The following is a 57,501-nucleotide window of genomic DNA, read 5'->3' on the forward strand; positions in this document are numbered from 1 at the left end:
GGGTCGAGGCGAAAATAGCGCGGCTTGTCGAAGATACCAGTGAGGGCACAGAGTTCGGCGAGCTGTTCAGCCAAGCCAGCGTCATCGGCCAGATGCAGATAACCGACCGGCGGGCGCTCCAGCGTAAACAGTGGCGTGCGGCCCAGATCGGCCACCAGATCGAAACGCGGTTCGCTACCCACCGTCGCTTGTTGTGGAAAGCAGAGCGCCGCCAGATCAACCCGCTCCCCCTGCCCGTTAAGGCCGGTGAGCTGGAACTGACCCAGATACCCTGTCAGGCTCGGCGCGCGCAGGGTCAGGGCCGCGAGGGATGCGGTGGCATCGAAAATGGCTTCAAGATCTGCCGCCTCGGCATTGTGGACGGATTCGGTGACCAGCAAAGTAGACTTCACCCCGGCGGGCAGCAGGCTGGCGGTGCGGCGAATGCGATCTTCCGGGCCGACCAGCAGCAGGCGCCCCTGACTCTGGTAAGAAACAGTGGCCGGGATCAGGTTATCGGTCTTGACCGTATGCTGCAGGGCATAGGCACGGGCACGGCTGTTGCGATCGCCATGCTGCTCACTGCGCCCCGCGCGACCCTCATAAAGGGGCGAGGTTGAAATTGGTAGTTCGATGCTCACATGCACTCCTGTGCGCGCCACCTCATGGGATGGGGCGCTTGTTGGTCTACCGGGAGAGCAAGAGCCGAGCCAACTCCCCCGGAAAAAAAGTAACTGACAGGGAGTCAGGATCCTGAGGGTTCCATTCCCCCATCCTTGGTTGGGACATTTTGTCCATCACGGGAAACCAAAATGTCCCGATCGTCGGTGGGGGTTTGAGAATGGTTATCAGCCAGCCCGTTCGGCTCGTCGGCGGCAGCTATGCTCATAACCGCCACCGGTTCAGCGGATCTGGTAGGCGGATTGGCCATCTCGCTGTCAGGGGCGGTCACCTGATCCACCAGCCAGTTGCGCAGCCCGGCGGTCAGGGCCGCGGGCAGCAACTCGGGCTGGCTGAAATCTTGGGTGTAGTCGTCGAGTCCGTCTGGTTTATGGCTGCGAAACATGGCCCGCAACGCCTCCCTGTCCGGGAGTTTGGCCTTGCCCGACTGGGCCGTTGTTAGCTGCGGATCGCCACTCTCAGCCCCTTCGATGGCAAGCGATTCGTCACTCCCCTTGTCAGTACTGACTACGGGGCTATCCAGCGCGGTATCTAATATCTCACCTTCACCACAGCCTTCGATGGGGGCGGAAACCGCTTCGGGGATAACCTCTTCCCGTGGCTGCAGTGCCTGATGCTTGCGCGCCTCACTCTTGCGAAACGACCAGCGCTTGAGGAACTCACTCATGGGCGCTGTTTCCGGCCTTGTTTCCGGCACTGGTTCCGGCGTCGCTGCCACGCTCGCGGCCATCGTGGCCTGTGGCTTTAACGGCGCCGCAGCTGACTTGATCTTGGCTATCGACACCCAGCTGATCCTGCGCCCGCCCCTTGCCCTTCTTGCCCTTGCGACGGACCTCCAGCAGCTCGCCGTGACGGCCAATAAAGGCCTCCACCCAGGCTTGCAGCGCCTCGGGCAGCGGGCAGGAGAGCACCTGCCGCTCGCCATCCATATAGGCGGCGGCCACTGTCTGGCTCAGGGTCAGGCCATCGGCCACAAAGCCATTGTCCACGCGGCTTCCGGTGACAAAGAGGCGGGGCGAGCCGGAGCTCAGGTTAAAGCGATAATCCCCCCGCTCATCGCGAAACAGGGTAAGGGGCAAGGCGCCGGTCGCCTCAGGTTCGGCGGGATGGAGCGCCGCAATCTCGAAACGGCGGCTCTGCCAGCGGCCAACCTGGCTGTCGATGGCCTTTAACTCCAGTTGCAGCCAGCGCTGCGGGGGCAAGGTATTGGTTGTGTCTTGCACTGTCACGGCTCCCATCAGAAGGTCTCTGCCGGGCCGCCCTCCCCCGTGATTTCCCCCCGTCGGGGTGGATCACGGCGAGTAAATCGGGGCGGCCACGGCCATCAATGGGATAAGACATAGCAAGAGTGGGGCCAAGGCCGGTATGATTTCCACTTGGGGCTTTTATGCGGGTTGGGGCGTTGTGCGGGATATGGGTTGGCGCTGAGCGTAGGTTGGTGCTGAGCGCAGCGAAGCCCAACATGCGGCGTAAAACCAATCCGCCAATCCCTGATCGAGGGGCTGGCAATAATCGAATAACGCTGAATTATCCGATTATTGCCTTGATAAAGAGTTAGGCTTCACTTCGTTCAGCACCAACCTACGATTTAGCCCAACATACGAAATATTTGTTACTACTCACCATACTCCACTTCATAAAAATCATTCCCAGCCAATTCTATTTCTTCGAATAGTTCATGATATGAAGATTTCATATCATTTATGAAAGCCATATCACCACCACAATGCTTCATCAAAAAAATTGACCGTATATCAGAAAGAACACAGATATCTGTTATAGCTCGAGCTATATGGGCCAATTTGACAACCTTACGTCGATTCGGCTCTCGAGTATCCCGCTCCCAAATCATTCCAACACCATCAGCATCTTTATGAATTAAATGGCTGCTCATTCCAAAGTTATATGATAAATGAACCAAGTCAGAGAGCATTTTATCTTCACTCTTGGAAAAGCAGTTAAGAATTTCACTGAATGACCACTTTTGCTCGAGAAGACTACGACTTTTCTTGTTTGAGTCATGCCTAATATTTTCAATCTCTTGTTGATCTAAAATTAGATCTTCCATTGCTTTCCATTTAGGAACGCAATATCCATTTGCTGCTGTTATAAATGAGCTTGCTTTATCACTCCTCTTAATTGAAGCATATTCAGGAAGCACAAACCAATACTCTTTAGCTTTCTCTAATATCTCATCATCAGAGCCTTGCAACATATACACATATTTAATTACACCTTCAGATATGGAACGCAGTATTATCTCTGCATCCCACTCCAACCCCTCCCTTAAAAGAATAAGGGAACTTTGGCTGCTAAAATGACATGATAAATACAATTGACTACTAACAAATCTAACGAGAGGTTCCATTCCTTTATAATCAAAACTTAGGAAGGGTTTACAGTAATCAAATTGGTCCCCAATGTAATGACTAGCAAGTGCACTCCATTTTTTAAGATAACTCTCCATCACTACCTATACCTCACTATAAAAACATTAACTATCAACTTAAATAACCAAAAGCGAGCGAATAACTAAGAATATTTTATTTATATAGTCATGTTCTTAAAAATATTTGTCCAGCTAATATTACTAACAAACCGAATATGCCAGCTGTACCGCAAAGAACTTTACGTTCTGGAACAAAACTTGCTGTGTCCCTCCCCTTAGATCCCGGCAACCGGTCGCGAGGGCCCATGACACCGACCTTTATCAAAAGCAATGCTGCCGCCCAGCTCACCATGGCCGTCGAGGTGATGGATGAACAGGGCACGCTGCAAACCCGCCAAATCGCCTGTGAGCGGCCACTGACGGTCTACCTCAACTGGAAGGAGATAGTGACCCTGATGACGCTGGGTGCCCGCCCCGAGGCGCTGGTGCTGGGTTATCTCAAAAATCAGGGCTTTATCGAGGATATTTCGGCCATCGAGTCGGTGATCGTCGACTGGGAGAGCGAGGCCGCCGCCGTGGTGAGCAGCCAGCAGGCCGCCGATCTCGACAAGTCACTGGAGAAGAAGACGGTCACCTCCGGCTGCGGTCAGGGCACCATGTATGGCAGCGTGATAAAGAAGCTCGAAGGGGTGGTACTGGCGGCGCCTGAGCTTAAACAGAGCACCCTCTATGCCCTGCTCAAGGCGCTGTCGGCCCATAACGAAACCTACAAGATGGCCGGTGCCGTGCATGGCTGCGCCATCTGTCGCGGCGCAGAGATCCTCTCCTTTGTCGAGGATGTGGGGCGCCACAATGCGGTGGATACCCTGGCGGGCGAGCTCTGGATGCGCGGCGAGGCTGGCCACGACAAGATCTTCTACACCACAGGGCGGCTCACCTCGGAGATGGTGATCAAGGTGGCGCAGATGGGCATTCCGGTGCTGTTGTCGCGCTCCGGCGTCACCCAGATGGGGCTGGATCTCGCCCGCCAGCTCGGCATCACCATGATTGCCCGCGCCAAAGGGCGCCATTTCGAGGTCTTTAGCGGCCACGACCAGCTAGTGCTGGACGAGAAGCCGCCGGTGCTGGCGCCAAGTTCGGCCGGTCGCGGGATGCGGGATTAAGCCATGAACGAGTTTATGAACGTTAAGCAAGTGGCCGAGTACCTCGATCTCAACGAGAAGAAGGTCTACCAGCTCGCCAACGAGGCGCGTATCCCCGCCACCAAGGCGACCGGCAAGTGGCTGTTTCCGCGCTCTCTGCTCGATCGCTGGCTGCTCGGCAGTTGCCACGAGGGGGTGATGAACGACCGGCTGCTGCTGGCGGGCTCTGACGATGTGCTGCTCCACTACGCCAGCAGCCGTTTGGCCCAGCAACTCGGCACCCAGGCGCTGGTTGGCTACACACCGTGCGGCACCCGTCAGGGGTTGGCTATGCTGGCACGCGGCCATGTGGATCTCTGCGCCATCCACTGGGGGCAGGCGGAAGAGGCACACCTGCGCCACCCGGCACTGGTGCAGCAGTATCAGGGCCACCGGCAATGGGTGATAGTGCATGGTTTTCGGCGGGTACAGGGGCTGGTGCTGCGGCAAGGGTTGCAACCCAAAGAGGCGAAAGAGGCGCTCGACTGGCGCTGGGCCATGCGTCAGGAAGGGGCTGGCAGCCAGCGCGCCCTGCAGGAGTGGCTGCAAACCCAGGGCGAGTCGCTGATCCGGCTGGAGCGCACCATCGAGGTCAACAGCGAGCGGGAGCTGGCCGCCGCCATCAGCCGTGGCGATGCGGACGTGGGGCCCGGCGCCCAGAGCACAGCCACCGAGTTTGGACTCGGCTTTATGCCGTTGTCGCAGGAGTGCTTCGATCTGGTGATGCCGCAGGGGGTCTTCTTTCGCACCCTGTTGCAGCAGCTGATCGGCTGGCTGCAATCCCCCGAGGGACGCGAGCTGGCGGCCCGCCTCGGCGGCTATGACCTGACCCAGAGCGGCAAGCTGGTGTGGAGCCCCCAGTAGCGAAAGAGGCTACCCTCTCTTTGTGCCGACAGCCCTGACAAACACGGGCCTGCCACCCTGGCAGACCCATCTGTTTTATTGTCCATCTGTGCTATTCATCCGCTCTGATAAATGGGTAGGCACTTACCCTTTCCGTGACTCACCCACGGCCGAGTCAGGTTCATGCACCGCCGTGCCAGACTCACGCCCCTCGGCCCCCAGCGCAATGCGCCACCCCTCCAGCTGGCGGGGTTCGCTGCCAGCGGGCAGGCGGGCACGGCTGAGCAGCCGGATGGTAAAGCAGCTTCCTTTTCCCAGGGTGGAGTCCACCAGCAGCTCCCCACCCCAGCGGCTGATGATGCGGTGGCTCAGGGCCAGCCCAAGGCCTGTGCCTGTGGCGCGGGTGGTGAAGAAGGGGTCGAAGATCTTGTCCATGATGGCGGCGTCTATGCCGCTGCCGTTGTCGATGACCCGCACCTCTGCCCCTTGCAGCCCTCCCGCCTCGTCGAACCAGTCGCGGCTCTCGACCCGGATCTCTCCCTGCTCCCCCAGCGCGTGACTGGCGTTGACCAGCAGGTTTATCAGCACCTGCAGCAGTTGCTGGCGATCCGCCTCTATGGGTTGCTGGGCCTTGAGATCGGCCACCAGGTTCACCTGCTGCTGGCGCAGGGCGGAGCGCACCAGGGTCAGGCTCTCTTCGATGATGGGGGTGAGGTGCTGCCAGACGGGCGCTGTCTCGTAATCGCCGGGGCGGGAGTATTGGAGCAGGCTGCGGGTGATGGCGCGAATGCGCTCGATCTGTGCCAGCACCAGCGCCAGCTCCTCGCTGATCGGGGCGGCAGCCTCCCCCAGCTCCAGTTTCATCAGCTCCACGTTGCCGAGGATCACCGCCAGCGGGTTGTTGATCTCGTGGGCCACACCGGCGCACAGCTCGCCGAGGGCCGCCAGCTTCTCGCTGATGAGCAACTGCTGGCGCGCCTGGGTCAGCATATGGATGTGGTGTTCTAGCTCGGCAGTCTTCTGCTTGAGGCTCAAGGTGCGCTCGGCCACTTTTTGCTCCAGCTCGTCGGCGCTGCGGGCCATCTGCTGGCGATGGGCATCCTGCCGGTCCAGCATGGCGTCAAACTGGCGACCCAGCTGGGCCAGCTCGTGGTCGGGATCCAGGGCCAACAGCCCTACCCTGGCCGATTTGCCATATTGCACCTGACGCACCACCTTGTGCATCCGCTCTATGGGGGTGAAAAGATCCCGCGCGCCGCGATAGACCAGCAGGCCCGAGAGCAGCAGGAGCAGCACCACGCCTGAGCCCAGCTCCAGCAGGTTGGTGAGGTAGGTGCGAATGATGGGCCACTCGAGAAAGCCCACGTAGAGCATGCCGATGCGCTCACCGCGGGCCCCGAGCAGGGGCTCGTAACCGGAGACATACCAGGCATCGTGGACGAAGGCGCGATCTATCCAAAGCTCCCCCCTCCCCAGCACCTGTTCCCGTACCGGTGCCGAGACCCGGGTGCCCACGGCTCGGCCCACCTGACGGCTGCTGCTGACCGGCACATTGGTGCTTACCCGCAGATCATCGAGAAACAGGGTGACGGTCCCTATGCTCCCCTCTGGCAGGGTGTTTTTGGCAAACACCTGGCGCTTGAGCTCATCCACCAGTCGGGTGCTGCCGTTGATGAGCTCGCCCCCCTCCAGCACGGCCCAGAGGGAGCCGTCTCTGGCCATAACGGGCGTCAGGGAGAGGCTGACAAGCCCCCGTGTCTCCTGAACCGTGGCGGCTGTCTGTTCCCTGTCCAACACGGCGCGGCAGGCAAGGGCGGGCGAGAGGGCCTGCAACTCCTCACGAGACCAGACCACGAAATGGCTGATGCTGCGCCCGGCGCCGAGGGTGGCGCGCTCCCGGGCCGTCAACTGATCCAGTTCGGCGCCACTGCGCAAGCGCAGAAAGTCGAGGTCATAGTTGGCCGCCAGTGGCTTCACCCACTGCTGCAACTCATCGGGCGTCTCGCGCAGTCGCAGCTGAAACGCCCAGGCATCGCGCAGGTGTTCCAGATGCTCCGCCTGACGCTGCTGCTGCACGCTCACCGCATGGTGGGCCACCCCGAGGTCACCGCGCACATTGGTGAGCAGGTTCTGCCAGCTGTAGGTGAGGGTCCAGTAAAGCGTCAGCCCCATCATGCCCACCAGGGTCAGCATGATGGGCACAGAGGTGAGCAGCAGCAGGCGCCAACGGACTTTTGTTTTCAACCAGCGGGGCAGCAGGCTCAGCGTCATGGTCGCCGCCAGCGGCAGAGGATCAGCAGTTTCATTCGATGGCCCACTCCTTGAACTTGCGCTCCAGGGTCTTGCGCGCCACCCCCAGCACCCGGGAAGCGGCGGACTTGTTGCCCTCAAAACGCTCAACCACTTGCAGGATGTGGGCCTTCTCCACCTCCGACAGCGCCCACTCCAGGGGATATCCCTCTCCCCCCTTGCTCTGCTCGCTGGACTGGGCGCTCTGCCAATAGTCGGCGGGGGGCTTGCCCAGCAGCAGGCAGCGCTCGATCAGGTTGCGCAACTCGCGCACGTTGCCGGGCCAGGGATAGGCCTGCATGGCCACCACGTCCTCGTGGGTCCAGTTAAGCGAGCCCATCCCCATCTCGGCGGTGAGCTGACGGGTGAAGTGGTGCACCAGGGCGGGGATGTCGTCGACGCGATCGCGCAGGGGCGCCACCGGCAGCGCCACCACGTTGAGCCGGTAGAAGAGATCCTCCCGAAAGCGGCCTGCCTCCACCTCGGCTTTCAGGTTGCGGTTGGTGGCGGCGACGATGCGCACATCCACCGACAGCTCGCGCTCGGCGCCGACCGGCCGGATGGCTTTTTGTTCCAGAGCCCGCAGCAGGGACGATTGCATGGCGAGCGGCATCTCGCCTATCTCGTCCAGAAAGAGGGTGCCCTGATGGGCGACCCGAAACAGGCCGTCACGCCCCTTGCGGGCACCGGTAAAAGCACCCTGCACGTGGCCGAACAGTTCGCTTTCCAGCAGTTCGGGGGCGATGGAGGCACAGTTCAGCGGCACGAAGGCCCCCATGCGGCCGGAAAGCTGGTGCAGGGCGCGGGCCACCAGCTCCTTGCCGGTGCCGGACTCCCCCTCCACCAGCACGGCAGCGTTGGAGGGGGCCACTCTTGCGATGAGGGTCTTGAGCTCGCGGGTCTTGGCGCTGTCGCCGATCAGGGTGGGCGGGAACAGCTTGCTCACCTCCCGGCGCAGCAGCAGGTTCTCCCGCTCCATCTGGCGGCGATCTATCACCCTGTCCACCGCCTGGACCATCTGATCCAGGTTGAAGGGCTTGAGGATGAAGTCGCTGGCACCGAGCCGCAGCGCCTTGAGGGCGGTATCCATGTCGCCGAAACCGGTCATGAAGATGATGTCGCTGCGCCGGGTGGCGGGGTCGATGGCTTCGTGCCACTCGATGCCGGAGCGCCCCGGCAGGCGGATGTCGGCGATGATGAGATCGAAATGCAGGCGGCAGCGCAGGGCCTCCGCCTCCTCCACGCTGGCGGCCGTCTCTATCTGGGCGAAGCGCCTGGCCAACGCCTTGGCCAGAAAGCTGCGCATGCCGGGCTCGTCATCGACGATAAGCAGAGAGAGGGCAGACCAGCGGCTGGCGGGTGCAGTCATGAAAAAAGTACCTCAGATTCGACAAGGTTCCGGGATTGTCCCACCGACCTTATAAACTGTGGGACATTTTGTCGCTAACCGGCCCCGAGTGCCAACCTCCTTTATTAAAAGCGACGAGGCCATCACGCAATTAACCCCGTTAACCGACTGTTTTAACATTAAAAACCGCACTGCTGGCAGTGTGCGGCCAGCTTGGCACCCTGCTTGCTTAGTCCTGCCCTCTCCCCATCACCCGGATACGATGAACATCATGATCACAGGAACCGTGCGCCAACGTCTTGCCCTTGCCCTCTCGACCGCCCTGCTGCTGAGCCTCCCCTTGCTGAGCACCGCCAGCCACGCCGAGAGCGCCAAGGCACCCATTCGCCTCGCCACCACCACCAGCACGGAGCAGTCCGGCCTGCTGGGCTGGCTGCTGCCCCAGTTCACCAGGGAGACAGGTTATCCGGTACAGGTGATGGCGGCCGGTACCGGCCAGAGCCTGAAGATGGGTGAGAACGGCGACGCGGATCTGGTGATGACCCATGCTCCGTCTGCCGAGAAAGCCTTTGTTGACGCGGGCTTTGGCATAGAGCCGGTGCACCTGATGTACAACGACTTCGTCATCGTCGGCCCGAGCCAGGATCCGGCCGGTCTGACCAAGCTGCACGACGCGGCCAAAGGGCTGCAGGCCATCAAGGATAAGAAGCAGACCTTCATCTCCCGCGGGGACGAGTCCGGCACCCACATCAAGGAGAAGACCCTGTGGCAGGCGGCAGACGTCAAACCCGAGTTTGCCGGTTACAAGTCCATCGGCCAGGGCATGGGCCCGACCCTCACCATGGCCTCCGAGCTGGGCGCCTATACCCTGACCGACCGCGGCACCTGGCTCGCCTACCAGAGCAAGCTGGATCTCGCCGTGTTGCTGGAGGGGGACAAGCGACTGTTCAACCCCTATCAGGTCATTCTGGTCAACCCCAAACGCTACCCGGATCTCAACACCGAAGGGGCCCGCACCCTGAAGAACTGGCTGGTCTCCGAGCACGGCCAGACGCTTATCGGTGACTTCAAGGTGGCAGGCCAGGCGCTGTTTGTGGCCGATGCCAACGGGAAATAATGCAGCCCTTGTTCCATACGATCACATGGATGGCTCTCACCCCGCACGATAGGGGAAGCGCCTGATGCCGACTCTGCTGGATACAACGCTGGCGGCGCTTGCCTTGCTGTTCGGGGGCGATACAGAGCTGTGGCAGGTGGTGGGGGTCTCTTTCTCCGTCTCTTGCATCGCGCTGCTGCTGGTACTGCTGCCGGCACTGCTGCTCGGCTTTGCGCTGGCCTATCTGCCTATCCCGGCGCGCTGGCTCTGGCTCTCCTGCATCAATACCCTGCAGTCGGTGCCGACCGTGGTGATCGGCCTCCTGCTCTACATGCTGTTGTCGCGGGCCGGGCCCTTCGGCGACTGGAAGATGCTCTTTACCCAACAAGCCATGGTGGTGGGCCAGATGCTGATCGCCTTCCCCGTCATCGCCACCATGGCTCACGCCGCCTTTATCCAGAGCGACAGACGCGCCTGGGAGACGGCACTCACCCTGGGGCTCTCCTGGCCGAGGGCGCTGCTCGGACTGATGCGCGAGTGCCGCTTCGGCCTGCTGGCCGCCGTGATAGGCGCCTTCAGCCGTATCGTCACCGAGGTGGGCTGCTCCATGATGGTGGGGGGCAATATCTTGCATTTTACCCGCAACATCCCCACCGCCATTGCGCTAGAAACCCAGAAGGGTGCCTTTGCCCAGGGGGTTGCCCTTGGCATAGTGCTGCTGAGCCTGGCACTGCTGCTTAACCTGCTGCTGACCGCGTGCCGTGGTCACAGCTATTTGAAGAACTGACCGTGCCCCCACTGTTTATCAACTGGAGTACCCCATGGCCCTGACCGCCCACCAGCTGATGATGCGCTTTGGCGAGCGCAACCTGTTCCAGATAGAGCGGCTCTCCATCGCGGCGGGCGACGCCATCTGGCTGCGCGGGGCCAACGGTGTGGGCAAGACGACCCTGCTCAAGATACTGGCCGGCCTGCTGACACCGACCCGGGGCCACACCAATCTCGCCTGCGGCTGGCGCGCCAGACTCGAGCAGTGGATCAAACGGGATCCCGGCCCGGGCCGGGTCACCTATCTGCACCAGACCCCCTATCTGTTCGATCGCAGCGTGCACGACAACGTGGCCTGGGCCCTCGGCCATCAGGCCGCCGACGAGGTGCGAGTGTTCGAGGCGCTGCGCCGGGTCGAGCTGGAGGGGCTGGCGCGGGAGCACATCAGCATTTTGTCCGGCGGCGAGCGCCAGCGTCTGGCCATGGCCCGCGCCTGGGCGCTGCAACCCGCCTTTCTGCTGATGGACGAACCCACCGCCAATCTGGATGCACATTCGGTTGCCCTGATGGCCGCCTTGGCGCAAGATCTGCGGGAACAGGGCAGCGGCCTGGTCATCATCAGCCATCAGAGCAACGATCTGACCGATTTGTGCGAGCGGCAATGGACCCTCGCCCGTGGCCGGCTGCACGAACCCACCCCTTTGAAAATCATCGAGCGACATGACCTCAAACAGCGAATCCAAAACTGACGTCTTCCCCGTCTCTGCCGTGATCCTGGCCGGTGGCCGCGCCACCCGCATGGGGGGCGAAGACAAGGGATGGGTAGCACTGGCGGGACGCCCCCTTATCGACCACGTTTTGGAGAGGCTGCGCCCCCAGGTAGATGAGGTGCTGATCAATGCCAACCGCAGTCAGACTCGCTATCAGGCGCTGGCCACCGTCATCAGCGACGACAACAACGACTATCTCGGCCCGCTGGCGGGCATGCAAGCCGGCCTTGCCGCCGCCCGCCACGACTGGGTGCTGTTCGTCCCCTGCGATGGCCCCGCCCTGCCCCATGATCTGATGAGCCGCTTTCGCACCGCCCTCACCCCGGATACCGAACTGGTGGTAGCCCACGATGGTGACTGGCTGCAACCCGTGGTGGCCCTGCTGCACAGGTCCCTGCTGCCATCGCTCACCCATGCCCTGACCGAGGGTGAGCGCAAGATAGATATCTGGTTCGCCCGCCACAAGATGGCGGTGGTGAGCTTTGCCGACCAGCCGGATGCCTTCATCAACCTCAACAGCCCGGCCGAGCTGGCCGCCTACGAGGCGCGCCTGCTGAACTCGTCTACCGACCCCCGACAAGGAGCCACAGCATGACCCCGGCCCCCACTCTTCCCCTGCTCGGCTTTGCCGCCTGGAGCGGTACCGGCAAGACAACGCTGCTGGAACAACTCATCCCCATTCTGGTAAGCCGCGGTCTGCGCCTGGGTGTGCTCAAGCACGCCCATCACGACTTTGACACCGACCAGCCGGGCAAGGACAGCCATCGCCTGCGCAAGGCGGGAGCGGATCAGGTGATGGCGGCTTCGCGCCGTCGTCACGCCCGCATCGTCGAGACGCCCGACGCCGAGCCCCCGTTTCACGCCTTGCTGGCCAGCTTCGACCAGACCCGGCTCGACCTGCTGCTGGTGGAAGGGTTCAAACACGAGCACTTCCCCAAGATAGAGCTGCATCGCACCGAGCTCGGCAAGCCTCTGTTGTTCCCGGACGACGGCGACATAATGGCGCTGGCGGCAGATCTGCCCCAACAGACCGACTTGCCCCAGCTCAATATCAATGATCTGGCGGCCATTGCCGACTTCGTCTGCGGCTACGCGAGCAAGGCAAGGCATGCCGAACAGGTGCAGGGAACGGGATTTCTGTCGGTGGAGGCGGCCCGCAGCGCCATTCTGGACGCCCTCACACCCACCACTCGCAGCACGGACACGCCACTGGCCCTGTGCCACGGCGCCGTGCTGGCAAGCGATATGGTGAGCCCCATCAATGTGCCCCCCCACGCCAACTCGGCGATGGACGGGATTGGCCTGCGCGGCGACGACCTCGCCGCCGGTCGCTGGCAACTGGTGGGTCAGGTATTGGCGGGCCAGCAGCGCCACGAGCCGGTACTGTCGGGTCAGGCGGTGCAGATCATGACGGGCGCGCCGCTGCCCCCTGGCGTCGATACTGTGGTGATGCGCGAAGAGACCCAAGTTGAGGGCGAGTGGGTCACCATCAGCGCCCCCATAAAAGCGGGGCAGAACGTGCGTCTGGCCGGGGAAGATCTCGCCAAGGGCGCGGTCGCCATCCCGGCCGGTACTCGCCTTGGCGCCCCCCTGCTGGGACTGGCGGCCTCCCTGGGTCAGGCCAGCCTGTCGGTACGCACCCCGCTCAAGGTGGCACTGTTCAGCACCGGCGATGAGGTGCAGGCACCGGGCGAGACGCTGGCCCCCGGCCATATCTTCGACAGCAACCGCTTCACCCTGATGGCGCTCATCGCCGCCGCCGGCTGCGAGGTGATGGACTTGGGCATCATCCCCGATGATCCCGCCATACTGCGCCAGCAATTGGAGCAGGCATCGACCAGCGCCGATCTGGTGCTGAGCTCGGGCGGCGTCTCGGTGGGCAATGCCGACTTCATCAAACAGGTGCTGGCGGAGCTTGGCCAGATAGCCTTCTGGCGCATCCAGATGCGGCCGGGCCGGCCGCTGGCGTTTGGCAAGCTGGGGACTACCCCCTTCTTCGGCCTGCCGGGCAATCCGGTGGCGGCCATGGTCTGCTTCCTGCAATTTGTCGAGCCCGCCATCGCCCGCCTGCAGGGTCGGCTCTGGCAGCCGCTGCGCCTCTCGGCGCAGGCCGAGCAGCAGATGAAAAGCCGCCCTGGCCGCACCGAGTTTCTGCGCGGCGTCTTCCACCAGGATGCCAGCGGCGTGCTGCGGGTACGCACCACTGGGCCGCAGGGCTCCGGCATTCTCAGCTCCATGGCCGATGCCAACTGCCTGATTGAAATTGTCCCCGCCCAGCCGGCCATAGCGGTCGGCGAGCGGGTCTGGATCCACCCACTCCAGGGACGAGTGGCCTGATACATAGCGATCACCCCGCCGGGCGTGGCGGGGTGCTTGCGCCCATGACCCGAGGCTAGTCCCTTGCGCCTGAATACCCCGCTCTCCCGGCTCGATCTGCTGATCTATGGTCACTATCGCATCGTCCACGGCCTGCGCATCGCGCTCGCCTTCATGCTCACCTTTCTGCTGACCCGCGAACTCAAGCTGCCTGAAAGCACCTGGCCGCTGATCACGCTGGTGGTGGTAATGGGCCCTATCTCGTTCTGGGGAAACGTGCTGTCACGGGCCCTGCAACGGGTGGTCGGCACCATCTTCGGCGCCGGTTGCGGTGTGGTGGCCCTCTATCTGGAGCTCTACTCCCTGCCGCTGACCCTGGTGTGGTGCGGCTGCATCATGTTCCTGTGCGGTTATCTGGCGCTCGGCAAGCGCCCCTACGTGGGGCTGCTTATCGGCATCACACTGGGGGTCACCATGGGGGCCATGCCGGGGGACATAGAGACGGCGCTGTGGCGCAGTGCCGACGTGATCCTGGGCTCCCTGCTGGCGCTGCTGTTTTGCAGCATCTACCCCCAGCGCGCCTACAGCCACTGGCGGTTGCAGATGCACGACACCCTGCTGCAGGCGCACCGGCTCTACCATACCCACCTCTCCCCCAATATTCTGGAGCGACCCAGACTGGCTCAGAGCCACTCTCGCCTGCTCTCCAAGATGGTCAGCCTGCGCCCCCTGCTGGCTCCGGCAGTCAAGGAGACGCGCCTTGGCAGCGCCCTGTTCGAGGCCATCCAGACCACGATGCGCAACACTCTCTGCACCCTGGAGATGCTGGCCAACACCTACTGGAGCGATCGCCAGAGCCACTTTCTGATGCAGAGCACACCCGAGCTGCGTGCCTGCCAGCAGGCGACCGAAGCCTTGATGATCGAGCTGGCACTCATGCTCAAGAGCGGCGACTTGAAGGGGTCGGAGCAAGCCATCACCCAGTTGCAGGAAGCGGCGACCCGGGTACGGCTCGATACCGGTGGAGAGGCCGCCATCAGCGGCTATCTCTGGTTGAGTCTGCAGCTCACCGAACAGCTCACCCACTTGCGCCGCCTGCTGGGGCTGGTGCTGCACCCGCCCCGCAGCCAGTCGGACGACCGCTGAAAACAGAAGGCCCCGCAAAGCGGGGCCTTTGGCTGAACAGGGGTCAGGGCAACGGACTTAGCTGGCATCAGCCAACGGCTGCTCGGCCGTGAGGTAGATGGAGAAATCCTTGATCCCCGCCTCCAGCGCAGCAAAACAGTCGGGGTCTATGGCAGATCCCAGTTGCTCGGCCATCATCTCCAGCGCCTGGGGCACGGGAATGGCACCACGATAGGGACGCTTGGCGGTGATGGCATCGAAGATGTCGGCCGTGGTGATGATGCGGGTCTCAAGGGCAATCTCCTCTGCCTTGAGTCCCTTGGGATAGCCCTTGCCGTCGAGCCGCTCATGATGAGCCCCCGCCACCTGGGCCAGCTCCTTGAAGGCACCGATCCGGCTCAGGATCTCCTCGGTATAGGCTGCATGCATCTGCACCGCCGCCCACTCCTGCGCATCAAGCTTGCCCGGTTTGTCGAGGATGGCGTTGCTCACCCCAAGCTTGCCCACATCGTGCAGCAGAGCGCCGCGCTTGAGCCAGCGCCGCCGTGGCTCCGGGATCCCCATCTGGGTGGCGAGGATGTCGGTATAGAGTGCCACCCGGCCGCTGTGACCGGCTGTGTAGGGGCTCTTGGAGTCCACCACCTGACCGAAGGCGGCGGCAATCTCATCCAGATAATCTTCATCGAGCGCCACTTCCCCCTGCCCGGCCGGATGGATAAATACCCACTCAGTCAGCTGGGGATCCGCCAGCCCTTGCCAGAAGGGCTCATCGGCAATGGCTTCAAACTGCCTGACCAGCTCGGGATCAAACCAGCTGCCGCTGCGCTCGCGCACCTCTTTGAGCGCCGCTTCCGGCCCTGCTGCGGCATGAAACACATCCACCACCTGACAGAGCAGGGCGATGCGGGAGAAAAGCGGGATCGCCTCACCGGCCAGCTGCAGCGGCCGCCCCTTGCCATTCCAGTGCTCGTCAAGAGAGAGGATGCCACCGGCCACCTCATCGCTGAAGCGCAGCTGGCGAGCGATATCGGCGCCGCGATGGCAGCGGGTCTGGATCAGCTCGTTGGCAATCTGATCGCCGTTGCGAAAGATGTGAAACAGGCTGCGAAAGCGCCCCAGCAGATCGGCCTGCAGGCCGGTGTGGCCCAGCACGAAGTTGACCACCTCGGAGAGGGAGCCATCCACCAGCTTGAAGTCGCGTTTGAAGTGCAGATCGTCGGTGAGATAGAGCTCGCAGATGCGGGCCGCATTGCTGCTGCAACCGAGATCCTTGAGCAGCAGGGTGTAGTAGAGGTCGTGGCGCTGCCCGGCATCCAGGCCAAGCTGCTCCCCCAGCCGGGAACCTATCCAGCAGCAGCGGATGCAGTGCCCTCTGGGTTGCCCCTCAGTCATGTCGAGGGCATGACTGAGGGAACCTATCAATTCAGATAATCGCAGACCGCTGAAGGTCATGAGCTGCTCCATTAGCTATAACGGCGATCTTGCCTGCAGGAAATACTATACCCATTCAGGCCAGAACGAATCCCGATGTCAGATGGACAGACTGGATACGGTCGCCGAGACATTGTTGGCTTCCTGCCGGATCTCGACCATCACTTCATTGACCTTGTCGACCTGTTGCTTGCCCAGCTCGGCGCTGCTGGCCACTCTGGCCATGTCGTCCGTCACCCTGGCCGTCAGCTCCCGGTTCTTCTGCACCACCTTGGCGATCTCGTCGGTAGAGAGGGAAGTGCGAGCGGCGAGCTGGCGCACTTCATCGGCCACCACGGCAAACCCGCGCCCCTGATCGCCGGCGCGAGCCGCTTCAATGGCCGCATTGAGCGCCAGCAGGTTGGTCTGGTCGGCGATGCTGCTGATGGTAGAGACGATGGCTTCGATACTCTTGGATTGCTCGTTGAGCTGATTGACCAGCTGTATGGTCTTGTCTACCTGCTCACTGACAAGGGAGGATGTCTCCACCACGGAACGCAGCAGATCGGCGCCCTGCTCCGCACTGCGCAATGTCTCCTGCGCCGTGGCATGAGCCACTTGGGCGGCATCCCGAATGGCATGACTCTTGGTCACCCGCTCGGTAATGTCAGTGGCCAGCTTGATCACCTTGGTCACCTTGCCGCTCTCGTCCCTGACCGGGTTGTAAGTGGCTTCCAGCCAGATGGCATCACCGTGGCTGTTGCGACGCAGAAAAAGCCCTGACTTGAACTGGCCCTGGGCCAGCTCTTCCCAGAAACGGGGCTGTTCGCGATAGAAGGCATCATCACAGAACATCCTGTGGTTATGCCCCTTGATCTGGGAAAGGCTGTACCCCATGCAACTCAGGAAATTGGCATTGGCAGTCACTATCTCCCCCGTCGGGGTGAACTCTATCATGGCGAGGGAGCGATCAAGCGCCTTGGATACGGCCTCCTGACTCAGCAGGCGCTGGTGATGCTCGGTCACATCGCTGGCGATCTTGATCACCTGGGTCACTCGCCCCTGTTGCTTCACCGGGAAGTAGCTCGCCTCCAGCCAGAGCGCCTCGCCCCGCTTGTTGATGCGCGGAAAAATGCCGGATTGGACCCTGCCTTGTTGTAGCTGGGTCCAGAGTTGCTGGTAATCAGACGACTGAGACAGTGCCTTGCTGCAAAACATTCTGTGATGCTGACCCTGGAGTTCAGCTGCGCTGTATCCCATCAGGTTCAAGAAAGGCTCATTGGCCTCCAGAATACCGCCATCCGGAGTGAAGATGATGGTCGCCACCCCGCCTTTGACGGCATCGACAAAACCCTGCAGCTCACCGACTTGTATCTGGCAGGCCAGCAGTTGTGCCTTCAGCTTGTTATTGAACATGGATGTCATACCTCTGTACTGACGATGTGGGAACTCGCAAACGACACCCGCCATCAATGTGGGCGAGTACGAGCATGATGAGGCTGATCATAGTTGAGCGAAATCGCCGGATCAGACTTTGACCGACGTTTTACTGCCGGCGCTCGCCCGGTTATCTTTTGCCATCCATAAAAAGAGACACAACGTAGAGAGCAGGCGCGCTTGCGCTGGACGCTTGGTACGAATATCTGCCCGTGTTGGATCAGTTTCGCATCGCTCGGAGTCACACCGCAGGTTGCCACTCCAGACAGGCCGGATTGGCCACAAAACCCATTCGTTCATACAGGGGACGCCCCTGCTCACTGGCATGCAGCCACACCGTGCCCAGTTGTTCGGCGCTGGCATGGGCCACCATGGCATCGAGCAGGGCGCTGGCCATGCCCTGCTTGCGGTATGCCGGCAGTGTATACATGTTGAGCAGATAGGCCTCCCGCCCTGACAGGTTGCCGGGATAGGGCGGCCGCACAAACAGGGCCAGGGTGCCACTCGCCACCACTTCTCCCTCGACCTCCGCCACCCAGGAGCGCGCACTGCCATCGGCCTGCCCCGCACTGAAATAGGCACTGGTCGCCTGCCAGAGATCCAGATCGGCCAGCGGATCGGCCAACTCCCCCACCTCGCAAAACAGTCCCATGCGCAAACTCACCAAGGCGGGAATATCGGCCATATCTGCCTGACGAATAATCATCGCGTCTCCTTCAGTCTCATCAGTGCTTCATAGATGAAGAGGCACACCCGCAGGCCCCCTTGTGGATGGGGCAGTGTGCACACAAATAGGCCCACCTTGGCAAGGCATGCGGCCTTCTTGCCAGATCCCCCATACCCTGGACGGCCGGGATCCGCAGCACCCGGCGCCACGACTGGCGATCCCAAAAGCCTTGTCAGATAAAGTGTGCAAGATATGGGGTTCACTTCACGAGAAGTATGACCAGGTGATGAAGGAGGCCGATGCCAACAAATCCTGTTATTTCAGTCTCTTGATGACAATAAAAAAGAGAGCCGAAGCTCTCTTTTTTGTCTGAAATCGAATTTAGTAGAAGATCCGCTCGCCGCGCTCGCTCATCTTGAGCCATACCGGCTTGGTGCTGGTTTTACTCCAGATACGATGCAAGTAGCTGTAGAAGCGGGCACGATCGCTGCGAAACAGCATAACGGGGAAGGCCAGAATACCCACCAGCAGCACATAGATGCGACGAAGAATTATCTGAGTCAGAGAAAAGGGATGAAACATGATAGCACTCCTTACTGGTAAGACCACTGAACAAAGATTACTCCACAAACTGTAGGATTACTACACCAATAACGCCATTTTTTCGCAAAAAAATCCACAAAAAGCCATATAGTGAAATCCAATTACATTAATTAACTTACAAGTAACAAAAACTGGCAAAGGGATGTGCGTCGACCAGATTTAATAGGTTGGCAGTCAGGGGGGAGTTTGTGCGATGAAACCTGCGGAAATGGCGGTCTTGGGAGTACTGGGCCTCTTACTCTGGTCGGAATGGCAGGATTGGCAACTCAATCAAGGCGACAGCATCACCCTGGCCTATCAGGGCGTGCCCACCGTCAGCCTGTGGCAGTGCGGCCTGCTGAAACAAAAGATGGCGGATCTGACCGAACATTCGGCCGCAGTGCAATTTCAATTCCGGGGGCAGGATCTGGTGGAGGTCAATCGCTATCTGGAACGGGAGTGGCAACAGCAGGGCTGTGAACAGTTACTGGCTCAGCAGGGATATTGAGAAACAGAAAAGCACACCTGTGGTGTGTGATATTTATCGCTGGAATGGCATTGAACTGGAAGGATATGGAGGCACGTTCCGGAGTCGAACCGGACTAAACGGATTTGCAATCCGCTGCATAACCGCTTTGCTAACGCGCCATGCTGACAAGGCTGCTGCCTTGAAAGTGATACCCATAGTTGGTGCTATGAGAAATTGGAGCGGGAAACGAGACTCGAACTCGCGACCCCGACCTTGGCAAGGTCGTGCTCTACCAACTGAGCTATTCCCGCCTGACTGCCGTGTGCCAGTTACCTGACAACGAGGCGCATTATACGTACCCCGAGCGCGGGCACAACCCTTTTTTCGCACTTTTAGCCCTTGTCCGTACTGTTTGCTCAGGGTTTAGACGGCTTGACCAAAAAAACCACATCAGGCTGTGACCCCACAGGCGAATTTAAGATAAAGTCATTGAAATGATTAGTCTTTAGTCAGAGACTTGTGCCGCTTAGTAACTGGATTCTCAATTGAAAATCACACGATGAAATGGATCTTCAAGCCTCGTGGGCTCAGGCCGCAGCTAATGCTGGCTTTTTTCATGTTGGGTCTGGTGCCCTTCCTGGTCGTTACCCTGTTCTTCCTCTACAGCCATGGCAAAGATCTCACCACCCAGACTTCCAACCACCTGGTTTCCGTTCGCAACATCAAGAAGAGCCAGCTGGAGGATTACTTCGGCAACCTCAAAGAACAGATCATCAACTTCTCCCAGCAGGATTTTGCCGGCAACAGTATCGGTCGCTTCTACGGCTTTACCGGTGCGTTCGAGAAGCTCGGCACCACGCCGCAGGAGGCCCGCGCACGCGCCCAGGCACGCTACGTTCCCGGCTCCTGGGACAAGCTGCAAAAACCCGAGCCCAAAGTCGAGATCGAACCGGCCATCAGTGCCCTGATCCTGGCAGACGAGATGTATGGCCGGGTGCACCAGCGCTTTCATCGCGGCTATGCCGACATGGTGCGCAAATCCAATTACAGCGACATCTTCCTCATCGATCTCAACGGCGACGTTGTCTATTCAGTCACCAAGCGCCCCAACTTTGCCACCAACCTGCTCTCCGGCCCCTATCAGGCAAGCGGCCTTGGCAGCACCTTCGCCAAGATCAAGCGCCGCCTCGACGGCGGCCAGAAACCGCAGCAGATCTTCGAATTCACCGACTTTGGCCGCAACGAGCTGACCGGCCAGGTGGTCGCCTACATGGCCGCCCCCGTCATGCAGTACGACTATGTGCGCGGCGTGGTGATCTTCGAACTGCTGCCGGACAAGCTCAACCAGATCATGGCCGAGCGGGAGGGGCTGGGAGAAACTGGCGAGACCATCCTCATAGGGCCGGACAAGCGGATGCGTGCCAATGCCTGGCTGGCGCCGGAATTCAGTGTCGAGAACAGCTTCAGCCCCAATTTCAGGCCCTTGCAGACCCCATTGGTGGTCAAGGCCCTCTCCGGTGAACAGGGAGTCGGGCTGTTTCGTTCCTATCACGATGACGATGTGCTGGCCGCCTATACCCAGGTGAAGGTGTTCGACACCGAGTGGGCCTTCATCGCCGAGATCTCCACCAGCGAGGCCTATCGCCCCATCCGTCAGCTGGAGACGCTGGTGATCCTGCTGGGAGCCGGATCCTTGCTGCTGCTGATCCTGTTTTCCCGCTGGCTCTCCCACTCCATCACGGCCCCGTTGCGATCCCTCACCGCCGCCGCCGAGCAGGTGGCCGATGGCGCCCTGGATCACCCCATCACAATCCCTCGCACCGACGATGACATAGACAGGCTGGCTCAGGCGTTTCGCCACATGCAGCGCTCGGTGAAAGACAAGATTGAGCTTATCGAGCGCCAGACCCAGGAGCTGCAACAGCAGGTCAAACTGACCCACAAGCAGAACCTCAGTCTGCAACAGGCGGACAAGCTCAAAGATGAGCTGCTGGCCAACACCTCCCACGAGCTGCGCACTCCCATCCATGGCATCAAGGGGATGGCGGAGTCCATGCTCGCCAGCCAGCAGGACTTGACCGAGGGGCAGCAAAATCAGCTCGGCCTCATCATCAAGAGCGCCGACGGTCTGGCCCGGCTGGTGGACGACCTGCTCGACTACCATCAGATGCGCTACGGCCAGCTGGAGATCCATCCCCAGCCCGTCGCCTCCAAGGGGGTCATACGGCTGGTGCTGGATCTCTGTCAGCACCTGGTGCAGGCCAAGCCCCTCACCCTGGTGGACATAAGCCCGGCCGAACTGCCGCCGGTACTGGCCGACGAGCAGCGCCTCGAACAGGTGCTCTACAACCTGGTGGGCAACGCCATCAAGTACACGCCCCAGGGCAAGGTGGTACTCAGCGCCCTGGTGGAGGGCAACTTCCTGCGCATCAGGGTGACCGACACCGGCATCGGGATTGCCAAAGACCATCTGGAGCACATCTTCGAACCACTGGTGCAGATGAGCCCCGAGGTGAGCAAACAGGGTGCCGGCCTCGGCCTCTCCATCACCCGCCAGCTGGTACACCTGATGGGAGGCGAGCTCTTCGTGGAGAGCGAGCCGAGCGTCGGCTCCACCTTCGCCTTCACCCTGCCGCTCGCCAGCGGCAAGGCGGGCAACCTGACGCTGGACAGCCGCCAGATTGAACACCAGCTGGTGCGCCAGCAGCCGCTCATCTTGCCGGACTGGGAGAGCGATGATCTGCCGCCCCCGCCACAGGATGCCCCCCTCATACTGGTGGTGGATGACGAGCCCATCAATCTGCATATCCTGCGCCATCTGCTGCAACCCTGCGGTTATCGCATCCTGCCCAGCAGCGATGGCCACGACGCCCTGGCCAAGCTGGCCCAGGAGCCGGTCGACCTGATCCTGCTCGATGTCATGATGCCGACCCTCTCGGGTTTTGATGTCTGCCGCCGCCTGCGCGAGCAGCACCCGAAAGACAAGCTGCCGGTGCTGCTGCTCACCGCCCTCAACCAGCCAAAGGATATAGAAGAGGGATTCAACGCCGGGGCCAACGATTACCTGGTCAAACCTTTCTGCAAGGAGGAGCTGTTTGCCCGGGTCAAGGCCCTGCTGGAAGCGAGTGCGGGCCGTGCCTCCCTGGTGGAGAACCGCCTGCTCAAGCAGGAGATAGAGCATCGCCTCACCCTGCAGGAGCAACTGCATCAGGATCAGGAGCGGCTGCTGGCGCTGCTCGGGGAAGGGGCAGATCCCATTGTCTTCATCGATGAGCAGGGCACTGTGCTGTTTGCCTCCCGGGTGCTGGCCCGCTTGCTGGGTCAGGAGCCGGAAGCCATGGAGGGCCAGCCTCTGGATGAGTGGCTGGCCCTCCCGCTGGCAACCCAGTGGCCCGACCTGAAGGCGCAGCAGGAGCAGCGACTGGTGTTTCTGGTGGCAGGCCAGCAGGACGAGCTCAATGCCCGTGCCCTCTCCATCAGCCTGGGGGGGCAGGCAGCCTTCGCCCTCACCCTCAGCACTGAGCTGCGCCAGGACGAGAACCGGGTGATGGCACTGGAAAACGCCCTCAAGAGCCTGTCGCGTCAGGCCATCATAGAGGATGGTCAGCTGCTGGGTGAACTGAGCCGGCTGGGGGGAGAATTCCGTTCACTGGCCGACGATCTCATTCGCCAGCAGGATGACGAACCCCTGCGCCGGGCCCTGGTGGATACCATGCGTCTCACCCTGGATGCCTGGCAGCAGAGCACCGGCAAGGGCAAGATAGTGCTGGCGGAGAAGAGCAAGCTGTGGCGCGTCTACATGGACAGATCCAGCCCCCAGACCCGTACCCTCGATAAATACCTGAGCCTGGATACTCTGCCCAAGGCACCGCGCTGGAAGACGGTCGTCGCCACCGCCGAGTATGTGCTCGCCCACAGTCCGCTGAGCGATCCCCTGCGCCAGCAGTTGCACCACAGCGCCCAGACCCTGCGTCAACTCGCCAACCGCAAATCCTGATCCCCCCCGAACTGCGCCCTGGCTCACACTTGCCGGGGCGGTTTTTTTTTGTGCAGAATTAAGCGGGTAAAACGCGTCAAAACAAGAGCCGATCCAATTCACACAATTGTCATGAATGGCCTGCAGACAGGGACTTATTACGCCAAAGTAAATAACATAACTTCATGATTTAAAATGGGTTAAAAACCATTTTGACGATATTGACATCGGGGCTGTGATTTTTACGATATCGACGAACGGAACAGTTGTTGTTTTCCTGTTAACTCTGCTTTGCTAGGGACGTTGGAAAACAGAACGACAAAGGTTAGACACCTGACCAACACAGAGGGCCGACCTCCCCAGCATGCGAAGTCGGTGCTCACACAAAACAAGGCGAACCCTCGGGAATGCCAAAAAATAAGAAAGGACATAATATGCTTGCCAAAGTATCCAAAATCTCTACTGCTGTAATGCTGGGAACCATAATGCTTGCCGGGGCCGCCGGCAATGTCATGGCTGCTGAAAACAAGACTGTGCTGACCCTGGTCGCACAACAGGAGACCGCCTGGGTCAAAAACTTCAACCCCTTCCTGCAAGCGGGTTTGCTCCATACCACTCGTCACTTCATCTATGAACCTCTGGTGATCTTCAACGATATGCAGGGTGGAAAACCCGTCTATCGTCTGGCCACTCACTATGCGTTCAGCGATGACCTGAAATCCGTCACCTTCGATCTGCGTGAAGGGGTCAAGTGGTCCGACGGGGAAGGTTTTGATGCGGATGACATCCTCTTCTCCTTCAATCTGGTGAAAGCCAACAAGGCGCTGGATGAGCGCTCTATCTGGACCCAGATCAAGAACATAGAGAAACTAGGTCCCTACAAGATCAAGTTCGACCTGACCGACGTCAATACCAACGTGGTGAATGACCTGGTGCTGGTGCCCATAGTCCCCGAGCACCAGTGGAAGTCGGTAAAAGACCCGGTCGCCTTCACCAACGACAAGCCGGTCGGTACCGGTCCCTTCACCGAGGTGGACAACTTCTCCGCCCAGCTCTACACCCAGTGCCGCAACCCGCACTACTGGGATAACGCCAACCTCGCCATCGACTGCCTGCGCATGCCGCAGATGGCCACCAACGACCAGGTGTTGGCCGCTGTCATGAAGGGTGACGTTGACTGGTTCGGCTCCTTCGTACCGGACATAGAGCGCCTCTACGTTGGCAACGATCCGAAAAACAACAAGTACTGGTTCCCGGCCTCCGGCACAGTGGCATTCAACGTCAACTTCCAGACCAAGAACCCGGGCAACCACGAAGCCTTCAACGACATCACTTTCCGCCGCGCCTTCTCCATGGCGATGGATCGTCAGGCCATGGTGGATATCGCCGGTTACGGCTACCCGACCGTCAACGAGTACCCCTCAGGGCTCGGCAAAGCCTTCGACTCCTGGAACAACCCGGAAGTCGACAAGAAGTACGGCAAATTCAACAAGTTCGACTTGGAAGGCGCCAAGGCCATGCTGAAAGAGGCGGGCTACAAGGACTGTGACGGCGACAAGTTCCTCGACACCCCGAGCTGCAAGAAGATCGAGTTCAAGGTGCTGGTACCGAACGGCTGGACCGACTGGGTCAATACCGCCCAGATCGGGGTCGAAGGCTTGCAGGCCCTGGGTCTGAACGCCAAGACCGCCACCCCGGAAGCCACCGTCTGGACCGAAAACCTGATCACCGGTGACTTCGACGTCGCCCTGCAGGGTTACTTTGCCGGTGCCAACCCGCACAAGTACTTCGAGACAGCCTTCCACTCCCGAAACATGGGTGAGCGTGGCAACCGCTTTGCGGCGCCCCGTTACAAGGACCCGGCCCTCGACCAGCTGATCGATGACTTCACCCAGACCGCCGATGCGGCCAAACAGAAGGCCATCATGTTCGAGATCCAGGACAAGGTCGGTGCCAACCAGACCATCATCCCTGTGTTCAACAACCCGACCTGGTACGAATACAGCACCAAGCGCTTCAATGGCTGGTTCAGTGCCGACAACCCGGTTGCCAAGCCGCAGGTTCACCCGGATACCCCGGAACGTCTGCTGCACGTGTTGTCACTCAAGCCAAACAGCTAACCACCCCGGCCCCCTGAGGGGGGCCATTCTCCCCGCCATGTCTTCCATCCCCCTGATTGTTCGGGGTTGGGGGAGCTTTGCCCGGCGCGGGGCAGGCTTGCAGTAAAAGGGTTCACCATGGGATTTATACTGAGACGTTTCTCCTTCTATCTGGTCGCCTTTCTGGTGGCCGCCACCATCAACTTCCTGCTACCCAGAGCCATGCCGGGGGATCCTGTCTCCGTCATGTTTGCCCGGGCTGGCGCCATGATGGAACCCGCCGCGCTGGAGGCCCTCAAGGCTACCTTCGGTTTCGTGGACGGCCCCATCAGCACCCAATTCCTCACCTATGTGAAGAGTGTCTTCACCTGGGATCTCGGCACCTCGGTGCGCTACTACCCCCAACCCGTGGCCGACGTACTCGGACGCGCCATCGGCTGGACACTGTTCCTGGTGGGTACCTCCACCATACTGAGCTTCTCCGTCGGATCCATCGTCGGTATCTTCGCCGCCTGGTATCGGGGAGGCGCCATGGACAGCATCCTCTCCCCGCTCACCCTGGTGATGCAGGCCATTCCGCCCGTGGTCATCTCCCTGCTCGCCCTCTTCCTGTTCGGGGTCAGTCTGGAGTGGTTGCCCATCGGCTATGCCTACAGCCCGGAGATAAAAGCCGATTTTGGCTGGGAGCACATCAAGAGCATCATGACCCACGCCATCATGCCGGTCGCCACCCTGGCCATGGTGCAGGTGGGGGGCTTCCTCATCACAATGCGCAACAACATGATCAACCTGCTGGGGGAGGATTACATCACCATGGCCAAGGCCAAGGGGCTCTCCAGCAACCGGGTCATTTTCAACTACGGTGCCCGCAACGCCATACTGCCGAGCGTGACGGCGCTCTCCATGGCGCTCGGTTTCGTCATCGGCGGCTCCCTCATCACAGAGGTGATCTTCAACTACCCTGGGCTGGGTCTGACCCTCTATCAGGGCATTCTGGCCCGCGACTACCCCCTCATTCAGGGGCAGCTGCTCATCATGACCATCACCATGCTCAGCTTCAACTTCCTGGCCGACGTGCTCTACGTCTTCCTGGATCCCCGTCTGCGTACAGGAGGCAAATAAGATGCGTATGCCGACTATTTTGAAAATTCTGCTGGGCAACAAGAAAGCCGCCTTCGGCCTCTTCATCGTGGTCAGCTTCGTGCTGATGGCACTGTTCGCCCCCCTGCTGGCCAGCAATGAGCCGACCAAGCGAGTCTCCCGTCCGCACCAGCCCCCCAGCACCGAATACGTGATGGGCACCACCCGCATGGGCCACGATATCTGGTCCCAGTTTGCCAACGGTGCCCGTATCTCCCTGATGGTGGGCTTCGGGGCCGGCATACTGGTGTGCGCCCTCGCCATCACGGTCGGCATCACGGCTGGCTACTTTGGCGGCGTGATCGACGAGTGCCTCACCTTCCTGATGAACGTGGTGCTGGTGATCCCCAACCTCCCCCTTCTGCTGGTGCTCGCGAGCTTCATCGGGGAGGCGTCACCGACGGTGATCGCGCTCATCATAGGCTTTACCTCCTGGGCCTACGGCGCGCGCGTCATCCGGGCCCAGACCCTGGCCCTGCGGGAAAAAGAGTTCGTCATCGCCGCCGAAGTGCTGGGGGAGCCGGCCTGGCGCATCATTCTGGTGGAGATACTGCCGAACCTCATCTCCATCATAGGGGTGAGCTTCATCGGCTCCATCATCTACGCCATCGTCACCGAGGCGACCCTGGAGTTCCTGGGGCTCGGGGATCCGACCGTGGTCAGCTGGGGCATCATGCTCTACAACGCCCAGACCTCCAGTGCCATCCTGGTGGGTGCCTGGTGGGAGATCCTGGCCCCCTGCTTCGCCATCGCCACCCTGGGCGCGGGCCTGGCCCTGCTCAACTTCGCCATCGACGAGATAGCCAACCCTCAGCTGCGCTCCCACAAGGGATTGCATCGCTGGAAAAAACTCGCCGCGCCCGTCTCAGCACCACAGGAGAGGACAGCATGAACAAGCAACCCCTGCTGTCGGTACGCAACCTCTGCGTCGACTACATCACCGAGAGCGGCGACGTGCGCGCCGTCAACTCGGTCAGTTTTGACATAGCCCCGGGGGAGGTGTTCGGCCTCGCCGGCGAGTCGGGCTGCGGCAAGTCCACGGTCGCCTTCTCGGTGGCCCGACTGCACAAGCCGCCCGCCTACATCAGCGGCGGCGAGATCCTGTTCAAGGGGGAGAACATTCTCCACTACAACGAGGAGCGGCTGCGCTCCTACCGCTGGCAACAGGTATCCGTGGTGTTCCAGTCCGCCATGAACGCCCTCAACCCGGTGCTGCGCATGGAGGAGCAGTTCTGCGACGTGCTGCTGGCCCACAATCCCGGCATGACCCGTTATGAGGCGATCAAGCGCGCCCAGGTGCTGCTGGAGATAGTCGACATCCATCCGAGCCGGCTCAAGGATTATCCGCACCAGTTCTCCGGCGGCATGCGCCAGCGGCTGGTGATCGCCATCGCCATGGCGCTCAACCCCGAGCTCTTGATCATGGATGAGCCGACCACGGCGCTCGATGTGGTGGTACAGCGGGAGATACTGCAGAAGGTCTATGCCCTGAAAGAGCAGTTCAACTTCTCCATTCTGTTTATCACCCACGACCTCTCCTTGATGGTGGAGTTCTGCGATCGCATCGGCATCATGTACGCCGGTGAGCTGATAGAGGTGGCGCCGTCCAAGGCGATCCTGACCTCGCCCCTACACCCCTATACCCGCGGGCTCGGCAACTCCTTCCCGCCCCTGCACGGCCCAAAAACCGTGCTGGAAGGGATCCCCGGCACCCCGCTCAACCTGCTGGAGGTGCCGGTCGGCTGCCGCTTCCAGGCCCGCTGTGGCAAGGTGCACGCTCGCTGCCGCCAGGAGTACACCCGCCTGGTCGAGGTCCGCCCGGGGCAACAAACCGCCTGCCACCTTTATGAGGCGCAGGATGAGCAACCGGATCCCGTTTTCTATCTGGACAAGGCCGCTGGCTGTTAAGGATGTCTGTCATGCAAATCGCCCAAACCGACGTGCCCATCATCGAAGTCCAGCACCTCTACAAGGACTTCCCCGTCAACTCCAATGCCATCAAGAGCGGCAAGATGCGGGCCCTCTCCGATATCACCTTCAACCTGCACCGGGGCCGCGCCCTGGCGGTGGTGGGGGAGTCGGGCTCAGGCAAGAGCACCATCGCCAAGATCATCGCCAAGATGTACAAGCTCTCCAGCGGCCGCATCCTCTATCGCGGCCGGGATCTGGAGGAGTTCAACAAGGGCACGGCCCTGCTCGACTATCGCCAGAGCGTGCAGATGGTGTGGCAAGATCCGTTCGGTTCGCTCAACCCGACCCACACCATCTACCACCACATAGCCCGCCCCCTGCTGCTGCACAGCAAGGTGATCGACAAGAAAGACCTGCCGGAGATGGTCCATGCCCTGCTCGAAAAGGTGGGGCTCACACCGGCCAAGGCAACGGCGGCCAAGTACCCGCACCAGCTCTCCGGCGGCCAGCGCCAGCGGGTCAACATAGCCCGCAACCTGGCGGTGGAGGCGGAAGTGGTGCTGGCGGACGAGCCGACTTCCATGCTCGACGTCTCCATTCGCATCGGCATCCTCAACCTGATGGAGCAGATGAAGAACGAACTGGGCGTCTCCATGCTCTACATCACCCACGACATCGCCACCGCCCGCTATGTGGCGGAAGATCTGGCGGTGATGTATGTGGGTCACATGGTGGAGTGGGGAGAGGTGGACGAGATACTGCACCACCCGCAGCACCCCTACACCCAGCTGCTCATCTCGGCGGTGCCCGACCCCGAGAAGAGCATCCACGCTGCGCTGGAGGGGGGCCGCAAGGGGGAGATACCGCTCTGGACACCGGACTCCTGTGGCTGCCCCTTCGCCGGGCGCTGCAACCAGGCGATGGCCCGCTGCAAGGATGAGCTGCCCCCCATCACCAAACTCGCAGACAACCACTTCGTGCGCTGCTACCTCTACGAGTGATGCTCGCCACTAAAACGGCCGGACAACCCAGTCCGGCCATGCCTCGATGCGGGGCCACCACGGCCCCGCTATGAACCTCACCGCAATTGGGTGAACCACTGGAGCAATACCTTGATGGAACTCTTGATCAATCAGGTGGGTTACGAGTGCGATGGGCACAAGATCGCCCTGCTGCAAACCTCCCCTGCCCATGATCTCGGCGGCTATGTCAGGCTGCAACGCTTAAGCGATGGCCAGACGCTGTTTGAAACCCAACTGCAAGCGGCCGGTGAGGTCCCTGGCTGGCAGGGCCGTGCCTACTGGCGCGCCGACTTCTCTGCATTCGAGGAGCCCGGCCACTACCGGCTGGAGGCGATCACTGCCCCCACAGGCGCAGCCGCCACGGAGCAGCGCATTGTCCGCTCTACCCGCTTCGCCATCGGCCAGGATCTGCTGGCGAGCCACTGCCTTTCTGACGTCATTCACTACTTCAAGGGCCAGCGCGCCAGCGGCGCCTTCGATCGGGCCGACCGCACTGCCCCCCTGTTTGGCACCGATCAACGCAAAGACGTGCACGGCGGCTGGTTCGATGCCAGCGGCGACATGAGCAAGTACTTGAGCCACCTCTCCTACGCCAATTACCTCAACCCCCAGCAGACCCCCCTAGTGGTGTGGGCCCTGCTCAAATGCCGGGAACTGCTGGCCCCGCGCCACGATATCGACGGGGTGAACCTGTGCAAGCGGCTCAATGACGAGGCGCTGCACGGCGCCGATTTCCTCTGCCGGATGCAGGATGAGTCGGGCTTCTTCTACATGACGCTGTTTGACAAGTGGAGCAAGGATCCCGCCCAGCGCGAGCTGTGCGCCTATGCCACCCAGCAGGGGATCAAATCCGCCAACTGGCAGGCGGGTTTCAGGCAAGGGGGCGGCATGACCATCGCCGCCCTGGCCCGCGCTGCCCGCGAGAACGTCAGCGGCGATTTCGATGCCAGCCGCTACGCTGAGGCGGCCAGCCGTGGCTATCTGCACTTGCGCGAACACAACCACGCCTATCTGGACGATGGCTGCGAGAACATCATCGATGACTACTGCGCCCTGCTGGCCGCGGTCGAGCTGACCAAGACCCTGGGCCATGAGTGGCTAAGCGAGGCGAGAGTGTGGGCCGGCAAGCTTTGCGCCCGCCAGCTCCCCCATCCGGAGCAGGGGCACTACTGGTCAGCCAACGAGGATGGCTCTCGCCCCTACTATCATGCCGCCGAAGCGGGTCTGCCGGTGCTGGCGCTGCTGGAATATTTAGGCGTAGAGCCGGATCTGGGGCGCAGGGCTCAGGTGCAAACCGTGGTGCAGCAGGCGCTGGCCGCCGAGCTGGCACTGTGCGCCCAAGCAGGCAACCCCTTCTCCCTCGCCCGCCAGTATGTGAAAGGGGTGGATGAAGCGCCTCGCGTCAGCTTCTTTATGCCCCATAACAACGAATCCGGTTACTGGTGGCAGGGGGAGAATGCCCGGCTGGCCTCCCTGGCCGCCATGGCCTTTGCCGCCGCCGAGCAGCTTCCGCAGCAATCCGGGCCGCTGCTCGGCTTCGGCCAGCGCCAGCTCGACTGGATCCTGGGGCAGAACCCGTTCAACGTCTGCATGCTGGCGGGCCACGGCATCAACAACCCGGTCTACACAGCCGGTTATCCCAATGCCCTCGGCGGCATCTGCAACGGCATCACCGCAGGGTTCGATGACGAGGCGGATATCGCATTTATTCCTGAGCAGTACAAGGATCGGCTGGATCAGAACTGGCGCTGGGGCGAGCAGTGGATCCCCCACGCCGCCTGGTTTGCCCTCGCCATCACTTGGCAGAGCGCGCAGGGAGGTCGCCATGATTGAGAGCGGCTCGGACATCATTAACACTGGGGGAGAGGGAGAGCAGTGGATCCTCCATACATTCCGCCTGGTTTGCCCTGGCCATCAGCTGGCAGAGCGCACAGGGAGGACAGCATGATTGAGTACTGGGTCGGCGTGGATGGTGGCGGCACCCACACCCGCGCCCGCATTCGGGACAAGGCGGGCAAGCTCTTGGGTGAGGGGCGCGCCGCCGGATCCAACCTGGAGCTCGGCATAGAGGTCGCCCACACCAACGTGCTGGCCGCCATCGATCTGGCCAGGGTTGAAGCCGGATTGGGTAACGATTCACAGCAACGGATGGGGGTCGGGCTGGCGCTTGCCTCCGCCGAGCTGGCGGAGTGCTATCACGCCATGCTCGAGATGCCCTTTCCCTTTGCCAGCGTCAGGCTCACCTCCGATGCCTTCGGTGCCTGCCTCGGTGCCTTTGGCGGCGAGGAGGGGGCCATCCTCATCGCCGGCACCGGCTCGGCCGGGCTCATCTATCGCCACGGTCAGCTGCACACCTGTTCCGGTCGCGGTTTTCCCATTTCGGATCTGGGCAGCGGTGCCTGGCTGGGGCTGCGTGCCATCCAGCAATCCCTGCTCTGCCATGACGGCATCCTGCCCCCCAGCACGCTGGCCATCCGCTTGCTCGATCACTTCAAACGGGATCAGGACGAAGTGGTGCGCTGGGCCGCCCGCGCCATTCCCGCCGACTACGGCCGCTTCGCCCCCTGGGTGTTCGATGCCGCCAGCGACGGCGACGAGCTTGCCTGCCAGCTGCTTGACGAGACCTGCGCCCAGCTGAATACCCTGCTGGAGGGGATGCAGCAGCTGGGAGCCAGCCAGATTGCCCTGCTCGGTGGCATCGGCATGCGCCTCGCTCCCCGGCTGGCGCACCTCAACCTGGTCAACCCCAAGGCCGATACTCTGGAGGGGGCCATACTGTTTGCCCAGTCGGAGGCGTTCCCATGTCTGCACAACTGAGCCTTGTCCAATTTGATCTGCCCGCCGGCGGGGACAGGATCCCCCTCTGCCCGCTCCGGGGAATACCCATGCCTGCACTTTGGATCCCTCCCCGGGTTGACCAGTACCACAAGGAGATGATCGCCCTGTTTGTTCCCTTAACTCCATCAGAGGAATTTTCATGTCTGCACCCCTGATCCACACCCAGGTTGACCGACGCGATGGCGAGGACGTCTGGTTCCGATTCAACCTGAGCCAGTTGCCGGCAGCCCCCTGGAAACTTCACTTCTGCCTGGCACGCCACATAGATCCCGCCTCCCTCGAGGGTGCCAGACTGGAGCGCCAGAGCGGCAGCTACAAGGTGCTGATCCCGGCCGAGGGGCAAAGCGAGCTGCGTTTTTGCTGTCGCAACACCCCCATCAAGCGATTGTCTGACATGCCGCAGGGCTTCTTCCTGAGCCTGCCCGAGGCGAGCACGGGCCCCCAGCTGATGCCGGTAACCTTGGTGGAACAAGAGCTGGGCCTGCCGCCAAGCGGGCCCGCCGCTCCGGATCTGCCAGAGGTCGAACCCCTCGCAGGCATAGTGCCCCAGCCGGATCAGCTGGTGCTGCTGGAGGGCAACTTCCGGCTGGCGGAACGGGCTCATGTCAGCGGGCCCGGGTCGCTGACCGGCCTGCTGGCCCATTTCAACGAGCTGACAGGGCTGGCGCTGGAGCAGGATCATGATGCCGAGATCCGGCTGATCGAGGCCCCCCTGGCTGCCGAGGCCTATCGCCTTACCATCACGCCGGAGGGGGTGACCATAGCCGCGGCTGGCGAGGCTGGCTGGCGCCACGGCCTGACAAGCCTGGCCCAGTGGGCTCTGCAGCACGGAGAGAGCCTGCCCTGCATCGAGCTGGTCGATGCCCCCCGCTTCGGTTTTCGCGGCATCTTCCTCGACTGCGCCCGCCACTTTCACTCCGTCGCTAGCCTCAAGCGCCTGCTCAAGTTGATGAGCCTCTACAAGTTCAACCGCTTCCACTGGCATCTGACCGATGACGAAGGGTGGCGGCTCGAGATCAAGGCTTTCCCGCAGCTGACAGAGATCGCAGCCTGGCGCGGCCACGATCTGCCAGTGGGGCCCCAGCTCAGTGGCGGCCCCGAGCCCTATGGCGGCTACTATACCCAAAGCGAGGTACGCAAGCTGGTGGCTTATGCCAGCGGGCTCGGCATTACCGTCATCCCCGAGATCGACATCCCGGGCCACTGCCACGCCGCCATCAAGGCGCTGCCCGGGCTACTGATCGAGGAAGCGGATCGCTCCCGCTACCTGTCGGTGCAATATTTCGACGACAACGTGCTCAACCCGGCCCTGCCCGGCACCTATCAGTTCCTGGAGGCGGTAATTGACGAGGTGTGCGAGCTGTTCCCTGGCCCCTTGGTACACATGGGGGGGGACGAGGTACCGACCGGGGTCTGGACCGACAGCCCGGCCTGCCAGCAGTTGATGCAACGGCAGGGATATCAGGATTGCCGCGAGCTGCAGGGCCACCTGCTGCGCCACTGCCAACAGTATCTGGCCAGCAAGGGCAAGCAGATGCTGGGTTGGGAGGAGATATTGCACGGCGACAAGGTAAGCCGGGATGCCACCATCTTCGCCTGGACCAGCTTCCAGGCAGGGCTGGATGCCGCGGCTGCGGGCTATCCCGTTGTGATGGCACCGGCCCAGCACCTCTATCTGGATCTGGCCTGGAGCCAGGATCCCCGCGAACCCGGCCTCTACTGGGCGGGCACCCTCAATCTGGAGCAGGTATATCGATGTGATCCTGCCCCGGCCGATTTCCATGCCAACGATAACATCCTGGGGGTGCTGAGCCCCTTATGGTCGGAACTGGTGACCTCTCGTGACCGTCTCGACTATATGTTGTTCCCGCGTATGCTGGCCACCGCCGAGGTGGCCTGGAGCGACGCCACCCGCAAGGCGTGGGATCACTTCGCCGCCCGCCTGCCGGGCCAGCTGCAGATCCTCGACCAGCTACAGGTGCGTTATCGGGTACCACAGAGGTAGTGTTATCTTTCTGTCTGGCGACCTTTGGGTCGCCTTTTTTTACCATCCACCAACAAAAAACCAACTTTCCCCTACCATTCATCCGCCATTGTTGGCAAAATTCAGCCCCCTATGAAGCCGACTCGGCGCGCCCTGGCAATCACCTGCAACCACGCCCGGATCTGCCACAATAACAACGACAAAACTATCAACAAGAACATCGGAGCGTATTCCTATGGCTCGCAGAGACGTCCATACCCTGGACAGCGAAGTGGAGTTTCCTGCCGACGAACAACTCGTTTCCACCACCGACCTGCGCGGAGTGATCACCTACGCCAACCCCGCCTTCTGCCGCATCGCCGGCTACCCCGTTGAAGAGCTGGTCGGTCACAACCACAACCTGGTGCGCCACCCCGATATGCCCAAGGCCGCCTTTGCCGATCTGTGGGCCCGCCTCAAGGAGGGCAAGCCCTGGCGCGGCATGGTGAAGAACCGCTGCAAGGATGGCCGTTACTACTGGGTCGACGCCTATGTGACCCCCATCTACGAGGGGGGCATAGTCAGCGGTTACCAGTCGGTACGCTGCAAACCGGAACCCCAGCTCAAGCGCGTCGCCAGCCAGACCTATCAGGCCCTGCTCAAGGCTGAGCGGGGCTCGGCCAGCAGCCTTCCCTCCCTCAGCCGCATGCGCCTGCCGGTGCTGGGCTTGCTGTTGCTCGGCCTGCTCGGCTGGGCCTTTCTCAGCAAGGGCGCCATGACAGCCCTGCTGATGCTGCTGCCCCTGCTGCTCATCAGTGGCGCCTACTGGCGGGAAATATTCTCCCTGCCCCTCTACCTGCAGCAGCTCGGCCGAGAGTATGACAGCCTGACCCGGCTGGTTTATTCGGGTGACGGCCCGGGCGCCATCGCCGATTTTCACATCAAGATGCTGCAGGCCCGTATCCGTACCGTGCTGGGCCGGATCAACGATGCGACCCATCCCCTGCAGACCCTGGCCACCAACCTGAAACAGGCATCCCATCAGGCCTGTCTCGACATCAACGAGCAGGATGCCCAGACCCAGCAGATGGCTGCCGCCATGACCCAGATGGCCAGCACGGCTCATGAGATTGCCCACAACATCCAGGACTCCAATGGTCAGGTCAACGAGGCACGCAGCCGCTGCGAGCACACCAACAAACAGCTGAGCCAGACCGAACAACGCATCGAGCAGCTCGCTAAACAAGCTGAACTGGCGTTCAACTCTGCGGTAGAACTTGCCAGCGAGTCGGAGCGAATTGGCAGCGTCATGGGCGAAATCCAGGGTATAGCCGATCAGACCAACCTGCTGGCCCTCAACGCCGCCATAGAGGCGGCGCGGGCCGGTGAGCAGGGCCGCGGCTTTGCGGTGGTGGCTGACGAGGTGCGTACCCTGTCGACCCGCACCCACAAGGCGACCGAGCAGATCCAGGGCAGCATACAGCAGATCCAGCACACTCTGGGACGCTGGAAGGGGATGATGCAGGAGAACCTGCAACAGACCCGCGAGTGCGCCGAGATGACCCGCCAGGGCGCCAGCAGCCTGCACACGGTGCTGGAAGAGATAGAGCTGGTCACGGAACACTCCACCCAGATCGCCGCCGCCGCCGAGCAGCAACAGGCGGTGGTGGAGGAGATCAGCCGCAGCATCAACCAGATTTCCCAGTACTCCCAGGCCAATAGCCAGAAGATGCAGGAGGTCGACGACTCGAGTCAGGAGCTGCTGGAGCGCGCCAGGCAGCTCAAGGGGCTCAGTCAGACCTTTGGTTGACACGGGTTGCCACCCCCATGACAGAAGCGCCACAATGGCGCTTCTGTCGTTTCTGGAGAGTCATGACCCATGAGAATGGAGCCAGCCCCTGCCCCCCTGAACAAGGTCGCCCGCATCGAGGCGATCCTCGCCCTGATCCCGCCCGGCAAGGTGGTCAGCTATGGTCAGGTGGCGGATCTGGCTGGGCTGCCCGGTCGAGCCCGACTGGTGGGCAAGGTGCTGCGGGAAACGGACAAGGTGCTGCCCTGGCATCGCGTGCTGGGCGCAGGCGGCACCATTTCACTGCCAAAAGGGTCGACAAGCTTCATGGAACAGACGGGACGATTGCAGCAGGAGGGGGTGCCTGTGATAGGCGGGAGGGTAAAGATGCGGGAGTGGCAATGGCAGCCCGACCTCGCCGAGCTGCTATTCCTCATTCCTTTTTAAAGCGCTGCTATTTTTTGTTAAACCAGAGCGCTGCGGTTTCTCATGATGTTCTGTTGAGTCACAGCGCGGCTATCTGTCTTGGTTTCCTTTCGAATCAAAGAGCTGTCATGCCTCCTTGTTCCCTTTCAGGTCACAGTGTGAGTGGAGCCAGGATCTCGTCGCTGCGCACCTGCACGGGTATGGTTTCATACTCCCGTTGCAGCAACACCAGCAGACTCTGCCTGTCCACTTCCAGCACATAGGCAGTCCCTTCCCGGGTCAAACAGGTCATTCCCGGCCGGATCTCGTTAATCTCCATCACAACCTCCGTGTACAGCGCTGCCATCCTTGCAGCCGTTTCAGTATACCGTCATCTCCCAACAAAAAGGCCCCTGCAAGGGGCCTCTTTCATCATAGTGTGAACTGCGCGCCATCAGGCCTTCTTCGACTTGGCCAGGCTCTCCTGCCACTTGCCGTTGTCGTAGTGCGCCGTCCAGCCCGTTGCCTTGCCGTTGACCTCCGTCATCACGTACTGCTCCTTGGTCTTGCGACTGAAGCGAACGATGGAGGCGTTACCGTCAGGATCTGACGCCGGGGCGTCAGCCAGGTACTGGTGCTTGGGCGAGAGGCGATCCTTGAAGCGCTTGAGCTCTTCCACCAGAGGTGCACGGGTCTCGCGGGATTTCGGGAAGTTGCTGGCGGCCAGGAACAGGCCAGCCGCCCCGTCACGTAGCACGAAGTATGCATCGGATTGGGTGCACTTGAGCTCGGGCAGCGGTACAGGATCTTCCTTCGGCGGCGCTATGTCGCCGTTTTTCAGGATCTTGCGGGTGTTCTTGCAAGTCTCATTGGTACAGCCCATGTACTTGCCAAAACGGCCGTTCTTGAGCTGCATTTCGGAACCGCAGCGATCGCACTCTATGCTGGGGCCTTCATAACCCTTGAGCTTGAACTGGCCCTTCTCGATTTCGTAACCGTCACAATCCGGGTTGCGACCACAGACGTGCAGCTTGCGGCTGTCGTCTATGATGTAGGCGTCCATGGCTGTGCCACAGATGCCGCAGCGGTGCTTGGCACGCAGCGCCTCGGTTTCAGCCTCGTCACCGTCAGTGGCGGAGACAAATTCGTCGGCGGAGACCAGGTTGATGGTCTTCTTGCAGCGCTCTTTCGGCGGCAGGGCGTAACCGGAGCAACCGAGGAAGACGCCGGTGGTGGCGGTACGGATCCCCATCTTGCGGCCGCAATCCGGGCAGTCGATGTCGGTCAGCACCATCTGGTTGGCACGCATGCCCCCCTCTTCCGCATCCCGATCCGCTTTTGCCAGCTCCTGGGTAAATTCTTCGTAGAAGGCGTCCAGCACCTTCTTCCACTCCAGGCTGCCTTCGGCGATGCCATCGAGCTTGTCTTCCATCTTGGCGGTGAACTCGTAGTTCATCAGCTCGACGAAGTTCTCCACCAGACGGTCGGTGACGATTTCACCCATCTTCTCGGCGAAGAAACGGCGGCTCTCGACCCGCACATAACCGCGATCCACGATAGTGGAGATGATGGAGGCGTAGGTAGACGGACGGCCAATGCCGCGCTTTTCCAGCTCGCGCACCAGGGCCGCTTCGGTGAAGCGCGCGGGCGGCTTGGTGAAGTGCTGGCGCGGATCCAGCTTGATCAGTTTGAGTACCTCGCCCACTGTCACCGCAGGCAGCTGGCTGTCTTCGCCCTTGCGCCCCATGGGCGGCAATGCCTTGGTCCAACCGGCGAAACGCAGGGTACGACCACGGGCCTTGAGCTCGAACTCACCGGCCTTGACGGTCAGGGTGGAGGAGTCGTACTGGGCCGGTGTCATCTGGCAGGCCACGAACTGGCGCCAGATGAGATCGTACAGACGCATTGCATCCGGCTCCATGCCTTCCAGCATTTCGGCAGTCACCAGCACGCTGGAGGGACGGATCGCCTCGTGAGCCTCCTGGGCGCCAGCCTTGGAACCATACAGATTCGGCTCGGCCGGCAGATAGGCTGCGCCATACTGCTCACCGATATATTCACGCAGCGCCTCGACCGCCTCTTTGCTGAGGTTGGTGGAGTCGGTACGCATATAGGTGATGTAACCCGCTTCATAGAGACGCTGGGCCATCATCATGGTCTTCTTCACCCCGAAGCTCAGACGGGTCGATGCCGCCTGTTGCAGGGTGGAAGTAATGAAGGGGGCGGACGGCTTGGAGCCGGTCGGCTTGTCTTCCCGGTTCACCACCTTGTAGTCGACCCCTTCCAGGGCGGCTACGGCAGCGAAAGTCTCGGCCTGGGTGACCGGCTTGAAATCGGCGCCGTTGCGGCTGACCACTTCCATGCGCAGATCGGCCTTGTCACCGGTCAGCAGATCGGCGTTGAGATCCCAGAACTCCACCGGTACGAACGCCTTGATCTCGCGCTCTTTATCGACGATGAGACGCACGGCAACGGACTGCACCCGGCCGGCAGAGAGGCCACGGGCCAGCTTCTTCCATAGCAGGGGGGAAACCATGTAGCCCACCACCCGGTCGAGGAAACGACGGGCCTGCTGGGCATTGACGCGGTGGATGTTCAGCTCGGATGGCTGGGCAAACGCTTCCTGAATCGCAGTCTTGGTGATCTCGTTGAATACCACCCGCTTGTAGCGGCTGTCGTCACCACCGATGATCTCGCGCAAGTGCCAGGCGATGGCCTCTCCCTCTCTATCCAAGTCGGTTGCGAGATAGATGGTGTCAGCCTTGGCGGCCAGACTTTGCAACTCACTGACCACTTTCTCTTTGCCGGGCAAAATCTGGTAGTTGGCCTGCCAGCCTGCGGTCGGATTTATCCCCATCCGTGAGAACAGGGCATTGCGATCCTTGGCAGCCTTCTCTGATTCGCTCAGCTTGATGCCGCGAATGACAGGTTTTTTGGGCTCGTTGCTGGCGCTGCCACTGGTGGGCAGATCGCGAACATGACCGACGCTGGATTTCACCACGTAGTCCTTGCCCAAATATTTGTTGATGGTCTTGGCCTTGGCCGGAGACTCCACTATGACCAGTGATTTGCCCATGCTGTAACTATTATCCTCATTGCACCCGACGGGGTTGGTGTGCGGTTTTGTGGGGCTGTATAAGAGATTTGACGCGAAAAAGCAATCTTGTGAGCAAATTAGCTCACCCGCCCGAACCAGCTGACCTCTTTATTTATTAATGCGAAGCCGAGCCTTGGGAAGCAACCGCTTTTTTATTTTTATGCCATATCCACCCCTTTTTTATATTTGAAATGACATAACAAACCGCTCTTGCAACATAACAAACCACTTTAGTTATCAGCTTGTTACAAAAGACAAAATCTCCTTATAATGGCTGCATCCCGCAGCTTTGTGCGCGGAAGGAACCGCTACCCATATAAAAATCGAAAGGATGTACTCAATGAAGCACTTCGAGGTCAATTTCGACGGCCTGGTCGGCCCGACCCACAACTATGCGGGCTTGTCCTACGGCAACGTTGCCTCCCAGAGCAATGCCAAGGAAGCGTCCAATCCCAAGGAGGCAGCCAAGCAGGGGCTGCGCAAGATGAAGGCGCTGACCGAGCTTGGCATGACCCAGGGGGTGCTGGCACCGCAGGAGCGGCCGGATCTGGCTACCCTGCGCCGTCTCGGCTTCACCGGCAATGATGCAAGCGTGCTGGCCCAGGCTGCCAAACAGGCACCCGCCGTGCTGGCCGCCTGTTATTCGGCCTCCAGCATGTGGACTGCCAACGCCGCCACCGTCTCCCCGAGTGCCGATACCCAGGATGGCCGCATTCACTTCACCCCCGCCAACCTGACCAACAAGTTCCACCGCTCCCTCGAACCCGAGGTGACGGGCCGCATACTGCGCGCCGTGTTCAACAACGACCGTCACTTCTATCACCACCAGTACCTGCCGGAAAACGATCACTTCGGTGACGAGGGCGCCGCCAACCACACCCGGCTGTGTCGTGCCTACGGCGAATCCGGGGTCGAGTTGTTCGTCTATGGCCGCAGCGCGTTTGATGTCTCCCAGCCCGCCCCCAAGCGCTATCCGGCCCGCCAGACCCTGGAAGCCAGCCAGGCCATCGCCCGTCTGCACGGGTTGAGTGAAGAGAGTGCCGTCTTCATCCAGCAGAATCCGGACGTGATCGATCAAGGGGTGTTTCACAACGACGTGATAGCGGTAGGCAACCAGAACGTGCTCTTCTTCCACCAGCAGGCGTTTCTCAATACCGAGGCGGCGCTGGTCGAGGTGCGCAACAAGTTTGGCGAAGGCGAGCTGCACTTCATCGAGGTACCGACTGCCGAGGTGTCGGTGCAGGATGCGGTGAAATCCTATCTGTTCAACACCCAGATCCTGACCCTGCCGTCCGGCGAGATGGCGATCATCGCCCCCACAGAGTGTCGTGACAATCCGGCGGTATCGGCCTACCTCGGCAAGCTCATCGCCCAGGGCACCCCCATCAAGCAGATACACTACATGGACGTGAAGCAGAGCATGCGCAACGGCGGTGGCCCCGCCTGTCTGCGGCTGCGGGTCGCCATGAACGATCAGGAGCTGGCGGCGGTCAATCCGGCCTGCCTCATCAACGACAGCCAGTTCGCCCGGCTGGATCAGTGGGTGGATCGCCACTACCGCGACAGTCTGGCGCTGGATGATCTGCGCGACCCGGCACTGGTACAGGAGTCCCGCACCGCCCTGGACGAACTGACCCAGATCCTCAAACTCGGCTCCGTCTACCCGTTCCAGCGCTGAGTCGCTGGATAGCAAAAGCCGGGCAAGTGCCCGGCTTTTTATTGCCCTTTGAACGGCTTCCTAGAACCTGTTTTCTAACTGTCGCGAGAGGTCGTCAGCAAGGTGAAGAGCAGCGCAGGAACCGGAGCGTATAAACATACGTGAGGATTCCGAGCAGCACATGAGCCTTGATCACGACCTCGCAGTAAGATCGGAACAGGTTCTCAGCGCCAGGGGCTCTGCTGCCACAGGCGACCCAAGCTCGACTCCAGCGCCAGGGCCGCCTGCTGGCCCAGCTTCTGAGTCAGGCTCTTTGGCTTGCGATAGCTGATGCCGACCACCTTGTGGTGGCTGGCCTGGGCCAGCAGGTAGTCGTCGCTGGTGCAGAGGGTGTCCACCAGCCCCAGCCCCTTGGCCTGGCTCGCCAGCCAGTGTTCCCCCGTGGTGACACTGTCTATGTCGAGGTGGGGTCTGTGCTCGGCCACGAACGCCTTGAACCGCTCGTGGATGGCGCCCAGCTCCTCACGAAACTTTTCCCGCCCCAGATCGTCGTTCTCACCGAACATGGTGATGGTGCGCTTGTACTGGCCAGCAGTGTGCATCTCGAATTCGATGTCGTGCTTTTTCAAGAGCTTGTTGAAGTTCGGCAACTGGGCAATCACACCGATGGAGCCGACGATGGCAAAGGGCGCCGCCAGTATCTGATCTGCCACGCAGGCCATCATGTAGCCGCCGCTCGCCGCCACCTTGTCGATGGCCACTGTGAGTTTGATGCCCTTGTCCCGCAGTCGTTGCAACTGGGAAGCTGCCAGGCCATAGCCATGGACCACACCGCCGCCGGACTCAAGACGCAGCAACACCTCGTCACCGGACTGGGCGACCCCTATCACGGCGCTCACCTCTTCTCGCAGGGAAGCCACCTCTTTGGCATCCATGCTGCCGTTGAAATCGAGCACAAACAGGCGACTGCGTTCGTCTTCCGTCTTGGCACGGGCCTTGTGTTCGGCCTTGCGCGTTTTCTCCAGCAGCTTGCGCTCGGTCTTGCCGGCCAGCGCCGCCTGCAATTGATAACGCCCCTGCTCCAGCTCGCTGGAGAGATCAGTCACCATCAGCTCACCCTTGCGGGATTTCGGCTGACGGCTGCTGATCACCATCAGGATGACGGCAGCTATGGCCAGCAGTAAGGTGAGGGTCTTGGCCAGGAACAGGCCATACTCGGTCAAAAATGCCACTTGATACTCCATAGTGAGTCAGTTTTTTCACATTCTAGGGAGTTTGCAGGGCTCGCGCAAAAACTCTGCGACAGCAGCTCAAAAAACAGACTCGACAATCACAACCCCTCTATTTTCTTCACATTTTTGCCGTCTCATACTGGTCAAATGCCGTGCGGGATCAGTACACTTGCCCCTCTATTGCCGCGCGCATCTGCCACGAATTTGTTAACAGGAGTTGTCATGCTCGATTATCAGGCACCCCGGGATCTGCTCAAGGACAAGGTCATTCTGGTCACAGGTGCCGGTGACGGCATAGGCCGCGAAGCGGCTATCACCTATGCAGCCCACGGCGCGACCGTGATCCTGCTCGGCCGCACCAGTGCCAAACTCGAGGCTGTTTATGACCAGATTGAGGCCGCCGGTTATCCCCTTCCCGCCATAGTGCCGGTGGACCTGAAAGGAGCAACCGCCGCCCACTACCGCGGCATGGCCGAGACCTTCGCCCAGCAGTTTGGTCGCCTCGACGGCGTGCTGTTCAACGCGGGCCTGCTCGGCACCCTTTCTCCCTTCGAACATATTCAGGAGAAAGAGTGGGACGAGGTGATGCAGGTCAACGTGAAATCCGAATTCCTGCTGACCCAGGCGCTGCTGCCGCTGATCCGCCAGACCGCCAGGGAGCATGGTGAGGCCTCCATTGTCTACACCTCCTCCAGCGTGGGGCGCAAAGGCCGCGCCTACTGGGGCACCTACGCCATCTCCAAGTTCGCCATCGAAGGCATGATGGAAGTGCTGGCCGACGAACTGGAAAACACGGCTGTGCGAGTCAACACCCTCAACCCGGGCGGTACCCGCACCAAGATGCGCGCCAGCGCCTTCCCGGCGGAAGATCCCCAGCAGCTCAAGACGCCGGCCGACCTGATGCCGCTCTATCTCTACCTGATGGGACAGGACAGCCGTGGCAAAACCGGTCAGACCTTTGTGGCCCAGCCCAAATAAATCAACAAAATAACCGGAACCCTGCACCGCATGGGGTTAAATTCAATAGGGTGTCGTCGGCACCCTGTCGAAGGCCTTTATCAGATCCGATCCCTTATCAGGTTGAGATATGTTTCGTCCCAAGAGCACGTTTGAGCAATGGCGGATCTTTCAGGCCGTGGTGGACTGCGGCGGTTATGCCCAGGCCGCCGAGGCGCTGAACAAGAGCCAATCCTCTCTCAATCATGCGGTGGCCAAGCTGCAGCAGAGTCTGGGAGTGCCCCTGCTGGAAGTGAGGGGGCGCAAGGCGGTATTGACGCCGGCAGGGGAGATCTTCCTCAAGCGGGCCCGTCAGCTCAGCCAGCAGGTGGAAGAGCTGGAAAACCTGGCCAACAACCTGGAGCGGCAGTGGGAGCCGCAGATCAATCTCTATGTTTCCGTGCTGCAACCGCGGGAGCGTCTCTATCGGGCACTGGCCAACTTCTATCCCCGCAGCCGGGGCTGCCGCGTCAATCTGCACGAACGCATTCACTGCCACTTCAATGCATTGCAGGTAGGGGATCTCATGCTGTCCGAACACCTGCCCCAGGATCGCACCGGCCTGCCGCTGGACGAAGTGTGCCTGCTGCCGCTCTGCTCGGCCGAACATCCCCTCGCCGCCCTGACGGGAGCCGTCTCCACCGAGGAGCTCGCCAGCCACAACCAGATAAGCTTGCATCCCCCCATCCACCGCTCGGTGGACTGGAACGATGCGGACGACACTGGCTGGAAGGCGACCCACTATCACGAAGCCATCGCCATGCTCAAACTCGGCCTTGGCTATGCCTGGTTGCCCCGCCATCTGGTTCAGGAGGAGCTGGGCAGCGGCGCCCTGGTGCCACTGGATCTGGAGAGCGGCAACGAGCGCCACCTCTATACCTATCTGCTCACCCCGTCAGCCGATACCCTGGGTCCGGCCACCGAACTGCTGCTGCGCTGTCTTCGCAACGAATATCAGACCGATAACGACAAGTAACCTCGGTCAGCGACAGCGATACTGATATCTCAGCTCACGCCATCAACGGCCGATACCCTGGGTCCGGCCACCGAGCTGCTGCTGCGCTGTCTTCACAACGAATATCAGAACGACAACGACAAATAAGCACATGCCGTCAGGCTGCCTGCATCACCCATAGCCAACCGGTCACAGACCCGCCTCACACATTGGGCACCCGCCAGCAGGCGCCCAGTGCCGCCAGCGCCAGCGCAGTCGCCACCATGAAGACCCCGTGAAAACTCCAGATCTCGGCCACAGTCCCCGCGATGGCTCCCGCCATGATGGAGCCGGTGCGTATGCTGTTGGCAAACAGGGTAGTCGCCACTCCGGCGCGCCCCGGCATCAGATCCTGGAAGTAGGACATGCCGATCCCGGCGACTATGCCGATGAAGATGGCGTTGAGCAGTTGCAGCGCGATGAGCGCAGACTGGCTCGACAGGGTGACCAGCCCCACGTAGAAACCGACCCCGGCCAGCACGGCCACCAGCATCATGGGACGCTTGCCGAAGCGCTGGGTGTAGTAGCCCGCCAGCAGCATGAAGGGGATCTCGAGGGCTGCCGCCGTGCCCATCAGCACACCGGCCAGCTTCTCCTCCAGCCCCAGCTCGCGGGTGATATAGAGCGGCATGTTGATGAGATACATACTGTTGCAGGTCCACATCAGGGTGGAGGCGATAAACAGTGCCCGCACCGACGGGTCCCGCCAGCTGCTGACCCGTTCCACCTCGTTATTTTGCGTGGGCAACGGCAGGGAGGGCAGCCAGCGCCACACCACCAGCGCGCAGACAAGGTAGGCAAGGGCGGAGGCGAGATACATCACCTCGAAGCCATAGCCGATGGCCAGCGCGAAGGCGATGGGGGGACCAATCACCCAGGCCAGGGAAAACTGGGCCCGCAGCACTGAGCTGAACATATCCGCCCGCTTGTTGCGGCTGTCGGCATATTCACGGGCCAGGGCAAACAGCTGGGGGCTGGCAGTGGCCGCCAGACTGGCCAGCACAACCCCCAGGCTCACCAGCAGCCAGTAGTTGCGATTCCAGGCGAACAGCAGGGAGAGCACCACACCCGCGAAGCAGCAGCGCAGGATCAGCTGCTTGCGATTCCCCTTGCTGTCGGAGCGGTGGCCGAGCCACTGGCTGATGAGGATGCCGACCACAGCGTTGACGGTGTAAAACAGTCCGACCAGCAAGGGGCGCACCTGCACCTCTTCGGCCAGAAACAGGCTCAAGGTCGGTACCTGGAGCGCTACTGCAACCCCGGTCATAAAGGTCACGGCCAGAAAAGAGAGGGAGACGGGATCACGCCTCTGCAGGGCTGTGGTCAGCAAGCTCATAGGATTACCACTGGATTGGGGGATAAAAACTGGCCAAAATTCGGCAAGTGCATGAAATAACGCCGCTTATTTTATGTCATTATCAAGAGTTACCTCAAGGCTTGCGACCCCGCGCCCGACCCCGTACATTGAAAGCCCACTGGCCAGTATAAGGATTTCACATGTTTGATTTTGACCGGGAAATAGATCGTCGCGACACCATGAGCCTGAAATGGGACAAGTACAAAGGCGAGGACGTGCTGCCCATGTGGGTTGCCGACACTGACTTTGTCTCGCCGCCCGCCGTCGTCGAGGCCCTCACCAAACGGGTCGCCCACGGTATCTTCGGTTACTCGCGCCCCTCTGCCCGGCTGATCGAACTCATCATGGCGCGTCTGGCCAGCCGCTACGGCTGGACCATACAGCCAGAGTGGCTCATCTTCCTGCCCGGCGTGGTACCGGGTCTGAACCTGGCGTGCAAAGCCTGGAGCCAGCAAGGCCGCGGCATCATCACCCCCAAGCCGGTTTACTACCCCTTCCTGCAAGCCCCCGGTTTCAACGACCGTCCCCTGCTCACAGTCCCCATGGTGGAAGAGGCGGGTCGCTGGGTGCTGGATCTGGAAGCGCTGGAGCGTCAGGCCCCGTTTGGTGATCTGCTGCTGCTGTGCAACCCGCACAACCCGGGTGGGACAGTGTTTACCCGCGAGGAGCTCGAAGCCATCGATGCCATCGCCGAGCGCCACAATCTGGTGGTCTGCTCGGACGAGATCCATTGCGATCTGCTGCTGGACAAAAATGCCCGCCACATACCCTATGGCGCCATCAGCCCGGAAGCCGCCGATCGCTGCGCCGTCATGATGGCACCGAGCAAGACCTTCAATATTGCAGGCCTGTGCTGCGCCTTTGCCGTGGTGCCCAACCCCCGTCTGCGCCTCAAGCTGCAACAGGCAATGCGCGGCATCAGCGCCGACGTCAATCTGCTGGGCTTTGTCGCGGCCGAAGCGGCCTACGAAGGGGGCGACCCCTGGCTTGCCGAACAGCTCGACTATCTGGCTGCCAATCTGGCGCTGATCGAGCAGGCGGTCGCCCGCTGGCCTGGCGTCACGCTGGCGCGCCATCAGGCGACCTACCTCGCGTGGATCGATGTCAGTGCGCTCGGGCTCGACGACCCCATCGCCTTCTTCGAACAGGCGGGAGTGGGGCTCTCCCCCGGCGCCCAGTTCGGCAATGGCCAGTTCGTGCGGCTCAACTTCGGTTGCACCAGGGCACGGCTGACCGAGGCACTGGCTCGCATGGAGAAAGCGATCCAGACTCGCATCTGACGGCAATAGCGTATATTTTTGCAGCTGCATATCGGCGGCAACCAACTACGCTTGAGCGCAGTCGTTGCGGGCCACAATGGTTGACTCCATTGTGGCCCGCCGCTGAATAGACAACATGAGACGTCATACGGGATGGGCCAGGCCCATCCCTTTTATCAGCCATTTATCCGGTTCACTATGTACCCAAGCCCCTTGCACCACCTGCCTGCCCTGCTACGAATCACCCTGCCCTGGCTGGCTGCGGCACTGGCACTGCCCCTGCACGCCACCACGCCCACCCATCTCACCATTGGCACAGGGGCGCTCAACGGCGTCTACTATCCGACCGGAGGCGCCATCTGCCGCTTGCTGAACGAAGAGAGTGCCAGCAAGGGGCTGCACTGTTCGGTGCAGAGCACCTCAGGTTCGCTGGCCAACTTGAAGGAGCTGGGCCAGGGCAAAATCCAGCTGGCACTGGTGCAATCGGATGTGGTTCATCATGCCGCCAAGGGCACAGGCCCCTTCGTGGGCCAGCCGCCCAACGACCGGCTTCGCAGCCTGTTCAGGCTCCATCAGGAGTCGCTGACCCTGCTTGCCAGCGCCACCAGCAGCATCACTACCCTGGCTGACATCGAAGGCAAGCGGGTCGATCTGGGCAACCCGGGCTCGGGGGAGCGCGTCACCAGTCAGGCTCTGCTCGATGCCATGGGTTGGCAGGCAAGCAGCTTTGCCCCCGTCATCCCGGCCGCAGTCAACAGTCGGCTGGAAGGGCTCTGCGATGGCACTCTGGACGCCGCTTTCGTGGTGGCGGGCCACCCCAATCAGGGCATAGGGGACCTGACCGGTCGCTGCAAGGCGCGTATCATCCCTATCGAAGGGGAACAGATCGACCGCCTGCTCAAGCACCACCCTTACTATCAGCACAGCCGGATCGGTGCCAACCTCTATCCCGGACAGCTCACCAGCGTCAGTACCTTCGCCGTTACCGCCGAGTTGATCGCACTGGACAGCCTGCCCGAAGCCGAGGTGCGCACAGTGCGGGACGTGCTGACCGCGCGGCTCAAGCAATTTACCAGATTGCACCCGGCACTGACGCCCCTCACCCAGGACTCCATGCTGGCCGCGGCAGACGTACCGCGCCATCCGGGCATGGAGGACGCCGCTCTGCCACTGCCGTCACTGACACCTGAATCCCTCACTGCCTCTGCGACAGAAGTGTCGGCGGCAACCCCCGCAATGGAAGCGGCTTCGGCTGCGCACGCCAGCAGCGAGGTGACAGTTCCCCCGGCGGGCACATCCGCCCCGGTGGCAACCCAGCCCGTTGCCGTGCAGCCCACCTCGGCCGCCATGGCGACTCAACCCGGGGTGGCCGCTCCCCCGTCGGCGGCAACGGCAACGCAAGCAACCGTGACTATGCCCGCCTCGGCGGCAGTCTCTCCGGCAGCGGTTGCCCCCCCGGCGGCAAGCGACACAAAAGGGGGCTCGCCAAGCGCGGCCGGTGCAACGAACGACGCGAGTCAGCCCTTGCCCGCCGCGCCCTCGTCGAGCATCCCCACCCAGTGATACTGTGGATACCCAAAGCAAAGAGGCCACTCATACGGGTGGCCTCTTTTTTGTATCGTTTTATATCCCTTGGCCCGGCACACACAGCGAGAATAAAGACGATGGATATACCGGTTATTTCAGCCCTTAAACCTTGCCTGTTATCGGTTGTGATCGCGGCCGGACAAGCGACAACTACCCGGCTTATCCGAAACCGGCTCAGCGCTCAGCCGTGGGCTGCGGGGGATGGTAGGCATCCGGCCTTTGTATCTCCTCCTCCACCCAGTGCAGCAGCTGCTTGATGGCCCGTGACAACACCTGATTCTGACGCACCACGTATCCCAGACTGGTGCCGGGAAAGTCGGTCAATCTGGTCACAGGGGCGTTGAGCTTGAGGCGCGGATGGAGCGAGAAGTCCGGCACTATGGCCACCCCGAATCCCGCCTCGGCCCAGTCGAGTTGGGCATCCACGCTGCCCACTTCCATGATGCGACAAGTAGGCAAACCGAGCAGAGGCAAGGAAGGGTCTATCAGCGCCCGGGTACGGGTATCGTGACCAAGCAGGATCAGAGTCGGCTCATCGAGGGGATCGCTCTCTCCTGCCTTCGCCCGCGCTTGCCAGCGGGCCAAGCCGTGTCCCAGCGCGCACCAGGTCACTTGCTGCAACTCTGTGTAGAACAGAGGTTCGCTGCGCTTTTGCGCCATCACGAAGCCAAGGTCCGCCTTGCCAGCCTTGACCAGCTCGGCCGCCTGATCCGACGTGGTATTGAACAAGGTGAGGTCGATGCCGGGAAACTCCTGCTTGAAACGCTGGAACGGCTGGATCAGCAGCAAGCGGGAGATGATGTCGCTGGCGGCGATGGCGAGCGTGCCCTGACTCAGCTGATTGAGGGCATTGAGGTCGGATTGGCACAGCAGCAACTCATTGATGGCGCGCTCGGCGCTTTGCAACAGGCGCTCCCCCGCCTGGGTCAGCCGGAACGGGCTGCGTTCAATCAGCTTGACCCGTGTAGCCTGCTCCAGATTTTTGAGGTGCAGGCTGACATTGGGCTGGGTCATGTGCAGTTCGGTGGCGGTGTGGCCGAAGTGCTGCAACCGTGCCAGGGTGACGAAGGTTTGCAGCCAGTGAATATCCAGCATGGGGATCCTCTTGTTTTCCACCTATGCGCACCTTATGCCGGCCAGTGCTGCAACACAGGTGTCTTGCCGATAACGCTGTCGTAATTATATGGTTCTCTTATCGGAATTATAAAGATAATTAATTTTTCTAATCCGCCTTAGCCTCCTAGGATGAACGCCTAACGTCTTAGGAGAAAGAGTCATGTCGTCTATCGTAGTCGTAGGTGCTAACTGGGGTGATGAAGGCAAAGGCCGCATCGTCGATTATCTGGCAGGTCAATCCGCCGCCAGCATCCGTTTTCAGGGCGGCAACAACGCCGGCCACACCGTCGTCAACGACCTGGGCACCTTCAAGCTGCACCAGTTGCCGAGCGGCGTATTCAACCCGGAGTGCCTGGTTGTCCTCGGCCCTGGCATGGTCATCAGCCCGGAGCCATTGACCCGCGAGCTGGCTGAAGTGAAAGCCGCCGGCGTGACCCCTAAACTAGCCATCTCTGATCGCGCTACCTTCTGCCTGCCGATCCATGCGCTGGAAGATACCCTGGAAGAAGTCCGTCTGGGTGATGGCGCCTATGGCTCCACCCGTCAGGGCATTGCACCGGCTTACGGTGATCGGGTCATGAAAAAAGCGATCCTGGTCGGCTGGCTGAAACAGCCTGAAGTGCTGGTCGAGCGCATCCAGTTCTTCCTCGACTGGAAACTGCCGCAGCTCAAAGCCCTCTACCCGAGCTTCGAGTTCAGCCAGACCGCCCAGGAAATGGCCGACTGGCTGCTGGAAGTGTCCGCTCCCTGGATCGACGCCGTCTGCAACGTCAGCGAGCCGCTCAAGGCCATCCAGGCCAAGAATGGCACCCTGCTGTTCGAAGCCCAGCTGGGCGCCGGCCGTGATCTCATCTACGGCGAATACCCCTGGGTGACCTCTTCCCACGTTTCCGGCGCTTACGCCGGCATCGGTGGCGGCCTGCCAGCCCTGCGCCCCGAGCGCGTGATTGCCGTGGCCAAGGCGTTCAGTACCTCTGTTGGTACCGGCACCCTGATCACCGCCATGGAGAACCAGGAAGAGTTCCGCAAGTTCGCCAACGAGTTCGGTGCCACCACTGGCCGTCCCCGTGACATCGGCTACTTCGACGCCGTTGCTACCAAGCAGGGTCTGGAGATCCAGGCCGCCAACGAGATCGCCCTGACCAAGCTGGACTGCCTCTCCGGCATGCCGGATCTGAAGATCTGTGTGGCCTACGAAGGTGCCAACACCGAGAACCCGATCTGGCCACAGACCGCCGGTCTGAAGCCGGTGTACGAGTCCATGGAAGCCTGGAGCGAAGACATCTCCCACATCCGCAAGTTTGAAGACTTGCCCAAGGCTGCCCAGCACTATGTGCTGCGTATCGAAGCCCTGCTGGGTGTGCCGGTCCCCATGGTCTCCGTCGGCCCGGGCCGCGAGCAGATGATACTGCGCTAAGCCGCCTGCTCTTCTGTCAGCACAATGTCAAAACCGGCCTCCATGAGGCCGGTTTTTTATGGCCGCCACACCACCAGCCGCCCACTCCCTTGCCGTCTCACCCCGCCTTACCAATCTCTTACCTTCCAGATGCAGACCTGCTCACAATCAACCACCTTAAACCTGATATTGAGCCTTGATGTTGCACCAGGCTGACCCTCTTTCGCTAGACTGATCCCCTCATCAGGATCCCCCCCATGGAGATCCCCTCATCCATAAAGGAGCACCACAATGAAATTACCCCTGCGTTCCGCCCTGCTCTCCCTGCTGTGCGTGGCGGTCCTGCCCGCCACCGCCATGACCTTGAAGAGCACGGACATCCAGGAAGGTCAGCTGATGGACAAGGCGTTCAGCTTCAACGGCTTCGGCTGCAAGGGCGAGAACCGATCCCCCCAGCTGAGCTGGCAGGACCTGCCGGCCGGCACCAGAAGCGTCGCCATCACCGCCTATGATCCCGATGCCCCCACCGGCAGCGGCTGGTGGCACTGGCTGGTGGTGAACCTGCCCGCCAATCAGAGCGAGCTGGCCAGCAACGCCTCCGGCAAACTCAAACAAGGGCTGGAGCTCGGAACCGACTTCGGCAGCCAGGGCTACGGCGGCCCCTGCCCGCCCGCCGGGCATGGCATGCACCGCTACCAGTTCACCGCCTGGGCTTTGCCTCAGGATCTCGAGGTCAAGGCAGATACCCCGCCCGCCATGGTAGGCTACATGCTCAATGCCATGGCGCTGGGCAAGGCCACCCTGACCGCCACCTTCGTCACCCCCTAGGAGCCCGCCGGATGAGCACTCCCTTGCTGCAACTGAATCACTATTTCGGGATCCGCGAGCAGCCCCTGCACAGGGTGCTCATCTATGCGCCGACCATCATCTGGGTAGAGCAGGGCCACAAGCTGCTGTGGTGGCAGGACAGGCGCCTGTCATTTGACAAGGGGAGCTGGCTGCTGATCCCGGCAGGCCACCAGCTCACCTTCATCAATCAGCCCGAGCAGGGCAAGTTCAGCTCCCATGCCCTGACCCTGCTGGCCCCGCCCCCTACCGAGTGGCTGACTGACGCCCCGGGCACCCGGCTCAGGGAACCGCGCCTTGAGATAAGTCCGGCGCTGGCGTTCTGCTTCGAGCTGGTCTGCTCCATGGCCAGCCGCACGCTGAGCCAGGCCACCCAGACCCAGCTGTTGCACGGCTTCTATGCCGAGCTGCAGGCCGCCGGCGGTCTCGACCTGCTGTTTCCCGCCAGCACAATGACGCTCGGGGAGCGGCTGGCCCGCTACCTCGGGGTGGAGCCCGGCGCCGACCACAGGCTGGAGACCATAGCCCCCCACTTCGCCATGAGCCGCGCCTCCCTGGTGCGCAAGCTGGCCGCCGAGGGGCGCAGCTTTCGTCAGCTGCTGGCCCAGGTGCGCATGGGCCACGCCCTCACCCTGCTGCAACAGGCCCTCACTCCGCTGGAGGTGGCCCTCGCCTGCGGTTATGACTCTCCCAGCCGCTTCGCCGCCCGTTTCAAGCAGGAGTTCGGTCTGACCCCCCACCAATATCTGCGTACCTGTCCCTCTGTTAACGTACAGCGCATGGTGAATAGTGACTAAGACAGCCTCTGGCATATCGTGCAAAGTGGTCACGTCCGCCAACTGTGACCGACCCGCCCAGTCATGCCCGCTGACCGATACAGTTAGCGGGAGCCGCCGCGTCGGGTTAGAGCCGTGCCATTTTTCCGGGAAAAGGAGCTGGCCCAGTACAAGCACCCAAGCCATCCCTTGGGGTTGCTCAGTCGTGAGCAAATACCCTGGAATGTCGCGACTCGGGCGGCGGCTTCTTGACGTCAGGGCGGCCTTCTCTGGACAAGCGCGATCGGATACTTGCCGTCATCACACTTTGCCCGGCTTGAAAACGTAACCATTTGAACTGAGTTCACAGATCGGCGTTTTGCCTGTCCAAGCCCGCCACTATGCCACCTAGAATGAGCCCCATTGACGGAATCTGGTCCGGTTACCCTTGCTCAAGGAATGGCTTATGCGTCGCTCTCCTCGCTTCTCTCCCCTCTGGCTCGCCCTGCTGGCCAGCCCCCTGTGTTCAGGCCTGGTGCTGGCCTCCCCCGAGGTACATCTCTATGTGGATGGCAAACCTGTGGCCGAGGCGCTGACGCTGGACAAGGGCACCGTCAGCCTGACCCACAAGCTGGACAAGGGCAGCCACCAGATCCGCATCGGCGATGCCGGCAACAGTTGCGGCACCAGCTTCGGTCCGACCGAGGCCAAGCCGCTCCCCTTCGGCACCGCCCAGCCCATGGACAAATGCGCCAAGGGGACAAGTTTCACCCTGCGGGTGATGCTGGCCGGGGACTACGAGTTTACCTTCAACCCCGATACCCCCAGCCTCAAGGTGCTGCGGGCGACCAGGAAGAGCGAGTTCAAGCGCCAGCCCCCGACAGAGCCCTGTATCGCCTGGGATGGAGGCCCTGTGACGGTGTCGCTGAAGGGAGTCTGGCCTGACGGCACCCGGCTGCGGGATGCCTACTCAAAACAGGAGGCCGTGGTCAAACAGGGCAAGCTGACCCTGACCCCGAGCAAGGAGAGCGGCGGCCTGCTGCTGCTCGAACCGGTCAAGGCAGCCAAGCCAGCGCCGTTCAGCTGGGATCAGGCGAGCGTCTATTTCTTGCTGACCGATCGCTTCCACAACGGCGATCCCGCCAACGATCACAGTTTCGGTCGCCAGAAGGATGGCCAAGACGAGGTTGCAACCTGGCATGGCGGCGATTTCAAAGGGCTGACCGAGAAGCTCGACTACATCAAGAGCCTCGGCATGAACGCCATCTGGATCACTCCCATGGTGGAGCAGGTACACGGCTTCATCGGCGGCGGCGAGCAGGGCAACTTCCCCTTCTACGCCTACCACGGCTACTGGGCACTGGATTTCACCAAGATCGATCCCAACTACGGCAACGAGGAGAGCCTGAGAACCCTGGTGGACGAGGCCCACAAGCGCGGCATGCGGATCATTCTGGACGTGGTGATGAACCACGCCGGTTACGCCACCCTGGCCGATCTGCAGGATCTGGGGCTCACCGATCTGACCCAGAACACCGGCAAACTGCCGGCCACCTGGAACCAGTGGCGTCCGAGTGGCGGCCTCAACTGGCATGGCTACAACCAGTTTATCGACTACCAATCACCAGACTGGAACAAGTGGTGGAGCGGTGACTGGGTGCGCGCCGGCCTGCCCGGTTACCCGCAACCCGGCACAGACGACGTCACCGGTTCGGTGGCGGGGCTGCCGGACTTCCTCACCGAGTCCACCAAGCCGGTGGGCTTGCCACTGCTGCTGGCGGCAAAGAAAGACACCAGAGCCAAGGCGCTCCCAAATGCAAGCGTCAGCGACTACCTGATCGCCTGGCACACCGACTGGGTGCGCCGCTTCGGCATCGACGGCTTCCGCGCCGACACCGTCAAGCACTTGGAACCCGCCGTGTGGGCCAAGCTCAAGCAGGCGGGCACGGCGGCACTCAAGGAGTGGAAGGCAACCAACCCGGACAAGGCGCTCGATGCTCTCCCCTTCTACATGGTGGGCGAGGTGTGGGATCACGGGGTCGCCAAGGATTTCTGGTACCAGAATGGCTTCGATTCCCTGATCAACTTCGACTATCAGCGGGAGTTCGCCCTGCCCCAGGCCCAGTGCATGGCAGGCAGCGATCCCACCTATGCCAGCTACGCCAGCCGCATCAATCAGGATCCCGAGTTCAACGTGCTGAGCTACATCAGCTCCCACGACACCAAGCTGTTCTTTGGTGACTATCAGGACGTGCCGCTGCAACGCAGAGTCGCTAACAGCTTCATGCTGCTGCCGGGGGGCATCCAGCTCTACTACGGCGACGAGTCTGGCCGGGGTCTGGCCAAGGATGGCGGCGTGTTCGATCAGAGTGTTCGCTCGGATATGAACTGGCAGGAGATCGGGAGCGGCGAGAAAGCCGAGCTGGTCAAGCACTGGCAGCGACTCGGCCAGTTCCGCGCCGCCCATCCGGCCATAGCCGCTGGCAGCCACAAGAAGCTGTCGGATGCTCCCTACAGCTTCGTGCGGGAGAAGGGCGCCGACAAGGTGGTGGTGGTGTTTGCCGGTCGGCAGCCGTAGACCTTCCCACGCATCTGCAGAGAGGGGAGCCAATGGCTCCCCTCTTCAATGTCAGTCGCCGACCCGTTCAACAGGACCGTCTTACGTCGGTTGACGGGCAGCCACAGGCCACTGCAACCGTACCTTGACCAGCAGAGCCTGCCACAAAGGCCAGGCCAGCAAGGCCTGCTGATAGACACCGGCTTGACCGGGCAACTGGATGCCATAGCTGGCAAGCCGATAGGCCATCACCCCATAGAAGGCATCTATGATGCCCTCTTCACCGAAATAGAATGGCCCCCTCGCTTGGGACCAGATGGTCTGCAGGCGAGCCAGCTCGCCGATGGCCTCCACCGGTGGCTCGCTGCGGGTCGGCGCCCCCAGAAAGAAGGGAAGCTGACTACGGATCTGGCCAAAGCCCGAGTGCATTTCCGCGCACAGACTGCGGGCCAGCGCCCGCTCGGCCCGGGAAGCGGGATAGAGCTGGCGGTCTGGGCAGAGCTCGTACAGGTATTCGGCAATGGCCAGCGAGTCGTGTACCCGCACGCCATCGTGATCCAGCCAGGGCACTAGGCCGGCAGGCGCCAACCGCTTGAGCCGCGCCAACGCCTTGGCATCTTCCAGATCAAACACCTGCTCCTGCCACTCCTGCCCGCTCATGGCGAGCACCAGTGCCGCCCGCATTGCCCAGGTGGAGCCCGTGCCCACCGTCAATACCAAGGATCCCATCTCTTGCCTCCTGCATGGGTTGCTCGTGACCATCCCATCTGCCCCAATGGCACGACATCCGACGGTCGCTTCACATTTGCACGCCTGCGGGTTTGACCCCCCAGGAGAGCGATGCTAGTTTGATTTTCCAAAACAATCAGTTAGCAACAATGTGAGCAATGGACAGCCAATTTACCATCGTCATCGCAGATGACCACCCCCTGTTTCGGGGCGCCCTCTATCAAGCTGTGCACATGGCTATCAACGATGCCCAGCTGCTGGAGGCCGACTCCATCAACAGCCTGACCAGCCTGCTGGGGGAACACCCTGAGGTAGACCTGTTGCTGCTCGATCTCAAGATGCCCGGCGCCAACGGCTTCTCCGGCCTCGCCCACCTGCGCGGCCAGTATCCCGACCTGCCCATTGTCGTGGTCTCCGCCTCGGAAGATGCCGCCATCATCCAGCAAGTTCTGCGGCTCGGCGCGCTGGGTTTCATACCCAAGTCGGTCCCCATGAAAGAGCTGGTCAACGCCCTCAATACGGTGATCGGGGGAGATAACTGGGTGCCAGCCGGCATATCCCTGCATCCCGAATCCGAAGACGGCCCCGATTTCGCCAGCAAGCTCGCCAGCCTCACCCCACAGCAGTACAAGGTGCTGGTGATGTTGCGCGACGGCAGCCTGAACAAGCAGATCGCGTGGGAGCTCAATGTCTCCGAAGCCACCATCAAGGCCCATATCACGGCTGTTTTTCGCAAACTCGGCGTCAAGAACCGCACCCAGGCGGTCATCGCCTTGCAGCAGATGGATATCAAGGACGACTGACCCCTTGCCACCTATCACTCCCGCCTTTCGCAAGCCCAGCGTCAATACCCGCTCCCAGACGGTCATTGCCTTGCAGCAGATGGATATCAAAAAGGATTGAGTCTGACCTGTGGCCTCTCCTGCCAGTTTCTCCCTCGACAATTAGCACGATCGTACTTTATGCTGCAGGGCCAACGAGGAGAGAGTGATGAGCAAGGGCCGTCTGACCCGCGACAACATTTTGCAGACTGCGTTTGAGCAGGCGAGCCAACAAGGGCTGGAGAGCCTGACCATAGGCTCGCTGGCCTGTGCGTGCGAGATGTCCAAGAGCGGTCTCTTTGCCCACTTTCAATCCCGCGACAACCTGCAGATCGCCGTACTGGAACACGCTGCCGAAGTGTTCCGGGAACGGGTGATCCAGCCCGTGCGCCAGCAGCAACACCAGAGCCAGCGCGAAAAACTTGTCGCCCTGCTCCAGGCCTGGCTGGCCTGGAATCAGTGTTTCGCCGGTCGCTGCATGTTCCTCGATGCCTGGACCTCGGCCCAGGAGGGTGACGTGCAACAGGCAGCGCGCCAGCTGGTGCGTTTCTGGCTCGACTACCTGGCCCGCCAGGTAGTGCAGGGTCAGGCGCAGGGGGAGTGGCGCCA

47 protein-coding genes and 2 tRNA genes (2 of these 49 only partly in view) are annotated in these 57,501 nt (G+C 61.3%); 31 read left to right on the plus strand and 18 right to left on the minus strand.

Annotated features, from left to right (window positions below; genetic code table 11):
• The 4 genes from ONZ54_RS16355 to ONZ54_RS16370 form a co-directional block, all read right to left on the minus strand.
• Positions 1–620 carry the 5' end (the start) of a 4Fe-4S dicluster domain-containing protein gene (locus ONZ54_RS16355; RefSeq protein WP_416995593.1) on the minus strand. The gene continues 1,117 nt to the left of window position 1, outside the view, so 620 of the gene's 1,737 nt are visible here — the first part of the coding sequence; it begins with the start codon at positions 618–620; its stop codon lies off the left edge, out of view.
• A 104-nt stretch (positions 621–724) separates the two neighbouring features.
• Positions 725–1,327 (minus strand): DUF3306 domain-containing protein, encoded by a 603-nt coding sequence (locus tag ONZ54_RS16360; protein ID WP_271786685.1) that lies wholly within the window; start codon positions 1,325–1,327, stop codon positions 725–727.
• Positions 1,320–1,898 (minus strand): DUF3305 domain-containing protein, encoded by a 579-nt coding sequence (locus tag ONZ54_RS16365; RefSeq protein ID WP_271786686.1) that lies wholly within the window; start codon positions 1,896–1,898, stop codon positions 1,320–1,322. Before ONZ54_RS16365 ends, ONZ54_RS16360 begins: the two co-directional genes overlap by 8 nt.
• 377 nt (positions 1,899–2,275) lie before the next feature.
• Entirely contained in the window at positions 2,276–3,127 is an 852-nt protein-coding gene (locus ONZ54_RS16370; RefSeq protein ID WP_271788299.1) for a DUF5677 domain-containing protein, read from the minus strand.
• A gap of 227 nt (positions 3,128–3,354) precedes the next feature.
• On the opposite strand from ONZ54_RS16370, the gene ONZ54_RS16375 reads away from it, so the two are divergent.
• Positions 3,355–4,212 carry a formate dehydrogenase accessory sulfurtransferase FdhD gene (locus tag ONZ54_RS16375; RefSeq protein WP_271786687.1) on the plus strand — a complete coding sequence of 286 codons (858 nt, stop codon included), beginning with the start codon at positions 3,355–3,357 and terminating at the stop codon, positions 4,210–4,212.
• Between the two features lie 15 nt (positions 4,213–4,227).
• A complete protein-coding gene (locus ONZ54_RS16380) occupies positions 4,228–5,094 on the plus strand; it encodes a helix-turn-helix transcriptional regulator (RefSeq protein ID WP_271786688.1) in 867 nt (288 codons plus the stop codon).
• A 123-nt stretch (positions 5,095–5,217) separates the two neighbouring features.
• Here ONZ54_RS16380 and ONZ54_RS16385 read toward each other — a convergent pair whose 3' ends face one another.
• Both ONZ54_RS16385 and ONZ54_RS16390 read right to left on the minus strand, forming a co-directional pair.
• The gene (locus ONZ54_RS16385; protein ID WP_271786689.1) at positions 5,218–7,344 is read right to left on the minus strand and encodes a sensor histidine kinase; all 2,127 of its coding nucleotides are present in this window, start codon (positions 7,342–7,344) and stop codon (positions 5,218–5,220) included.
• 31 nt (positions 7,345–7,375) lie between these two features.
• Positions 7,376–8,731 (minus strand): sigma-54-dependent transcriptional regulator, encoded by a 1,356-nt coding sequence (locus tag ONZ54_RS16390; RefSeq protein ID WP_271786690.1) that lies wholly within the window; start codon positions 8,729–8,731, stop codon positions 7,376–7,378.
• A gap of 250 nt (positions 8,732–8,981) precedes the next feature.
• Between ONZ54_RS16390 and ONZ54_RS16395 the strand changes: the two genes are divergently transcribed.
• The 6 genes from ONZ54_RS16395 (at position 8,982) to ONZ54_RS16420 (ending at position 14,806) form a co-directional block, all read left to right on the plus strand.
• Complete coding sequence (locus tag ONZ54_RS16395; RefSeq protein WP_271786691.1) at positions 8,982–9,827, plus strand: ABC transporter substrate-binding protein; 846 nt, start codon at positions 8,982–8,984, stop codon at positions 9,825–9,827.
• 64 nt (positions 9,828–9,891) lie between these two features.
• Positions 9,892–10,593, plus strand: a complete 702-nt coding sequence (locus tag ONZ54_RS16400) for an ABC transporter permease (RefSeq protein ID WP_125595651.1) — start codon at positions 9,892–9,894, stop codon at positions 10,591–10,593.
• Between the two features lie 34 nt (positions 10,594–10,627).
• On the plus strand, positions 10,628–11,323 hold the full coding sequence (locus ONZ54_RS16405) for an energy-coupling factor ABC transporter ATP-binding protein (protein ID WP_058393436.1): 696 nt from the start codon (positions 10,628–10,630) through the stop codon (positions 11,321–11,323).
• Entirely contained in the window at positions 11,295–11,939 is a 645-nt protein-coding gene (mobA, locus tag ONZ54_RS16410; RefSeq protein WP_271786692.1) for a molybdenum cofactor guanylyltransferase MobA, read from the plus strand. The genes ONZ54_RS16405 and mobA overlap by 29 nt, the downstream gene beginning before the upstream one ends.
• Positions 11,936–13,681 carry a bifunctional molybdopterin-guanine dinucleotide biosynthesis adaptor protein MobB/molybdopterin molybdotransferase MoeA gene (locus tag ONZ54_RS16415; protein WP_271786693.1) on the plus strand — a complete coding sequence of 582 codons (1,746 nt, stop codon included), beginning with the start codon at positions 11,936–11,938 and terminating at the stop codon, positions 13,679–13,681. Before mobA ends, ONZ54_RS16415 begins: the two co-directional genes overlap by 4 nt.
• Before the next feature lie 63 nt (positions 13,682–13,744).
• On the plus strand, positions 13,745–14,806 hold the full coding sequence (locus ONZ54_RS16420; protein ID WP_271786694.1) for an FUSC family protein: 1,062 nt from the start codon (positions 13,745–13,747) through the stop codon (positions 14,804–14,806).
• 57 nt (positions 14,807–14,863) lie between these two features.
• Here ONZ54_RS16420 and ONZ54_RS16425 read toward each other — a convergent pair whose 3' ends face one another.
• The 4 genes from ONZ54_RS16425 to ONZ54_RS16440 all read right to left on the minus strand — a co-directional run bounded on the left by ONZ54_RS16425 (position 14,864) and on the right by ONZ54_RS16440 (position 18,881).
• Positions 14,864–16,237, minus strand: a complete 1,374-nt coding sequence (locus tag ONZ54_RS16425; RefSeq protein ID WP_271786695.1) for an HD-GYP domain-containing protein — start codon at positions 16,235–16,237, stop codon at positions 14,864–14,866.
• Between the two features lie 78 nt (positions 16,238–16,315).
• Entirely contained in the window at positions 16,316–17,611 is a 1,296-nt protein-coding gene (locus ONZ54_RS16430) for a methyl-accepting chemotaxis protein (protein ID WP_271786696.1), read from the minus strand.
• 262 nt (positions 17,612–17,873) lie between these two features.
• The gene (locus tag ONZ54_RS16435) at positions 17,874–18,338 is read right to left on the minus strand and encodes a GNAT family N-acetyltransferase (RefSeq protein WP_271786697.1); all 465 of its coding nucleotides are present in this window, start codon (positions 18,336–18,338) and stop codon (positions 17,874–17,876) included.
• Positions 18,339–18,680: 342 nt separating this feature from the next.
• Positions 18,681–18,881 (minus strand): YbfA family protein, encoded by a 201-nt coding sequence (locus ONZ54_RS16440; RefSeq protein WP_005312232.1) that lies wholly within the window; start codon positions 18,879–18,881, stop codon positions 18,681–18,683.
• 214 nt (positions 18,882–19,095) lie between these two features.
• On the opposite strand from ONZ54_RS16440, the gene ONZ54_RS16445 reads away from it, so the two are divergent.
• Positions 19,096–19,389: a hypothetical protein gene (locus ONZ54_RS16445; RefSeq protein ID WP_058393441.1), complete on the plus strand. Its 294-nt coding sequence runs from the start codon at positions 19,096–19,098 to the stop codon at positions 19,387–19,389.
• Positions 19,390–19,455: 66 nt separating this feature from the next.
• On the opposite strand, the gene ONZ54_RS16450 is transcribed toward ONZ54_RS16445, so the two are convergent.
• Positions 19,456–19,529: transfer RNA gene (locus ONZ54_RS16450), tRNA-Cys, on the minus strand.
• Between the two features lie 56 nt (positions 19,530–19,585).
• Positions 19,586–19,661, minus strand: a tRNA-Gly gene (locus tag ONZ54_RS16455).
• A gap of 248 nt (positions 19,662–19,909) precedes the next feature.
• Here ONZ54_RS16455 and ONZ54_RS16460 point away from each other — a divergent pair.
• The 11 genes from ONZ54_RS16460 (at position 19,910) to ONZ54_RS16510 (ending at position 36,535) form a co-directional block, all read left to right on the plus strand.
• Entirely contained in the window at positions 19,910–23,347 is a 3,438-nt protein-coding gene (locus ONZ54_RS16460) for an ATP-binding protein (protein WP_271786698.1), read from the plus strand.
• Positions 23,348–23,760: 413 nt separating this feature from the next.
• On the plus strand, positions 23,761–25,446 hold the full coding sequence (locus ONZ54_RS16465; protein WP_271786699.1) for an ABC transporter substrate-binding protein: 1,686 nt from the start codon (positions 23,761–23,763) through the stop codon (positions 25,444–25,446).
• A 117-nt stretch (positions 25,447–25,563) separates the two neighbouring features.
• A complete protein-coding gene (locus ONZ54_RS16470; RefSeq protein WP_021139059.1) occupies positions 25,564–26,547 on the plus strand; it encodes an ABC transporter permease in 984 nt (327 codons plus the stop codon).
• A gap of 1 nt (position 26,548) precedes the next feature.
• Positions 26,549–27,457, plus strand: coding sequence for an ABC transporter permease (locus ONZ54_RS16475; protein WP_271786700.1), 909 nt, complete (start codon positions 26,549–26,551; stop codon positions 27,455–27,457).
• Positions 27,454–28,473 (plus strand): ABC transporter ATP-binding protein, encoded by a 1,020-nt coding sequence (locus ONZ54_RS16480; protein ID WP_271786701.1) that lies wholly within the window; start codon positions 27,454–27,456, stop codon positions 28,471–28,473. The genes ONZ54_RS16475 and ONZ54_RS16480 overlap by 4 nt, the downstream gene beginning before the upstream one ends.
• Positions 28,474–28,484: 11 nt before the next feature.
• The gene (locus ONZ54_RS16485; RefSeq protein WP_271786702.1) at positions 28,485–29,477 is read left to right on the plus strand and encodes an ABC transporter ATP-binding protein; all 993 of its coding nucleotides are present in this window, start codon (positions 28,485–28,487) and stop codon (positions 29,475–29,477) included.
• A gap of 114 nt (positions 29,478–29,591) precedes the next feature.
• A complete protein-coding gene (locus tag ONZ54_RS16490) occupies positions 29,592–31,331 on the plus strand; it encodes a glycoside hydrolase family 9 protein (protein WP_271786703.1) in 1,740 nt (579 codons plus the stop codon).
• Positions 31,332–31,442: 111 nt separating this feature from the next.
• Positions 31,443–32,315: a glucosamine kinase nucleotide-binding domain-containing protein gene (locus ONZ54_RS16495; protein ID WP_271786704.1), complete on the plus strand. Its 873-nt coding sequence runs from the start codon at positions 31,443–31,445 to the stop codon at positions 32,313–32,315.
• Between the two features lie 160 nt (positions 32,316–32,475).
• Complete coding sequence (locus ONZ54_RS16500) at positions 32,476–34,341, plus strand: beta-N-acetylhexosaminidase (RefSeq protein ID WP_271786705.1); 1,866 nt, start codon at positions 32,476–32,478, stop codon at positions 34,339–34,341.
• A gap of 214 nt (positions 34,342–34,555) precedes the next feature.
• Positions 34,556–36,109, plus strand: coding sequence for a methyl-accepting chemotaxis protein (locus tag ONZ54_RS16505; protein WP_271786706.1), 1,554 nt, complete (start codon positions 34,556–34,558; stop codon positions 36,107–36,109).
• Positions 36,110–36,178: 69 nt separating this feature from the next.
• A complete protein-coding gene (locus ONZ54_RS16510) occupies positions 36,179–36,535 on the plus strand; it encodes an MGMT family protein (protein ID WP_271786707.1) in 357 nt (118 codons plus the stop codon).
• A 130-nt stretch (positions 36,536–36,665) separates the two neighbouring features.
• Here ONZ54_RS16510 and ONZ54_RS16515 read toward each other — a convergent pair whose 3' ends face one another.
• Positions 36,666–36,833, minus strand: coding sequence for a hypothetical protein (locus tag ONZ54_RS16515; protein WP_005312189.1), 168 nt, complete (start codon positions 36,831–36,833; stop codon positions 36,666–36,668).
• A gap of 114 nt (positions 36,834–36,947) precedes the next feature.
• On the minus strand, positions 36,948–39,569 hold the full coding sequence (topA, locus tag ONZ54_RS16520) for a type I DNA topoisomerase (protein WP_021139069.1): 2,622 nt from the start codon (positions 39,567–39,569) through the stop codon (positions 36,948–36,950).
• Positions 39,570–39,930: 361 nt separating this feature from the next.
• Between topA and astB the strand changes: the two genes are divergently transcribed.
• Complete coding sequence (gene astB / locus ONZ54_RS16525; RefSeq protein WP_271786708.1) at positions 39,931–41,268, plus strand: N-succinylarginine dihydrolase; 1,338 nt, start codon at positions 39,931–39,933, stop codon at positions 41,266–41,268.
• Positions 41,269–41,471: 203 nt separating this feature from the next.
• Here astB and sohB read toward each other — a convergent pair whose 3' ends face one another.
• Positions 41,472–42,479, minus strand: a complete 1,008-nt coding sequence (gene sohB / locus ONZ54_RS16530) for a protease SohB (protein ID WP_271786709.1) — start codon at positions 42,477–42,479, stop codon at positions 41,472–41,474.
• Positions 42,480–42,701: 222 nt separating this feature from the next.
• Here sohB and ONZ54_RS16535 point away from each other — a divergent pair, with 222 nt between their 5' ends.
• On the plus strand, positions 42,702–43,457 hold the full coding sequence (locus ONZ54_RS16535; RefSeq protein WP_125606349.1) for a YciK family oxidoreductase: 756 nt from the start codon (positions 42,702–42,704) through the stop codon (positions 43,455–43,457).
• 109 nt (positions 43,458–43,566) lie between these two features.
• Positions 43,567–44,451 (plus strand): LysR family transcriptional regulator, encoded by an 885-nt coding sequence (locus tag ONZ54_RS16540; protein ID WP_005312172.1) that lies wholly within the window; start codon positions 43,567–43,569, stop codon positions 44,449–44,451.
• Positions 44,452–44,632: 181 nt separating this feature from the next.
• Here ONZ54_RS16540 and ONZ54_RS16545 read toward each other — a convergent pair whose 3' ends face one another.
• A complete protein-coding gene (locus ONZ54_RS16545; RefSeq protein ID WP_271786710.1) occupies positions 44,633–45,805 on the minus strand; it encodes an MFS transporter in 1,173 nt (390 codons plus the stop codon).
• Positions 45,806–45,966: 161 nt separating this feature from the next.
• On the opposite strand from ONZ54_RS16545, the gene ONZ54_RS16550 reads away from it, so the two are divergent.
• Complete coding sequence (locus tag ONZ54_RS16550; RefSeq protein WP_021139074.1) at positions 45,967–47,106, plus strand: MalY/PatB family protein; 1,140 nt, start codon at positions 45,967–45,969, stop codon at positions 47,104–47,106.
• A gap of 177 nt (positions 47,107–47,283) precedes the next feature.
• On the plus strand, positions 47,284–48,648 hold the full coding sequence (locus tag ONZ54_RS16555; RefSeq protein ID WP_271786711.1) for a TAXI family TRAP transporter solute-binding subunit: 1,365 nt from the start codon (positions 47,284–47,286) through the stop codon (positions 48,646–48,648).
• A gap of 198 nt (positions 48,649–48,846) precedes the next feature.
• Here the strand turns inward: ONZ54_RS16555 and ONZ54_RS16560 are convergent, their stop codons facing one another.
• Positions 48,847–49,767 carry a LysR family transcriptional regulator gene (locus tag ONZ54_RS16560; protein WP_155603503.1) on the minus strand — a complete coding sequence of 307 codons (921 nt, stop codon included), beginning with the start codon at positions 49,765–49,767 and terminating at the stop codon, positions 48,847–48,849.
• 181 nt (positions 49,768–49,948) lie between these two features.
• Between ONZ54_RS16560 and ONZ54_RS16565 the strand changes: the two genes are divergently transcribed.
• The 4 genes from ONZ54_RS16565 to ONZ54_RS16580 all read left to right on the plus strand — a co-directional run bounded on the left by ONZ54_RS16565 (position 49,949) and on the right by ONZ54_RS16580 (position 55,363).
• Complete coding sequence (locus tag ONZ54_RS16565) at positions 49,949–51,205, plus strand: adenylosuccinate synthetase (RefSeq protein ID WP_005312153.1); 1,257 nt, start codon at positions 49,949–49,951, stop codon at positions 51,203–51,205.
• A gap of 270 nt (positions 51,206–51,475) precedes the next feature.
• On the plus strand, positions 51,476–52,012 hold the full coding sequence (locus ONZ54_RS16570) for a YbhB/YbcL family Raf kinase inhibitor-like protein (protein ID WP_058393459.1): 537 nt from the start codon (positions 51,476–51,478) through the stop codon (positions 52,010–52,012).
• An 11-nt stretch (positions 52,013–52,023) separates the two neighbouring features.
• Positions 52,024–52,827, plus strand: a complete 804-nt coding sequence (locus tag ONZ54_RS16575; RefSeq protein WP_271786712.1) for a helix-turn-helix transcriptional regulator — start codon at positions 52,024–52,026, stop codon at positions 52,825–52,827.
• Between the two features lie 424 nt (positions 52,828–53,251).
• On the plus strand, positions 53,252–55,363 hold the full coding sequence (locus tag ONZ54_RS16580; RefSeq protein ID WP_271786713.1) for an alpha-amylase: 2,112 nt from the start codon (positions 53,252–53,254) through the stop codon (positions 55,361–55,363).
• Positions 55,364–55,444: 81 nt separating this feature from the next.
• Here the strand turns inward: ONZ54_RS16580 and ONZ54_RS16585 are convergent, their stop codons facing one another.
• Positions 55,445–56,071 (minus strand): glutathione S-transferase, encoded by a 627-nt coding sequence (locus tag ONZ54_RS16585; protein ID WP_271786714.1) that lies wholly within the window; start codon positions 56,069–56,071, stop codon positions 55,445–55,447.
• 158 nt (positions 56,072–56,229) lie between these two features.
• On the opposite strand from ONZ54_RS16585, the gene ONZ54_RS16590 reads away from it, so the two are divergent.
• Together ONZ54_RS16590 and ONZ54_RS16595 are read left to right on the plus strand one after the other, a co-directional pair.
• On the plus strand, positions 56,230–56,874 hold the full coding sequence (locus ONZ54_RS16590) for a response regulator (protein WP_021139081.1): 645 nt from the start codon (positions 56,230–56,232) through the stop codon (positions 56,872–56,874).
• A gap of 187 nt (positions 56,875–57,061) precedes the next feature.
• On the plus strand, positions 57,062–57,501 hold the 5' portion of the coding sequence (locus tag ONZ54_RS16595) for a TetR/AcrR family transcriptional regulator (protein ID WP_005312128.1). It continues 142 nt past the right edge of the window; the window shows 440 of its 582 coding nt (coding positions 1–440); its start codon is at positions 57,062–57,064; the stop codon falls past the right edge of the window.

Origin of the sequence: Aeromonas salmonicida (genome assembly GCF_028355655.1) — a bacterium.
Classification (GTDB): Bacteria; Pseudomonadota; Gammaproteobacteria; order Enterobacterales; family Aeromonadaceae; genus Aeromonas; species Aeromonas salmonicida.

What these genes read in the sequence shown, in the direction of transcription:
- ONZ54_RS16360 (WP_271786685.1), bottom strand. Translation starts at nt 1,327, where the DNA reads ATGAGTGAGTTCCTCAAGCGCTGGTCGTTTCGCAAGAGTGAGGCGCGC.
- ONZ54_RS16365 (WP_271786686.1), bottom strand. Translation starts at nt 1,898, where the DNA reads ATGGGAGCCGTGACAGTGCAAGACACAACCAATACCTTGCCCCCGCAG.
- ONZ54_RS16370 (WP_271788299.1), bottom strand. Translation starts at nt 3,127, where the DNA reads ATGGAGAGTTATCTTAAAAAATGGAGTGCACTTGCTAGTCATTACATT.
- ONZ54_RS16375 (WP_271786687.1), top strand. Translation starts at nt 3,355, where the DNA reads ATGACACCGACCTTTATCAAAAGCAATGCTGCCGCCCAGCTCACCATG.
- ONZ54_RS16380 (WP_271786688.1), top strand. Translation starts at nt 4,228, where the DNA reads ATGAACGTTAAGCAAGTGGCCGAGTACCTCGATCTCAACGAGAAGAAG.
- ONZ54_RS16385 (WP_271786689.1), bottom strand. Translation starts at nt 7,344, where the DNA reads ATGACGCTGAGCCTGCTGCCCCGCTGGTTGAAAACAAAAGTCCGTTGG.
- ONZ54_RS16390 (WP_271786690.1), bottom strand. Translation starts at nt 8,731, where the DNA reads ATGACTGCACCCGCCAGCCGCTGGTCTGCCCTCTCTCTGCTTATCGTC.
- ONZ54_RS16395 (WP_271786691.1), top strand. Translation starts at nt 8,982, where the DNA reads ATGATCACAGGAACCGTGCGCCAACGTCTTGCCCTTGCCCTCTCGACC.
- ONZ54_RS16400 (WP_125595651.1), top strand. Translation starts at nt 9,892, where the DNA reads ATGCCGACTCTGCTGGATACAACGCTGGCGGCGCTTGCCTTGCTGTTC.
- ONZ54_RS16405 (WP_058393436.1), top strand. Translation starts at nt 10,628, where the DNA reads ATGGCCCTGACCGCCCACCAGCTGATGATGCGCTTTGGCGAGCGCAAC.
- mobA (WP_271786692.1), top strand. Translation starts at nt 11,295, where the DNA reads ATGACCTCAAACAGCGAATCCAAAACTGACGTCTTCCCCGTCTCTGCC.
- ONZ54_RS16415 (WP_271786693.1), top strand. Translation starts at nt 11,936, where the DNA reads ATGACCCCGGCCCCCACTCTTCCCCTGCTCGGCTTTGCCGCCTGGAGC.
- ONZ54_RS16425 (WP_271786695.1), bottom strand. Translation starts at nt 16,237, where the DNA reads ATGACCTTCAGCGGTCTGCGATTATCTGAATTGATAGGTTCCCTCAGT.
- ONZ54_RS16430 (WP_271786696.1), bottom strand. Translation starts at nt 17,611, where the DNA reads ATGTTCAATAACAAGCTGAAGGCACAACTGCTGGCCTGCCAGATACAA.
- ONZ54_RS16435 (WP_271786697.1), bottom strand. Translation starts at nt 18,338, where the DNA reads ATGATTATTCGTCAGGCAGATATGGCCGATATTCCCGCCTTGGTGAGT.
- ONZ54_RS16440 (WP_005312232.1), bottom strand. Translation starts at nt 18,881, where the DNA reads ATGTTTCATCCCTTTTCTCTGACTCAGATAATTCTTCGTCGCATCTAT.
- ONZ54_RS16445 (WP_058393441.1), top strand. Translation starts at nt 19,096, where the DNA reads ATGAAACCTGCGGAAATGGCGGTCTTGGGAGTACTGGGCCTCTTACTC.
- ONZ54_RS16460 (WP_271786698.1), top strand. Translation starts at nt 19,910, where the DNA reads ATGAAATGGATCTTCAAGCCTCGTGGGCTCAGGCCGCAGCTAATGCTG.
- ONZ54_RS16465 (WP_271786699.1), top strand. Translation starts at nt 23,761, where the DNA reads ATGCTTGCCAAAGTATCCAAAATCTCTACTGCTGTAATGCTGGGAACC.
- ONZ54_RS16470 (WP_021139059.1), top strand. Translation starts at nt 25,564, where the DNA reads ATGGGATTTATACTGAGACGTTTCTCCTTCTATCTGGTCGCCTTTCTG.
- ONZ54_RS16475 (WP_271786700.1), top strand. Translation starts at nt 26,549, where the DNA reads ATGCGTATGCCGACTATTTTGAAAATTCTGCTGGGCAACAAGAAAGCC.
- ONZ54_RS16480 (WP_271786701.1), top strand. Translation starts at nt 27,454, where the DNA reads ATGAACAAGCAACCCCTGCTGTCGGTACGCAACCTCTGCGTCGACTAC.
- ONZ54_RS16485 (WP_271786702.1), top strand. Translation starts at nt 28,485, where the DNA reads ATGCAAATCGCCCAAACCGACGTGCCCATCATCGAAGTCCAGCACCTC.
- ONZ54_RS16490 (WP_271786703.1), top strand. Translation starts at nt 29,592, where the DNA reads ATGGAACTCTTGATCAATCAGGTGGGTTACGAGTGCGATGGGCACAAG.
- ONZ54_RS16495 (WP_271786704.1), top strand. Translation starts at nt 31,443, where the DNA reads ATGATTGAGTACTGGGTCGGCGTGGATGGTGGCGGCACCCACACCCGC.
- ONZ54_RS16500 (WP_271786705.1), top strand. Translation starts at nt 32,476, where the DNA reads ATGTCTGCACCCCTGATCCACACCCAGGTTGACCGACGCGATGGCGAG.
- ONZ54_RS16505 (WP_271786706.1), top strand. Translation starts at nt 34,556, where the DNA reads ATGGCTCGCAGAGACGTCCATACCCTGGACAGCGAAGTGGAGTTTCCT.
- ONZ54_RS16510 (WP_271786707.1), top strand. Translation starts at nt 36,179, where the DNA reads ATGAGAATGGAGCCAGCCCCTGCCCCCCTGAACAAGGTCGCCCGCATC.
- ONZ54_RS16515 (WP_005312189.1), bottom strand. Translation starts at nt 36,833, where the DNA reads ATGGAGATTAACGAGATCCGGCCGGGAATGACCTGTTTGACCCGGGAA.
- topA (WP_021139069.1), bottom strand. Translation starts at nt 39,569, where the DNA reads ATGGGCAAATCACTGGTCATAGTGGAGTCTCCGGCCAAGGCCAAGACC.
- astB (WP_271786708.1), top strand. Translation starts at nt 39,931, where the DNA reads ATGAAGCACTTCGAGGTCAATTTCGACGGCCTGGTCGGCCCGACCCAC.
- ONZ54_RS16535 (WP_125606349.1), top strand. Translation starts at nt 42,702, where the DNA reads ATGCTCGATTATCAGGCACCCCGGGATCTGCTCAAGGACAAGGTCATT.
- ONZ54_RS16540 (WP_005312172.1), top strand. Translation starts at nt 43,567, where the DNA reads ATGTTTCGTCCCAAGAGCACGTTTGAGCAATGGCGGATCTTTCAGGCC.
- ONZ54_RS16545 (WP_271786710.1), bottom strand. Translation starts at nt 45,805, where the DNA reads ATGAGCTTGCTGACCACAGCCCTGCAGAGGCGTGATCCCGTCTCCCTC.
- ONZ54_RS16550 (WP_021139074.1), top strand. Translation starts at nt 45,967, where the DNA reads ATGTTTGATTTTGACCGGGAAATAGATCGTCGCGACACCATGAGCCTG.
- ONZ54_RS16555 (WP_271786711.1), top strand. Translation starts at nt 47,284, where the DNA reads ATGTACCCAAGCCCCTTGCACCACCTGCCTGCCCTGCTACGAATCACC.
- ONZ54_RS16560 (WP_155603503.1), bottom strand. Translation starts at nt 49,767, where the DNA reads ATGCTGGATATTCACTGGCTGCAAACCTTCGTCACCCTGGCACGGTTG.
- ONZ54_RS16565 (WP_005312153.1), top strand. Translation starts at nt 49,949, where the DNA reads ATGTCGTCTATCGTAGTCGTAGGTGCTAACTGGGGTGATGAAGGCAAA.
- ONZ54_RS16570 (WP_058393459.1), top strand. Translation starts at nt 51,476, where the DNA reads ATGAAATTACCCCTGCGTTCCGCCCTGCTCTCCCTGCTGTGCGTGGCG.
- ONZ54_RS16575 (WP_271786712.1), top strand. Translation starts at nt 52,024, where the DNA reads ATGAGCACTCCCTTGCTGCAACTGAATCACTATTTCGGGATCCGCGAG.
- ONZ54_RS16580 (WP_271786713.1), top strand. Translation starts at nt 53,252, where the DNA reads ATGCGTCGCTCTCCTCGCTTCTCTCCCCTCTGGCTCGCCCTGCTGGCC.
- ONZ54_RS16585 (WP_271786714.1), bottom strand. Translation starts at nt 56,071, where the DNA reads ATGGGATCCTTGGTATTGACGGTGGGCACGGGCTCCACCTGGGCAATG.
- ONZ54_RS16590 (WP_021139081.1), top strand. Translation starts at nt 56,230, where the DNA reads ATGGACAGCCAATTTACCATCGTCATCGCAGATGACCACCCCCTGTTT.